56 protein-coding genes, 1 pseudogene and 1 riboswitch (2 of these 58 cut by a window edge) are annotated in these 57,671 nt (G+C 66.6%); of the genes and pseudogenes, 35 read left to right on the forward strand and 22 right to left on the reverse strand.

The features are described from left to right. The 7 genes from ACZY08_RS01480 to ACZY08_RS01510 form a co-directional block, all read right to left on the reverse strand. On the reverse strand, positions 1–615 hold the 5' portion of the coding sequence (locus ACZY08_RS01480; RefSeq protein ID WP_463742846.1) for an LLM class F420-dependent oxidoreductase. The gene continues 285 nt to the left of window position 1, outside the view; 615 of the gene's 900 nt are visible here — the first part of the coding sequence; its start codon is at positions 613–615; the stop codon falls past the left edge of the window. Further along, positions 612–1,778, reverse strand: a complete 1,167-nt coding sequence (locus ACZY08_RS01485) for an XdhC family protein (RefSeq protein WP_463742847.1) — start codon at positions 1,776–1,778, stop codon at positions 612–614. The genes ACZY08_RS01480 and ACZY08_RS01485 overlap by 4 nt, the downstream gene beginning before the upstream one ends. Positions 1,779–1,845: 67 nt before the next feature. After that, a complete protein-coding gene (locus tag ACZY08_RS01490) occupies positions 1,846–2,946 on the reverse strand; it encodes a glycoside hydrolase family 76 protein (RefSeq protein ID WP_463742848.1) in 1,101 nt (366 codons plus the stop codon). 82 nt (positions 2,947–3,028) lie between these two features. Then, positions 3,029–3,676 carry a TrmH family RNA methyltransferase gene (locus tag ACZY08_RS01495; protein WP_463742849.1) on the reverse strand — a complete coding sequence of 216 codons (648 nt, stop codon included), beginning with the start codon at positions 3,674–3,676 and terminating at the stop codon, positions 3,029–3,031. Further along, positions 3,669–4,559, reverse strand: a complete 891-nt coding sequence (locus tag ACZY08_RS01500) for a hypothetical protein (RefSeq protein ID WP_463744104.1) — start codon at positions 4,557–4,559, stop codon at positions 3,669–3,671. Before ACZY08_RS01500 ends, ACZY08_RS01495 begins: the two co-directional genes overlap by 8 nt. An 82-nt stretch (positions 4,560–4,641) precedes the next feature. Beyond that, positions 4,642–5,508, reverse strand: a complete 867-nt coding sequence (gene ttfA, locus ACZY08_RS01505) for a trehalose monomycolate transport factor TtfA (RefSeq protein ID WP_463742850.1) — start codon at positions 5,506–5,508, stop codon at positions 4,642–4,644. A 59-nt stretch (positions 5,509–5,567) separates the two neighbouring features. Then, a complete protein-coding gene (locus ACZY08_RS01510; RefSeq protein ID WP_463742851.1) occupies positions 5,568–6,212 on the reverse strand; it encodes a TetR/AcrR family transcriptional regulator in 645 nt (214 codons plus the stop codon). Positions 6,213–6,281: 69 nt separating this feature from the next. Between ACZY08_RS01510 and ACZY08_RS01515 the strand changes: the two genes are divergently transcribed. Beyond that, positions 6,282–7,313, forward strand: a complete 1,032-nt coding sequence (locus ACZY08_RS01515) for a Rieske 2Fe-2S domain-containing protein (RefSeq protein WP_463742852.1) — start codon at positions 6,282–6,284, stop codon at positions 7,311–7,313. Continuing rightward, positions 7,310–8,389, forward strand: a complete 1,080-nt coding sequence (locus ACZY08_RS01520; RefSeq protein WP_463742853.1) for an NAD(P)H-dependent amine dehydrogenase family protein — start codon at positions 7,310–7,312, stop codon at positions 8,387–8,389. Before ACZY08_RS01515 ends, ACZY08_RS01520 begins: the two co-directional genes overlap by 4 nt. 78 nt (positions 8,390–8,467) lie before the next feature. Here the strand turns inward: ACZY08_RS01520 and ACZY08_RS01525 are convergent, their stop codons facing one another. Continuing rightward, positions 8,468–9,790, reverse strand: a complete 1,323-nt coding sequence (locus ACZY08_RS01525; RefSeq protein ID WP_463744105.1) for an alpha/beta hydrolase domain-containing protein — start codon at positions 9,788–9,790, stop codon at positions 8,468–8,470. A gap of 86 nt (positions 9,791–9,876) precedes the next feature. After that, entirely contained in the window at positions 9,877–12,423 is a 2,547-nt protein-coding gene (gene clpB / locus ACZY08_RS01530; protein WP_463742854.1) for an ATP-dependent chaperone ClpB, read from the reverse strand. Positions 12,424–12,532: 109 nt separating this feature from the next. On the opposite strand from clpB, the gene ACZY08_RS01535 reads away from it, so the two are divergent. The 9 genes and pseudogenes from ACZY08_RS01535 (at position 12,533) to ACZY08_RS01575 (ending at position 18,799) form a co-directional block, all read left to right on the forward strand. Further along, positions 12,533–13,714: a macrolide family glycosyltransferase gene (locus tag ACZY08_RS01535; RefSeq protein ID WP_463742855.1), complete on the forward strand. Its 1,182-nt coding sequence runs from the start codon at positions 12,533–12,535 to the stop codon at positions 13,712–13,714. A 67-nt stretch (positions 13,715–13,781) separates the two neighbouring features. Then, positions 13,782–14,450: a GAP family protein gene (locus ACZY08_RS01540; protein WP_463742856.1), complete on the forward strand. Its 669-nt coding sequence runs from the start codon at positions 13,782–13,784 to the stop codon at positions 14,448–14,450. Positions 14,451–14,487: 37 nt separating this feature from the next. Next, on the forward strand, positions 14,488–15,111 hold the full coding sequence (locus ACZY08_RS01545) for a CYTH domain-containing protein (protein WP_463742857.1): 624 nt from the start codon (positions 14,488–14,490) through the stop codon (positions 15,109–15,111). A 55-nt stretch (positions 15,112–15,166) separates the two neighbouring features. Further along, a pseudogene (locus ACZY08_RS01550) lies at positions 15,167–15,283 on the forward strand (DUF2510 domain-containing protein); the annotation flags it as partial. Further along, entirely contained in the window at positions 15,284–16,012 is a 729-nt protein-coding gene (locus ACZY08_RS01555; protein WP_463742858.1) for a DUF2510 domain-containing protein, read from the forward strand. It begins immediately after the preceding pseudogene. Positions 16,013–16,101: 89 nt separating this feature from the next. Further along, the gene (locus ACZY08_RS01560) at positions 16,102–16,419 is read left to right on the forward strand and encodes an ESX-1 secretion-associated protein (protein ID WP_463742859.1); all 318 of its coding nucleotides are present in this window, start codon (positions 16,102–16,104) and stop codon (positions 16,417–16,419) included. 100 nt (positions 16,420–16,519) lie between these two features. Continuing rightward, a complete protein-coding gene (locus ACZY08_RS01565) occupies positions 16,520–17,107 on the forward strand; it encodes a hypothetical protein (RefSeq protein WP_463742860.1) in 588 nt (195 codons plus the stop codon). Between the two features lie 25 nt (positions 17,108–17,132). After that, positions 17,133–17,930, forward strand: a complete 798-nt coding sequence (locus tag ACZY08_RS01570; protein WP_463742861.1) for a DUF2510 domain-containing protein — start codon at positions 17,133–17,135, stop codon at positions 17,928–17,930. Between the two features lie 149 nt (positions 17,931–18,079). Then, the gene (locus ACZY08_RS01575) at positions 18,080–18,799 is read left to right on the forward strand and encodes an EspA/EspE family type VII secretion system effector (RefSeq protein ID WP_463742862.1); all 720 of its coding nucleotides are present in this window, start codon (positions 18,080–18,082) and stop codon (positions 18,797–18,799) included. Positions 18,800–18,810: 11 nt separating this feature from the next. On the opposite strand, the gene ACZY08_RS01580 is transcribed toward ACZY08_RS01575, so the two are convergent. Beyond that, on the reverse strand, positions 18,811–19,440 hold the full coding sequence (locus tag ACZY08_RS01580) for a TetR/AcrR family transcriptional regulator (RefSeq protein WP_463742863.1): 630 nt from the start codon (positions 19,438–19,440) through the stop codon (positions 18,811–18,813). 101 nt (positions 19,441–19,541) lie between these two features. On the opposite strand from ACZY08_RS01580, the gene ACZY08_RS01585 reads away from it, so the two are divergent. From ACZY08_RS01585 to ACZY08_RS01595, 3 genes are read left to right on the forward strand one after another with little or no spacing between them, the layout of a single operon-like run. Then, the gene (locus ACZY08_RS01585) at positions 19,542–20,576 is read left to right on the forward strand and encodes an ABC transporter permease (protein ID WP_463742864.1); all 1,035 of its coding nucleotides are present in this window, start codon (positions 19,542–19,544) and stop codon (positions 20,574–20,576) included. Next, positions 20,563–21,729, forward strand: a complete 1,167-nt coding sequence (locus tag ACZY08_RS01590) for an FAD-binding oxidoreductase (protein WP_463742865.1) — start codon at positions 20,563–20,565, stop codon at positions 21,727–21,729. Before ACZY08_RS01585 ends, ACZY08_RS01590 begins: the two co-directional genes overlap by 14 nt. 18 nt (positions 21,730–21,747) lie before the next feature. Beyond that, positions 21,748–22,650 (forward strand): aldose 1-epimerase, encoded by a 903-nt coding sequence (locus ACZY08_RS01595; RefSeq protein ID WP_463742866.1) that lies wholly within the window; start codon positions 21,748–21,750, stop codon positions 22,648–22,650. A 39-nt stretch (positions 22,651–22,689) separates the two neighbouring features. On the opposite strand, the gene ACZY08_RS01600 is transcribed toward ACZY08_RS01595, so the two are convergent. The 5 genes from ACZY08_RS01600 to ACZY08_RS01620 form a co-directional block, all read right to left on the reverse strand. After that, complete coding sequence (locus tag ACZY08_RS01600) at positions 22,690–23,079, reverse strand: heat shock protein transcriptional repressor HspR (protein WP_463742867.1); 390 nt, start codon at positions 23,077–23,079, stop codon at positions 22,690–22,692. Beyond that, positions 23,076–24,242 carry a molecular chaperone DnaJ gene (dnaJ, locus tag ACZY08_RS01605; RefSeq protein WP_463742868.1) on the reverse strand — a complete coding sequence of 389 codons (1,167 nt, stop codon included), beginning with the start codon at positions 24,240–24,242 and terminating at the stop codon, positions 23,076–23,078. Before dnaJ ends, ACZY08_RS01600 begins: the two co-directional genes overlap by 4 nt. A gap of 37 nt (positions 24,243–24,279) precedes the next feature. Next, the gene (grpE, locus tag ACZY08_RS01610; RefSeq protein ID WP_463742869.1) at positions 24,280–24,921 is read right to left on the reverse strand and encodes a nucleotide exchange factor GrpE; all 642 of its coding nucleotides are present in this window, start codon (positions 24,919–24,921) and stop codon (positions 24,280–24,282) included. Continuing rightward, positions 24,918–26,777 (reverse strand): molecular chaperone DnaK, encoded by a 1,860-nt coding sequence (dnaK, locus tag ACZY08_RS01615; protein ID WP_463742870.1) that lies wholly within the window; start codon positions 26,775–26,777, stop codon positions 24,918–24,920. The genes grpE and dnaK overlap by 4 nt, the downstream gene beginning before the upstream one ends. A 157-nt stretch (positions 26,778–26,934) precedes the next feature. Beyond that, a complete protein-coding gene (locus tag ACZY08_RS01620) occupies positions 26,935–28,332 on the reverse strand; it encodes an L-serine ammonia-lyase (RefSeq protein ID WP_463742871.1) in 1,398 nt (465 codons plus the stop codon). A 53-nt stretch (positions 28,333–28,385) separates the two neighbouring features. Beyond that, positions 28,386–28,486: riboswitch (glycine riboswitch) on the reverse strand. 277 nt (positions 28,487–28,763) lie between these two features. On the opposite strand from ACZY08_RS01620, the gene ACZY08_RS01625 reads away from it, so the two are divergent. The 6 genes from ACZY08_RS01625 (at position 28,764) to ACZY08_RS01650 (ending at position 33,104) form a co-directional block, all read left to right on the forward strand. After that, positions 28,764–29,609 carry an oxidoreductase gene (locus tag ACZY08_RS01625; protein WP_463742872.1) on the forward strand — a complete coding sequence of 282 codons (846 nt, stop codon included), beginning with the start codon at positions 28,764–28,766 and terminating at the stop codon, positions 29,607–29,609. Then, positions 29,593–30,219, forward strand: a complete 627-nt coding sequence (locus ACZY08_RS01630; protein ID WP_463742873.1) for a TetR/AcrR family transcriptional regulator — start codon at positions 29,593–29,595, stop codon at positions 30,217–30,219. Before ACZY08_RS01625 ends, ACZY08_RS01630 begins: the two co-directional genes overlap by 17 nt. A gap of 106 nt (positions 30,220–30,325) precedes the next feature. Further along, positions 30,326–31,156, forward strand: coding sequence for an Abi-alpha family protein (locus ACZY08_RS01635; RefSeq protein WP_463742874.1), 831 nt, complete (start codon positions 30,326–30,328; stop codon positions 31,154–31,156). Beyond that, a complete protein-coding gene (locus ACZY08_RS01640; RefSeq protein WP_463742875.1) occupies positions 31,153–32,451 on the forward strand; it encodes a DUF445 domain-containing protein in 1,299 nt (432 codons plus the stop codon). The genes ACZY08_RS01635 and ACZY08_RS01640 overlap by 4 nt, the downstream gene beginning before the upstream one ends. A 33-nt stretch (positions 32,452–32,484) precedes the next feature. Next, the gene (locus ACZY08_RS01645; RefSeq protein WP_463742876.1) at positions 32,485–32,712 is read left to right on the forward strand and encodes a type II toxin-antitoxin system VapB family antitoxin; all 228 of its coding nucleotides are present in this window, start codon (positions 32,485–32,487) and stop codon (positions 32,710–32,712) included. Next, on the forward strand, positions 32,709–33,104 hold the full coding sequence (locus tag ACZY08_RS01650; RefSeq protein WP_463742877.1) for a PIN domain-containing protein: 396 nt from the start codon (positions 32,709–32,711) through the stop codon (positions 33,102–33,104). The genes ACZY08_RS01645 and ACZY08_RS01650 overlap by 4 nt, the downstream gene beginning before the upstream one ends. On the opposite strand, the gene ACZY08_RS01655 is transcribed toward ACZY08_RS01650, so the two are convergent. Beyond that, a complete protein-coding gene (locus ACZY08_RS01655; protein WP_463742878.1) occupies positions 33,097–34,113 on the reverse strand; it encodes a LacI family DNA-binding transcriptional regulator in 1,017 nt (338 codons plus the stop codon). The two genes, ACZY08_RS01650 and ACZY08_RS01655, sit on opposite strands and share 8 nt — an antisense overlap. Positions 34,114–34,270: 157 nt before the next feature. Here ACZY08_RS01655 and ACZY08_RS01660 point away from each other — a divergent pair, with 157 nt between their 5' ends. Genes ACZY08_RS01660 through ACZY08_RS01680 form a run of 5 tightly spaced genes read left to right on the forward strand, consistent with a single transcriptional unit; the run spans position 34,271 to position 39,369 of the window. Next, positions 34,271–35,596, forward strand: coding sequence for an aryl-sulfate sulfotransferase (locus ACZY08_RS01660; protein ID WP_463742879.1), 1,326 nt, complete (start codon positions 34,271–34,273; stop codon positions 35,594–35,596). Continuing rightward, on the forward strand, positions 35,593–36,432 hold the full coding sequence (locus ACZY08_RS01665; protein ID WP_463742880.1) for an ABC transporter permease: 840 nt from the start codon (positions 35,593–35,595) through the stop codon (positions 36,430–36,432). The genes ACZY08_RS01660 and ACZY08_RS01665 overlap by 4 nt, the downstream gene beginning before the upstream one ends. Position 36,433: 1 nt before the next feature. Next, complete coding sequence (locus ACZY08_RS01670; RefSeq protein ID WP_463742881.1) at positions 36,434–37,192, forward strand: ABC transporter ATP-binding protein; 759 nt, start codon at positions 36,434–36,436, stop codon at positions 37,190–37,192. Between the two features lie 27 nt (positions 37,193–37,219). Further along, positions 37,220–38,188 carry an ABC transporter substrate-binding protein gene (locus tag ACZY08_RS01675; RefSeq protein ID WP_463742882.1) on the forward strand — a complete coding sequence of 323 codons (969 nt, stop codon included), beginning with the start codon at positions 37,220–37,222 and terminating at the stop codon, positions 38,186–38,188. A 26-nt stretch (positions 38,189–38,214) separates the two neighbouring features. Next, on the forward strand, positions 38,215–39,369 hold the full coding sequence (locus ACZY08_RS01680; RefSeq protein WP_463742883.1) for a lipase family protein: 1,155 nt from the start codon (positions 38,215–38,217) through the stop codon (positions 39,367–39,369). A 12-nt stretch (positions 39,370–39,381) separates the two neighbouring features. On the opposite strand, the gene ACZY08_RS01685 is transcribed toward ACZY08_RS01680, so the two are convergent. After that, entirely contained in the window at positions 39,382–40,161 is a 780-nt protein-coding gene (locus ACZY08_RS01685; RefSeq protein ID WP_463742884.1) for a DUF3159 domain-containing protein, read from the reverse strand. 96 nt (positions 40,162–40,257) lie between these two features. On the opposite strand from ACZY08_RS01685, the gene ACZY08_RS01690 reads away from it, so the two are divergent. The 7 genes from ACZY08_RS01690 to ACZY08_RS01720 all read left to right on the forward strand — a co-directional run bounded on the left by ACZY08_RS01690 (position 40,258) and on the right by ACZY08_RS01720 (position 45,204). Then, complete coding sequence (locus tag ACZY08_RS01690; protein ID WP_463744106.1) at positions 40,258–40,977, forward strand: oxygen-binding di-iron domain-containing protein; 720 nt, start codon at positions 40,258–40,260, stop codon at positions 40,975–40,977. Positions 40,978–41,014: 37 nt separating this feature from the next. Then, positions 41,015–41,563 carry a hypothetical protein gene (locus ACZY08_RS01695; RefSeq protein WP_463742885.1) on the forward strand — a complete coding sequence of 183 codons (549 nt, stop codon included), beginning with the start codon at positions 41,015–41,017 and terminating at the stop codon, positions 41,561–41,563. 18 nt (positions 41,564–41,581) lie between these two features. After that, complete coding sequence (locus tag ACZY08_RS01700; protein ID WP_463742886.1) at positions 41,582–42,202, forward strand: TIGR03085 family metal-binding protein; 621 nt, start codon at positions 41,582–41,584, stop codon at positions 42,200–42,202. A 49-nt stretch (positions 42,203–42,251) separates the two neighbouring features. After that, positions 42,252–43,184 carry an LLM class F420-dependent oxidoreductase gene (locus ACZY08_RS01705; RefSeq protein ID WP_463742887.1) on the forward strand — a complete coding sequence of 311 codons (933 nt, stop codon included), beginning with the start codon at positions 42,252–42,254 and terminating at the stop codon, positions 43,182–43,184. Positions 43,185–43,223: 39 nt separating this feature from the next. Further along, positions 43,224–43,700, forward strand: a complete 477-nt coding sequence (locus ACZY08_RS01710) for a hypothetical protein (RefSeq protein WP_463742888.1) — start codon at positions 43,224–43,226, stop codon at positions 43,698–43,700. Positions 43,701–43,719: 19 nt separating this feature from the next. Further along, complete coding sequence (locus ACZY08_RS01715) at positions 43,720–44,193, forward strand: hypothetical protein (protein WP_463742889.1); 474 nt, start codon at positions 43,720–43,722, stop codon at positions 44,191–44,193. Between the two features lie 75 nt (positions 44,194–44,268). Next, the gene (locus ACZY08_RS01720; protein ID WP_463742890.1) at positions 44,269–45,204 is read left to right on the forward strand and encodes a type IV toxin-antitoxin system AbiEi family antitoxin domain-containing protein; all 936 of its coding nucleotides are present in this window, start codon (positions 44,269–44,271) and stop codon (positions 45,202–45,204) included. 58 nt (positions 45,205–45,262) lie between these two features. Here the strand turns inward: ACZY08_RS01720 and ACZY08_RS01725 are convergent, their stop codons facing one another. From ACZY08_RS01725 to ACZY08_RS01745, 5 genes are all read right to left on the reverse strand, one after another. After that, positions 45,263–47,068, reverse strand: coding sequence for an Hsp70 family protein (locus ACZY08_RS01725; RefSeq protein ID WP_463742891.1), 1,806 nt, complete (start codon positions 47,066–47,068; stop codon positions 45,263–45,265). A 54-nt stretch (positions 47,069–47,122) separates the two neighbouring features. Then, entirely contained in the window at positions 47,123–48,613 is a 1,491-nt protein-coding gene (locus tag ACZY08_RS01730; RefSeq protein WP_463742892.1) for a dynamin family protein, read from the reverse strand. Positions 48,614–48,655: 42 nt separating this feature from the next. Further along, the gene (gene iniA / locus ACZY08_RS01735) at positions 48,656–50,530 is read right to left on the reverse strand and encodes an isoniazid-induced dynamin-like GTPase IniA (protein ID WP_463742893.1); all 1,875 of its coding nucleotides are present in this window, start codon (positions 50,528–50,530) and stop codon (positions 48,656–48,658) included. Positions 50,531–50,625: 95 nt separating this feature from the next. Next, on the reverse strand, positions 50,626–51,753 hold the full coding sequence (locus tag ACZY08_RS01740; RefSeq protein ID WP_463742894.1) for an IniB N-terminal domain-containing protein: 1,128 nt from the start codon (positions 51,751–51,753) through the stop codon (positions 50,626–50,628). 282 nt (positions 51,754–52,035) lie between these two features. Further along, on the reverse strand, positions 52,036–52,584 hold the full coding sequence (locus tag ACZY08_RS01745) for an Rv0340 family IniB-related protein (RefSeq protein WP_463742895.1): 549 nt from the start codon (positions 52,582–52,584) through the stop codon (positions 52,036–52,038). Positions 52,585–52,781: 197 nt separating this feature from the next. Here ACZY08_RS01745 and ACZY08_RS01750 point away from each other — a divergent pair, with 197 nt between their 5' ends. From ACZY08_RS01750 to ACZY08_RS01760, 3 genes are all read left to right on the forward strand, one after another. Continuing rightward, positions 52,782–54,572 carry an Hsp70 family protein gene (locus tag ACZY08_RS01750; RefSeq protein ID WP_463742896.1) on the forward strand — a complete coding sequence of 597 codons (1,791 nt, stop codon included), beginning with the start codon at positions 52,782–52,784 and terminating at the stop codon, positions 54,570–54,572. Positions 54,573–54,582: 10 nt separating this feature from the next. After that, positions 54,583–57,072, forward strand: a complete 2,490-nt coding sequence (gene iniR, locus ACZY08_RS01755) for an isoniazid response ATPase/transcriptional regulator IniR (RefSeq protein ID WP_463742897.1) — start codon at positions 54,583–54,585, stop codon at positions 57,070–57,072. A 148-nt stretch (positions 57,073–57,220) separates the two neighbouring features. Continuing rightward, positions 57,221–57,671 carry the start of a (Fe-S)-binding protein gene (locus tag ACZY08_RS01760; RefSeq protein WP_463742898.1) on the forward strand. Its footprint extends 2,366 nt past the window's final position, so only the first 451 of its 2,817 coding nucleotides appear in the window; its start codon is at positions 57,221–57,223; its stop codon lies beyond the right edge, outside the window.

Consider the following 57,671-nt stretch of genomic DNA (forward strand, 5'->3'; position numbering starts at 1 on the left):
TTGGTCGGCGTCGTCTCCGCCGATGGCGACGGCTTGTTCAGACACCACCCAGGGATCGGTGCCCACGATCTCGCGCGTCGTCGCGGTGTGCTCCGGTGTGACCAGGTAGGGGTGTGCGCCATCGGCGTGGGTGCCGGACAGCTCGATCATCTTCGGGCCGAGCGCGGCCACCAGCCGCGGCGGACGTCCGACCCCGGGTTCGATCTGTTCGGGCACCGCCGCCATGCGCTCCAGGTAGGTGCGCATCGTGGCCAGCGGCTTCGCATAGGTGCCGCCCAGGCCGTGCTCGACGAGCGGTCCGTGGCTGACACCCAGCCCGAGCACGAACCGGCCCGGGTAGAGCGCCGTGAGGGTGCGGGCTCCAGATTCAGCGGCCGACGGCACCCGCACGTGAATGTTGGCGATACCGGTCCCCACTACGAGCCGTTCGGTGGCAGCCAGGAACGCTGCCGACTGGGTGAGCGCCTCCTTTCCGACCACCTCGGGCAGGAACAACGAGCCGAAGCCCAGAGCTTCGATCTCCCGCGCAACCTGCTGCGCCTCGGGCATGGCCCAGGTGTCACTGGCCCACCACACGCCGATCCGGCTGGGGAAATCGATCCTGGCTCGGGTCACTGACCACTCCTCAATTCACTCGGTTCGCTGTGTTCATGATGACTGTGCTCGTGATGAATGCGGCCGCCGGTGCCGGTCAGCGGCGTGCCGGTGCCGCCCCAACGTTGCGCGATGATCTCGGCCGCGATCGAGACCGCGGTCTCTTCGGGCGTTCTGGCACCGAGGTCCAGCCCGATGGGGCTGGACAGCCTCGCGAGTTCTTCGCCGGTCAGGCCGGCCTCGCGTAGCCGGACCATGCGGTCATCGTGCGTGCGCCGCGAACCCATCGCACCGATGTAGCCGATCTCGGGCAACCGCAGCGCCACCTCGAGCAGTGGCACGTCGAACTTCGGATCGTGGGTGAGCAGGCAGATGACGGTGCGGCCGTCGATCGCGCCGGCAGCGGCCTGCGCGGCCAGGTATCGGTTGGGCCAGTCGACGACAACCTCGTCAGCGGTCGGGAAGCGGGCTGGGGTGGCGAAGACCGGGCGCGCATCGCACACCGTGACGCGATAGCCGAGCAGCGAGCCCTGACGGGCGACGGCGGCCGCGAAGTCGATCGCTCCGAACACCAGCATCCGCGGAGGTGGCGCGAAGCTCGCGACGAACACCTCCATGCCTTCACCCCGGCGTTCACCGTCGGGTCCGAATGTGAGGACCGCGCTGCGGCCGGTGTCGAGCAGACCGCGGGCGTCATCGGTGACCGCGCTGTCGGCACGGGCCGAACCGAGTGTGCCGGTCACCTCATCGGTGCGGATGACCAGTCGCCGGCCCACCCAGGCGGGGTCAGGGTGGGCAATGACGGTGGCGGTCGCGGCAGGCCGGTGCCCTTCGATGTCGTCGACCAGAGCTTCCAGTTCCGGAAACGTCCGCTTCGACACGGGCTCGACGAACACATCGAGGATGCCGCCGCAGGTCAGCCCCACGGCGAAGGCGTCGTCGTCGCTCACCCCGTACCGCTGCAGCGCCGGCGTGCCCCCGGCGACCACCTCGCCGGCCAGCTCGTACACCGCTCCTTCGACGCAGCCTCCGGATACCGAACCCGTCACGGTGCCGTCGGGCGCGACCACCATCGAGGCCCCGGCAGCCCGCGGTGCGGAACGGAACGTCCGTACCACTGTGGCCAGGCCCGCGGTTCCGCCGGCACGCCAAACTGCCAGCAGTCCGGCGAGCACATCTCTCACGATGCTTAACCTAGTCCCAGCTGAGCGCACGCTCAGTTTCGGGCCGCCCCTAGTGACGACGCGGGGACTACTCGGACAGGGTGTGCGCTGCTTCCATCAACATCCAGCCGGAAACCTGAACTGACAGATCACGTTCGGGGATCGCCGACGCGTTGACCGCGCCGTCGACGAACTCGGCTTGTTTACCTTCGGCAACCGGCACCTCGGCGGTCCGGTCCCAAAATGCCGCGAACAACGGCAACCCGTCCACCGTCTGGCGGCCGTTCCACGCCGCCTCGGCGGACTTGAGCACGATCGACCGGGCCGCCTCGCGAGCGGCCTCATCTTGCGCGCTGTCCCCCGGCAACGTCGTGGCCACCAGCGCCAGGTACCGCGCCAGGATGCCGTTGAACAACCCGCCGTCGCCGCCGCCGGCCCCCTTGATGACACCGTCGGTGGTCATCTCCTTGCCCACCGCGGTCACCAGACGGCGGACCCGTTCGGCGTGCCGGGCGTCACCGGTCCGCACCGCGAGTTCGACCTCAAGACCGAGCACCACGCCCTGGCAGTAGGTGTACTGCGCCCGCACCATCGAGCCGGCCTTGATGCCGTCGAACACCAGGTGGGTTTCCGGATCGATGAGGGTGTCGTCGATCCAGTCGGACATCTGCTGGGCGCGGCGCAACCGGTCGTCGTAGCGGGCCAGGAAGATCCCGGCGGGACCGTTGGCCGGGGCGTTGAAGAACTGGTCTTGTTTGCGCCACGGTATGCCGCCACCGTCCTCGGGCACCCAGGCGTCGACGAACTGCGAACACAGCTTTCTGAGCGCATGGGCTTTTTCCACCCCGACCAGGCGTCCGGCCCGCTCGAGGGACAGTGCCAGCCAGGCCATGTCGTCGTAGTAGTTGTTGGTCCAGGACAGGTTGTTGCGCAGCCAGTGTCCACGGATCTGGCGCTCGATCTGGGTTCTGCGTTCCGGCTGCGGATTACGCACCTGCGCGTCGACCAGACAGTCGAGCAGGTGTGCCTGCCACCAGTAGTGCCAGGTTCCGAACTTGCGGTACTTCTTGGTCGCCGGCCAAGCCACCACACCGAGCTGAGTACCCGGCAGACCCCAGAGTTTTGTCAGGTGCCGTTGGGTTATCGCAGCTTCGGCGCTGGCCGCACGGTTAGCCCATAGCTGATCCATACTCACGATCCTGCCCTACCGGGCCGCCGAATTGGCGGCATGTGGGGCAGTTTTCCGCATGTATCGCGCGTGAGGGTGGGCGCTACCAGGCCGCAGAAAAATCCGCGTGGCGAGTGATCCACGCGTGCATGGCAATTCCGGCGGCGACTCCGGCGTTGATGCTGCGGGTCGATCCGAACTGCGCGATGGACACGGTGACGGCTGCCCCGGCCTGCGCCTCCGGGGTGATGCCCGGGCCTTCCTGACCGAAGATCAGCAGGCAGTCGCGGGGTAGTTCGGTCTGCTCCAGCCGCACGGCGCCGGGCACGTTGTCCACCGCGACGACGGTCAGCCCCGCGTCGGCGGCGAACGACAGCAGTTCGGCGGTGGTGTCGTGGTGGCACAACCGCTGATACCGGTCGGTCACCATGGCGCCGCGCCGGTTCCAGCGGCGCTTGCCCACGATGTGCACGGTGTCTACTGCGAAGGCGTTGGCGGTGCGTACCACCGCACCGATATTGGCGTCGTTGCCGAAGTTCTCGATCGCGATGTGCAGCCGGTGCCGCCGCCGGTCGATGTCGGCGATGATCGCCTCCCGGGTCCAATACCGGTAGGCGTCAACGACATTGCGGGTATCCCCGTCGCGCAACAGCTCAGGATCGTAGCGCGCGTCCCCGACGGGTAGTGGCCCCTCCCACGGGCCCACCCCCGGGGCCTCGCCCCACTCCGTCGGGCCGGCGCTCTCAGCCACCGGTGGTCCACAGGGCGGCGTGGGTGCCGATCACCGACACCGACGCGTACAGCAGCGCGGCGTTGATCTCTCCCTGCGTGCACAGCGACGCCCGGACGTTGACCGCCTCACGCGAGGCCTCCGGCAGGAGCAGCACCGACGAGCCGTACACCGAGCAGAGGTGGCTGAGCCCCGGCGGCGGCAGCGTCGGGCCGGTCACCACCATCAACGGCCCGCCGCGGGCGGCCGCGTCTTCTCCGTAACGCTTTGCGGCACCGTCGATTTCGAGTCCGAGCAGCATGTACCCCTGGCCGGCGAAGGCGGTGGGATCGCCGATCGCCGTCGGCGCCAGTTGACCGCCGTCGGCACTGAACGCATCGACGCTGGAGGTCTTGACGGTGACGCCGGTGTCATTGACGCTGGTGGGCATCATCCCCACCGGAAACGCCGCCGGGTAGGCCACCGTGGTTCCCGGGATGCGCTCGCGTGGCGAGTACACATAGACTCCGCGCACCTGGTTCTGTTCACGTTGCGGCCCCAAACATACTGTGCCGCTGAGCTTGTCAGGCGACGGCGCCGACAGCGGCCGGATCCCCAGGTTGGTCATCGCATCGCAGCCATGGAGTGCATCGGCCTCGATCGGATGCGCCAGCGCGCCGTACAGACCGAACCGGATGTCCTCTGGTTTGGCACGGGCATCGCCCGAGGCCGAGCCCTCGACATCGACCAGTACGTGTTCGGCGTCGAACCGCAGATTCGACACCGTCAGATGCCAGCCGAGAATGTCGAGGGAGTCCCCGATCGCTGCGGTGGACGCTTCATACGTGCGTTGCGGCTGATCGGATGTGCAGCCCGCGGTGACGACGAGAAATACCGCCATCACCGCCGCGATCAGCGCCCGCACTGCCACGTCAGTTCTGTCCTAAGTTCAGCGCGAGGGGGCGAGACACGACCTAGAGGGTACTCAACTGCTCTGGCTGTGCCGCCTACCGCTGGTAGTGCGGTGCGTGACGTCCGTTGCGGGCCGGCGGCGGGGTGCGACGAATCACATCCGGGCGGCCCGGCTCCTGGCGCGGCTGGGTGTAACGACTGACATCACCACGTCCGGGTGCCGCATCGGCCCGGCCCGGCGGCAGCTCCCGACGCCCGGCGGGGGTCGGCGCCAACGGGCGACTGGGCGAGCTTGCGCGACGGGCCAGCGCAGCCTGGCTGCCCTGACCGGACTGCGGTGCCACGCCGTTCTGCGGAAGCGGGGGCAGTACCCGCAGCAGGTCGTTGAACTGGCGAACGGTGCGCAGTCCCTCGTCCCACTGGGCGCGAGTGCTCGTGACCGGCATGCTGACGAGCGTCCAGTTCTGCTCGTTCCACATGATCTCGGCGCAGTCGGGAGCGGTGTGGGCGAACGTGACCATCCGGCGGTCGCACGCGCGGCGAGCGGCGTCGAGGTTGGTGGAGTACACCATCCGCGGACCGATCGCGCCGAGCAGCCAGATGTCGCTCTCCCGGGGCTCCTTGATGCCTTTGAGCCGCAGATCGACGACGACGTTCGTGCCGACCTTGCGGTGCAGCGCGATCACTGTCGCGACCTCTTCGATGTCAAAGATGAACACCGCCTCGCCACGAATCTGGCCGAGGACGACGTTCTTGGCCGTGACGTCACCGACGGTCGACATCACCCCGCGCTTCCAGCGCTTGAGGATCTCGTGCGACTCATGCTCGTAATCGAAGCCATGCGACTTCGCCCACGACTTACGGCGCCGTCCCAACCCACGCCGACGGTCGATGTCGACGTACAGCAATACGGCCGCACCCACGAAACAGAGTGCGGACAGCGTGAACCAGAGCGGGACCATCGGGCCTAGCCTACTTGTTGACGGCGGAAATGCCCCCACCTTGTGAGGTCACAACCCGGTTACTGGTGATCAGAGCGCTGTAACCGAGACTCTTCGAGGTAGGTGACGATCGCGTTCGTGAGGCCCTGCCGGGCCACATCGAGGTCGGTATAGGTGCCGAGCTGACGCTCGGAGGTGATGCCGCGCATCGCGCCGGGGATGAACGAGGCGACCTCGCGGACCCGCTCGGGGTCCACGTCGAGATCGGCGAAGGCCTGCTGACAGGTTTGCAGCCAACCCTGCCCCCACGACGAGAGTTCGGCCGCGGTCTTCGGGTAGAGCCGTTCCAGTTCGGCGCGGTCCCGTGGCAGTGCGGCACGCAGATTCTCGATCGCGCGCGAATCGCTGGCCGTCAGCCCGTCATAGAGCAGGTCGATGATGCCGGCGACGCGCTGACGTAGCGGCGCACCGTCGTCACGGTGGCTCAGCATGCCCGCGCGGCGTTCGGCGGTGCGCTGCAGGACCGCCGCCCAGAATCCGTCGATGTCGCCGAACTGGTATTTCACCGCGCCCCAGGTGGCACCGATCTCTTTGGCGATCCGGTTGGCCGACACCGCTCCGGGATCACCGGTGGCCAGCGCCTTGCGCGCGGCTTCCAGCATGCTCTCCCGCGTGGCTTCACCGCGCCGGTTGGTGCGGCGCGCACCCGCCTCGGTCTCGGCCATCTCGAGAGATTACCCCGTTTTCACAGAACCCTCTTCCAAAGTTTCACAGAAGCTCCTACGATTCCCGTCATGGCCAAACCACCGTTGTCGATGAAACCGACAGGATGGTTCCAGGTCGCCTGGTCGGACCAGGTCGACGTCGGGGCCGTACACGCCATGAAGTACTTCGGCGAGGAGATGGTGGCCTGGCGCTCGGAGTCCGGGCAGGTGACCGTGATGAACGCCTTCTGCGAGCACCTGGGCGCCCACCTGGGATTCGGTGGCCATGTCGTCGGCGAGGCCATCCAGTGCCCATTTCACGGCTGGCAGTGGAACACCGAGGGCCGCAACGTCTGTATCCCCTACCAGGACCGGCCCAACCGCGGCCGCCGGATACGCACCTACCCCGTCGTCGAACGCAACGAGATCATCTACATCTGGCACGACATCGAAGGGCGTGAGCCGTTTTTCGACGCGCCGGACGTATTCGCGTCCTTCGCCGACGGCAGCAGCGCGGCCGACTACTACCCCCAGCAGCGGCTGTTCCGCGAGGGGCTCGAACTCCATCCGCAGTACGTCCTGGAGAACGGCGTCGACTTCGCGCATTTCAAGTACGTCCACCAGACCCCGATCGTGCCGGTGTTCACCCGCCACGACTTCGCCGCACCGGTCTCCTACGTCGACTTCACGATCACGTTCGAGGGTGACGATCAACAGTCGATCGACGACGTGCGCAGCGGTGTCGAGGCGATCAACGGCGGTCTGGGCATCGCGGTGACCAAGAGCTGGGGGATGATCGACAACCGCACCATCTCGGCGGTCACCCCCGTCGACGAGTCCACCTCCGACGTGCGGTTCATGGTCTACATCGGCCGCACACCCGGAAAAGATTCCGAGCGAGCGGCGACCAAGGCCGCCGAGTTCGGCGACGAGGTGATCCGCCAGTTCACCCAGGACATCCACATCTGGTCACACCAGCGCTACTCCGATCCCCCGGCGCTGGCCACCGCTGAGTACGAGGGCTTCACCGCAATCCGCAAGTGGGCCATGCAGTTCTATCCCGACGGTCGCGGTGGCAGTGCCGCAGACCTGGCGCGCATACGAAAGGTAGACACCCTATGACCGAGAAGATCCGCGTATTCCAGGTGGCGACCGGCAACGTCGGCACCGAGATGATCAAGCGCATCGGCAAGCGCCCCGACCTCGAGCTGGTCGGATTGCATTGCTACACACCGGAAAAGGTCGGCCGCGATGCGGGTGAGATCGCCGGGATCGATCCCATCGGAGTGACCGCGACAGGTTCGATCGATGAGATCATCGCCGCGCGTCCCGACGTACTCACCTTTCACGGCGTCTTCCCCGACGAGGACCTGTACGTGAAAGTCCTTGAGGCCGGCATCAATATCGTCACCACCGCCGACTGGATCACCGGCTGGCACCGCGACACCAACCACCCGCATCCCTCCGGGAGACCGGTCACCCAGGTCCTGGCGGAAGCGGCCGCACGTGGTAGTTCTACGTTCTACGGCACCGGCATGAACCCCGGCGTGAATCAGATCCTGGGCGTGGTGTGTTCGGCCGATGTCGCCGAGATCGAAAACGTCACCACCATCGAATCCGTCGACGTGTCATGCCATCACAGCAAGGACACCTGGATCGAGGTCGGCTACGGCCTGCCGGTCGACGACCCGTCGATCCCCGGCAAGCTGGAGAAATACACCCGGGTCTTCGCCGACAGTGTGCTGATGATGGCCGACTGCTTCGGGCTGGAGCTCGACGAGGTCAAGTTCACCTACGAACTCGGTGCGTGCACAAAGGACGTCGATCTGGGCTGGTACACGCTGCCCAAGGGATCGCTGGGCGGCAACTACATCAAATACCAGGGCATGGTCGACGGCGTGCCGCGGGTGGAGACCCATCTCGAATGGCAGATGACCCCGCACACCGATCCCAGCTGGGACATCAAGGGCTGCTACATCACGCAGATCAAGGGCGACCCATGTGTCTACAACAAGCACATGATCTTCCCGAAACCCGGTGTGGACCTGTCCGATCCGGACTCGTTCGCCTCGATCGGCATGACCGTGACGGGGCTGCCCGCACTCAATGCGATCGCGTCGGTGGTTGCCGCACCGCCAGGGTTGTTGACGAGTGCCGACGTGCCGCTGCGTGGGTTCGCGGGGAGGTTCAGTCTGTAGCGTTTCCCAGGCGAGCAGACATAAACTGCCCAATTCCACTTGCGAAAGGGCAGGTTTACGTCTGCTCGGCGGAAAAATTCAGCCGGGAAACATCACCGTGGCGAGCTCCAGGATTTCTGAACGATCTTGCGGCAGCAGGAATCCTGCTTCGACAGCCGCGTCCAATGACTCGGTGAACCGGGCCAGATACTCGGCCGGGCCACCGGGATACAGCGCCCGCAGCGTGCCGGAGTCGAACGGTTCCCCCGATCCGAAGAGAAACGACATGGGGCTCTCGTTGTCGGCGAGCCCCGACGTGCGGGCCGTCGGCACGTCGACCCATGGCGTGCGAACTCCGCCCTTGGCAAGGCCGTTCGCGTCGAGCACCAACTGGTCGCCGTCCGATAGTTCTATCGGCGCGGCCACTGGCGCCTGCTCACCTGTGCGCACCCAATTGTCAAGCGCATCAACCGCAGCCTGCAGGACGTAGTGGTGTTGCGGGGCGAAATTGATGAAGTACGACAGCTTCGTTCCCATCAGCTCGTCGATGGGCGCGTAGCCCGCCGCGAGTTGTTCGGCCGGGACGGCTCCGCTGTCGATGAACCCGACACGGATCGTGTAGTTGTCGGCGTGGGCACTGCCGGGCAGCTCCCACGCCCGGAACAGCGCGTCATCCGGCCGTCGAGCTCGGTGATACCCGGGCAGATGCCCATCGACCACATCAGTTTCGGTGAGCACTGTGAGGACCGGGACCCGGAGGTGGTCCCGGAACGGTACGGGGCCCGACGCACGTATCGCGCTGGTTCCGTCGAGGGGAGCGGCCGGGCCGAACCGTGAGTGGACGAGGAAGCCATCGAAGACTGAGACGACGGGATCGACATCGTTGACGTACGTGGTCAGGAACATCGCTGATTGCGACTCCCCGACCGCGAGAACGGTTTCTGGTTCGAGACCGTCGATGGTGCCATCGCGCACAAGGCGCCCGACCTGGGTGAAGATGTCGTAGGCAAATGCATCACCCGGGTGGTGCAGGATCGAATAACGTTCGGGGTCTTGCGCCTTCAGAGACATGTTGGCGCCGACAAGACTGTCCCCGCCTTCCACGCCGACCTGTTGTGCCGACACCGCCACATATGCGTAACCCGACCGCGCGATTTCACGGTGCGCCATGAACCACACGGCAGGAGCGTCGATACCGCCGCTGACGTTGAGCCACTCCACGAGGATGGTGCCGTTGAACTTGGCTTCGTCAGTCGGTCGAACAACCACGATGCGCGTCGTGTAATCCGCCGAACCCTCCGGCGCATACGACCGAGCCGTCCCCGAGACGAAGAACTCCTCGGCGCGGTAACCCAGGGTGTCCAGGTCGTAGGAGCCGAGGAGCAGTTTGGGCTTGCCGGGGAGCGGCGTGACGGAGGGGATCACCCGTTCATCTCAGCGCGAGCAGACGCAAATGTCCCCCAGAACCGCGATTCTGGGGGACATTCGCGTCTTTTCGGCGGGCTAAATCAGCCCAGGACCAGGCCTTCTCCGTCGGGGGTGACGTTGACCGGCACCACGTCGCCGTCGTGCACATCGCCGGCCAGCAGCATCTTGGCCAACTGGTCGCCGATGGCCTGCTGCACCAGGCGGCGCAGCGGGCGGGCACCGTAGAGCGGGTCGAAACCACGCTCGGCCAACCATGTCTTGGCGGGCAGCGACACCTCGAGGGTGAGCCTGCGCTGCGACAGCCGCTTCTGCAGCTGCTGCAACTGGATGTCGACGATCGACACGAGCTCCTCGGGATTCAGTGCGTCGAACAGGATCACGTCGTCGAGCCGGTTGATGAACTCCGGCTTGAACGCCGCCCGCACCGCCGCCATCACCTGCTCCTCGGTGCCACCGGCACCCAGGTTGGAAGTCAGGATCAGGATCGTGTTGCGGAAGTCGACCGTCCGGCCCTGACCGTCGGTCAACCGGCCCTCGTCGAGCACCTGCAGCAGCACGTCGAACACGTCCGGGTGTGCCTTTTCGATCTCGTCGAACAGCACCACCGTGTACGGACGCCGCCGTACCGCCTCGGTCAGCTGACCGCCCTGGTCGTAGCCGATGTATCCGGGAGGTGCACCGACCAGCCGAGCCACCGAGTGCTTCTCGCCGTACTCACTCATGTCGATGCGGACCATGGCACGCTCGTCGTCGAACAGGAACTCCGCCAACGCTTTTGCCAGCTCGGTCTTACCGACGCCGGTCGGGCCCAGGAACATGAATGAACCTGTCGGCCGGTTGGGATCGGCCACCCCGGCCCGGGTGCGTCGCACCGCATCCGACACCGCGGTCACCGCGGCTTTCTGACCGATGACGCGCTTGCCGAGCTCCTCCTCCATCCGCAGCAGCTTGGCGCTCTCGCCTTCGAGCATCCGGCCGGCCGGAATACCGGTCCACGCCTCGACCACCTCGGCGATGTCGTCGGGGCCGACCTCTTCTTTGAGCATCACATTCTCGCGAGCCTCGGCCACCGGCAGCGCGGCGTCGAGCTTCTTCTCGACCTCGGGAATGCGGCCGTAGCGCAGCTCGGAAGCCTTGGCCAGGTCACCGTCGCGCTCGGCCCGGTCGGCCTCGCCACGCAGCGTGTCCAACTGCTCCTTGAGCTCGCGGACGATGTCGATGGCGCCCTTCTCGTTCTGCCACCTGGTCGTCAGCTCGGCCAGCTTCTCCTTGTAATCAGCCAACTCGGCGCGCAGCTTCTCCAGCCGTTCCTTGGAGGCGTCGTCTTCCTCCTTCTGCAGCGCCATCTCCTCGATCTCGAGGCGACGGACGAGCCGCTCGACCTCGTCGATTTCGACGGGCCGGGAGTCGATCTCCATACGCAGCCGGGATCCGGCCTCGTCGACCAGGTCGATCGCCTTGTCCGGCAGGAACCGCGAGGTGATGTAGCGATCCGAGAGGGTTGCGGCGGCCACCAGCGCGGAGTCGGTGATGCGGACACCGTGGTGCACCTCGTAGCGGTCCTTGAGTCCGCGCAGGATGCCGACGGTGTCCTCGACGGACGGCTCGCCGACCAGCACCTGCTGGAACCGGCGCTCCAGCGCGGCGTCCTTCTCGATGTACTTGCGGTACTCGTCGAGCGTGGTGGCACCGACCAGACGCAGCTCGCCACGGGCGAGCATGGGCTTGATCATGTTGCCCGCGTCCATCGCGGACTCACCGGTGGCACCGGCGCCGACGATGGTGTGCAGCTCATCGATGAACGTGATGACCTGGCCCGCCGAATTCTTGATGTCGTCGAGGACGGCCTTGAGGCGTTCCTCGAATTCGCCGCGGTACTTCGCGCCGGCCACCATGGACCCGAGGTCCAAGGAGATGACGGTCTTGTCCCGCAGGCTTTCCGGAACGTCGCCGGCCACGATGCGCTGGGCCAGGCCCTCGACGATCGCGGTCTTTCCCACGCCGGGCTCACCGATGAGCACGGGGTTGTTCTTGGTACGACGACTCAGCACCTGTACGACGCGACGAATCTCGTTGTCGCGCCCGATAACCGGGTCGAGCTTGCCTTCGCGGGCGGCGGCGGTCAGGTCGGTGGAGTACTTCTCCAGCGCCTGGTAGCTGCCCTCCGGATCAGGGCTGGTGACGCGGGCACTACCGCGCACCTTGGTGAAGGCCTCGCGAAGCGCCTCGGGTGAGGCACCGTGTCCGGTCAGCAGTTTGGCAACTTCGGAGTCGCCGGTGGCCAGGCCGACCATCAGATGTTCGGTGGAGACGTACTCGTCGTCCATCTCGGTGGCCAGGCCCTGGGCCGTGGTGATCGCAGCGAGCGATTCCCGGCTCAGCTGGGGTTGGCTGCTGGCGCCGCTGGCGCTGGGCAGTTGGTCGAGCAGTCGTTGCGCCCCTGCGCGAATCGTCGCGGGGTCCACGCCGACGGCCTCGAGCAGTGGTGCGGCAATGCCCTCGTTCTGAGTGAGCAGTGCCATCAAAAGATGGGCGGGCCGGATCTCCGGATTGCCGGCGGAACTGGCCGCCTGCAACGCTGAGGTCAGCGCCGCCTGAGTCTTGGTCGTCGGGTTGAACGAGTCCACGACACCTCCCTTTTTCGATAAAGAAAATGCTTGTCGCGATGTACAACGTAGTCAAGGTTGAGTCTGTTCCGCTCAACTTTAGAAATTTTCGGCGGGCAGACTCAGCGACGTGCACATCGCCGTCATCGCCGCATCCGCTCCCAGCCATATGTACCCACATTTGGCGGTCGTCCACGAGTTGGCACGCCGCGGTCATCGGGTGAGTTACCTGGTCGGTGGCCACCTGAGCTGGCTGGTCCGCCCGACCGGCGCCGACGTCGTGGAGTGCACGTCCGTACTCCCGGGGGCACCCGGCGCACCGGAATCGTTCGACGACTCCGACCCGGCGGCCGGCATGCGGATGTTCCTCGACGAGGCCATCCACGTATTGCCCCAGGTTCACGCCGCCCTCGATGACGACCGGCCCGACCTCGTGCTCTACGACATCGGCGGCATGGCCGGTCCGGTGGCGGCGGAGCAATGGGGTGTGCCGTCAGCTCAGCTTTCCCCGAGCGAGGTGGCCTGGGAGGGCTACCACGACGACATGGCCGAGACACTCGGTCCCATCCTCGGCAGCCCCAGCGGGCTGGCCTACCGCCAGGCGTTCGATGACTGGCTGACCGATTCGCGATCAGGGTTGACGTTCGATGACGTGACCGGGGCGCCTCGCCGCTGCCTGGTGCTGATCCCCCGGGCCATGCAACGGAACGCCGACCGGGTCGGTGACCGCTACCGGTTCGTGGGGCCGTGCATCGATCCACGTCGCGAAGATCCGCGCGACTGGACCCCGCCCGACGGCGACGGCCCGCTGGCCCTCCTGGCCTTCGGCACCGCCTACACCGACCGAGCCGACGTGTACCGCAACGTGATCGAAGCACTCGACGGACAGGACTGGCGCCTGGTGCTGGCCACGGGACGCGCCGACGTCGACGGCTTGGGCGCGGTCCCGCCGTGGGTCCAGCTGCGCAAGACCGTCCCCCAGCCCGCGGTGCTGCGGCGGGCCGACTGCTTCATCACCCACGCCGGCATGGGCTCGTGCACCGAGGGTCTGTGGTTCGGGGTGCCGATGGTGGCGATCCCGCAAGCCGTCGATCAGCCCGCCAATGCCGCCCGCCTGGAGACCATCGGCGTCGGCCGACACCTCGTCGACCATCTCCCCGATGCCGCCCAGATCCGCGACGCGGTGCTCGACGTCGCCGCCGATCAGCGGATCCGAGCGAACCTCGACACCATCAGCGACGAGGTCCATACCCACGGCGGCCCGGCACACGCCGCCGATGCGGTCGAGGACGTTGCGACCGGGCGTTGGTGAGCACTTACCTCCAGGGCGACTCGATGCTTGCTAGGTTTTGCTCGGGCACTGCGTCGAGAGGGCGGCCATGACGGAAAGTTGGGGTTCGGTTCTTGCCGAACTCATCCCGTTGGCGTTGGTGGTGGCTCTGTCACCCTTGTCGATCATTCCGGCGGTGCTGGTGCTGCACACCCCGCGCCCCCGGCCGACCGGCCTGGCGTTCCTCGCCGGCTGGTTGCTCGGTCTCGCGGCGCTGACCGCAATATTCGTCGGCGTCTCGGGCCTGCTCGGCGGGCTCGACAAACCCCCGGCGTGGGCGTCGTGGCTGCGCATCGTGGTGGGCGCCGCGCTGATCGTCTTCGGTGCCTACCGTTTTCTCACCCGGGCCAAGTCAGAACACATGCCGGGTTGGATGGCCGGCCTGAGCAAGCTCACCCCCGCCCGGGCGGGCGCCGCCGGGGTAGGGCTCACGGTGGTGAACCCCAAGGTGCTGTTCATCTCCGCGGCAGCCGGATTGGCCATCGGCAGCTCCGGCCTCGGCCAGCCCGGCGTCTGGGCAGCCGGGCTCTACTACGTGCTGGCAGCGGGATCGACCGTGGCGCTGCCGATCCTCGCGTACGCGGTGTCCGGCGACCGTTTGGACCCGGCGCTCACCCGGCTCAAGGAATGGATGGAGCGCAACCATGCCATCTTGGTCGCCGCGATTCTTGTGGTGATCGGCCTGCTCGTGCTCTACAAGGGAATTCACGGGTTATAGGCGACGCATTCGGCGCAGATCGGGCTACGGTGTGCGCATGTCCGAATCCGGTTTCGGTGATTTCGAATTCGAGCGGAAGTTCTTTGTCCGGGAATTGCCCGCAGTGGCAGCATCGGATCCCGCACCAGCCCTGATCGTCCAGGCCTACCTTTTCGCGTCCGACGGATACGCGGTGCGCGTACGCGTGCAGGGGCCGGCACCCGCCGAATTGGATGCGACTCCCGCCGAACTCGTAGCGACACTGGGGGATGAATCGCTCGGGACCATGACCGCCAAAGGTCCCGCCATCGGGGGAACCCGCTACGAAGCCGAACGCGAGCTCGATCCATTGATCGCGGCACAGATCGTCGGTCGGTCCGAACACGTCGTCGCGAAGGTTCGCTATTCGATGTGGCTCGGCGAGGATGGCTGGATCATCGACCAGTTCCTCGGCCGGAACGCACCGCTACTGCTTTCCGAAGTCGAGCGCGGCGGGCCAGTGGTCGATCTCGCCATTCCCTCTTTCTGCGTTTCCGAGGTGTCCGAGGACGACCGGTTCCGCAATGAATACCTGGCACACAAGCCATTTGGTACCTGGGCTGACGAGTACCGGGGCGAACTCGAGCGCCGGGGGCCGTCTTTCGTCGAGACCTTGGGCCAGAATCAGTTCGAAGGCAGCTGAGCGACGGGCCTGCTCCGTCTGCGGCAGATCCTGGCAGACATGAAGGGCACGAATCATCGACAACGAAGTTCCACAAGCCGGGCCGGCCGGCTGGTTTACCGATCCTTGGAGTCCCCAGCAACTGCGCTACTTTGACGGCCAAAAATGGACCAGCCACACCGCTCCTGCCCCGGTGGCCGCCGCCGACTATGCCTGGGACACCGGTTACCCGTTCGGGGAGCGGGTTCTGATCCTTCGCGCCATCGCGACCCCAAATGACGCCAGCATCACGTGCGGGGTAGAGAACGTGCGCGGCGAGCAGATCGGGTTTATTCAACCGCGAGCGAGCATTCCGTGGACTACCCGCGCGACCGCTGACCTGCATTTCGTCATGGTTCGTCCTGACGGAGCACCGTTGCTGTACTTGACGCGTTACGGAGGCTACAGCGGACATGTCATCCAAGTGCATGATGCCGCTGGACACGACTTCGGCTGTTTGCGTCAAGCGGGCTCACGCTGGCGGGTTCTCCGCCTGACAATGGCGTTGGAGTTCAACGGACAGCGTCTTGGGCAGTCCGACATCGCCACCAGCGTTCTGCAGATGAACAAGAAGGTCCACGAACCCATCTACGATGCGGCTGACGCGGTGCTCGGCCACGTCGATCGTCGATGGCTGCCGAACTTCGGATCACGCAACCCGCACTACGACTACACCCTCGACTGCTCGGCGCCAACACCACATCCACTCCCTGCGCTGATGCTGGCTACCGCCTTCGCGCACTACATGTATGACCGAATCCAGATGGGCGGCCCACTCGGCGCTGGGGGCCGCACTGGCCGCAATCAAACAACCAAGCGGCGGACGACTACAGGTGGCCGCGTACCGAAATTGGTGCGACGAGGTGCCTCAGCGCGCTGTTAGGGTCTCCTCCAAGACGGGAGTGAATGCCTGCAGATGTGGCACTGGGACCGCGGTCGCCACCAACTGCGAACACGCACAAGGAGAAAAGCATGTCCGGCGAACTGCGCGTGATTACCTCACACGTGCTCGAACTTGCGCAAATGCAGGCCACCGCCGCGGAACAGATTCTCGCGGCGGCCACAGCGTCGCATGGTGTCAGCACGTCCATGGTGGTAAATCACGGCGTCATCTGCTCAACATCCAACGCGGCCGTCGCAGCGGCAGAAGCAGCACGCGCTGCCGCCTGCGCCGGTTTGAACTCCGTCTCGACCAGCCTGTCGAGCAGGCTGGGGGTGGCAGCGTCACGTTACGACCAGTCCGATGCACAAGGGGCTGGCAAACTCGGTAAAGAGATGCATCCACGCTGAGACCACTACCAGCCGGCAACTTCGTCAGCGGTAACGTACGGATCAAAGCCATTTGTCTCGGCTCGCGCCGGCCGCCGATCAGAATCGGGACTTCAGATACGTGACCACACACGATCCGGACGATGAGTTCTTCCACTCCGACGACACGGGTTTGGACGCGCTCGACTTCGACACACCACCCCAACCCGACGATGGCGGGTCGGGAATTGACGCACTGCCGGACTACTCCGTAGGTGAAATCGACGAGGGAACCAGCCTCGATGGTGTCGATGACTTCACCAGCACTGACGTCGAAGACGATGAGGACGACGTTTTCGGCGCGGTCGAGGCCGACGCGGCTACCGCGGACGAGGCACAGGGCCCCGTGGTCCAGGCGATCAACCCGCCGGGCACCGTCTCGGTGACGGCCTACCTCGGCGGGTCGGTCGCCCAGGTCGATCTGGATCCAAAGGTAACCACCTTGACCGAATCCCAACTGGCTGAAGAGATCCGGTTCGTGGCAGGCGTGGCGGCCAAGAAAGCTACGGCTGCCGTGCACGTCGGCGTGGTGAACATGCTCGTCGAGCAGGGCATGGATCTGCGCGACGCGCGGGATTTCGTGGAGACCAACATGCCGTTCGCCACACCGGAACAGGCCCACGAGGCCGACGTCGCGCTCATCGCACGCCACACCGAGCGCGAAGACTGACCGAGGGGCGACCATCAGCGAAAGCGTGCCACCACCGCCGCAGGCGGGATGGTTTACCGACCCTTGGAACACTCAGCAGATCCGGTACTTCGACGGCAGGCAGTGGTCAGCCCACGTAGCATCTGGTCCGCCGATGCAACCGCCGACCGCGGCCAAGGTCCCTGCCCCGCCGCTGACTTCAGGCGGGTACCCGTTCGGGGAGCCCACTCTGTTCCTCCAACCAATCCGCGGTGGGGCGGGCTCCGATATCCGTTGCTCGATTACGAACCCGCGTGGGCAAATACTCGCGTTGATCCAACTACTGAAAGCACCCCCCTGGGGGGCTGAGGCAATCAGCGAACTCGTATTCGAGGTCGTTCGGCCCGACGGAACACAACTGCTGCAGTTCGTCCGATCCGTTGGATTCCGGGGTCATGGCAAACATGGTCTGCACGTTCACGACCCCGACGGCCGTGAACTCGGTTGCCTTCGGCAGACCAGCTCGTATTGGCAATTCTTCCGAACCCCAAAAATTTCGTTCGAGCTCGAGTATCAGGGCCAATCGCTAGGCGCCACCAAAATACGTTCCTACATCCCCAAGTTCACCAAGTTGGAACTCGACGAACCGATTTACGACACCACTACAGAGATCGGACGGGTACATAGTCAACGGAACCAATCCAAGCTCGAAGCCATGTTCATGTACGCGACTTTCGATTACCGGCTCGACTGTGCGCATCCCACGTCCCCACCAATGCCTACGCTGCTGCTGGCCACCACTTTTGCACACTTTCTGTATGACCATCTCGATTCGCTAGCGCCGTTCTCGCGGTGGGCCCGATGAGAGTGCCGTCAGTCTAGACACCAGCCGTCAGTGCATTCAGGGTTGCCCCAGAGAACGCCAAAGCCGCGTTTTGAACACCCAAAATTGGTGCATAGCAACATGTTGGCGTGCTGTTAGGCTCACCCCAGCGAAGGAAGGGCCAGACAAGAATGAGCTTTTGGGATGCCGCGGAGAAGGTCAGCAAGACTCTCGGCAAGAGCGACGAGTTGAGCGATCTCGGGGATGCCAACACTCTGTGGTCCACGAAGTCTCATAACGATGCCGGGGACAAGCTCGGGCTGGGTTCCGACGCAATTGGGCTCGTGCAGATGCTCATCGGGAAGTCTGTCGCAACTCCCATCATCAACGTCGGCCTGTTGGGCATCCAGGGTATGACTCTCACTTGCGGAATCGGCAATCCGGATACTGGCGACAGGTTCGGGCAGGGCGCAGAGCAGTTGGGCCAAGTCCATGACACCCTGGAATCGGCGAAGCCGACATCCGGGTGGCAAGGCGACGCCTCGCAGGCCTACACGGGTCAAGACGCTAAACAGCAGGACCGCGCACGCTCGATTGCGGAAGCCGACAAGGCCATGGCAGCAATCGTGAGCAAACAGGCGAGTCAAGTCGATCAGACGCGCTCGTTCCTCGGCACATGCGCGACCGTCCTCGGCTATGCGATCCTGCCCGCCATGATTGCGAAGGTCTCCGGTCCGCAAGGTCCTGCCGTCGCATTGGCAATTGAGGTCGGGGCTGTCGCCGGCTCAGTACCTCTTGCTGCCGGACAGATGTCGGTGATGTCCGCCAAGTCAGCAGCCAATGCTGTCGAGGTAGGGAAGGTCGTCGGACAATACACCAAGGTGGCATCAAGCGCGACGTTCGGCCAGTAGGAACCGACCACCTACAACTCCGGCAATCCCAACTCTGCCGCATCCGCGGTGAGGTAGCGGGTCACCGTCGGCGCGAGCAACCGCACGATGTCTTCGCCGGCGAGCGTCGCCAACGGCGGTACCTCCATCACGTAGCGCAGCATCGCGGTACCGACCAGGCTCGATGCGGCGAGCATCGCCCGGAGCCGGGCCTGCTCGCCGCCACCCAGTACACCTGATACCGCGGCGAGCACGTAATCCTGCATGAACGTTCGAAATGCCACGTGCGCATCGGAATTCGATGTCGCGGACTGCAGCATGACCCGCATGCTCGCTGCGGTGTCAGGGGCCTCCCACATCTTCAGGTAGACGCGGACCATGCGCTCGCCGATGGCGCCGTCTGGCCCTTCCAGGGCGGCCACCAGCACGTCGGGATCGAGGATCAGCCGAAGGGACTCCCGGAACAGGTCGGCCTTCGACCCGAACAGGTACAGCACCATCGACGCGTCGACGTGCGCATCCGACGCGATCCCGCGCAGCGTCGTCTTTTCGTAGCCCTCGGCCGCGAAGCGCTGCTTGGCTGCAGCCAGCACTGCGTCCCGAGACACCGGGTCACCCTGGCGGCGGCCTCGGCGCGGAGCGGTTTTCCCAGGTGAAGCCATACGTCGACATTATCATTTCAACGTCTATTGAAATATCGCCCCCGCAAGGCTTACCCTCATCTCAACCGATTATTTCAACGGCTGATGAAAAGAGGGAGACGATGCTCTCGCTACCGACACCCACGCCGGTCCATCACGCAGCACCCGAGCACGAGCCGCCCGCAGCATTGCGTGCTGCGGGCATCGTGGCCGTATTGACCATCGCGATCGCGATCGTGGCCATCGCCTTCGCCCTGCCGGCGTCGCGTTCCAAGCCTCACGACATCCCGATCGGCGCCGCCGGCCCCCAGGTCGCCACGAGCCAGATCGCCGAGCGCCTCGAACAGCAGGCCCCCGGCGCGTTCAAGGTCACCTACTACCCCGGCGAGAACACCCTGCGTGAGGCGATACTCGACCGAAACGTGTACGGCGGCATCGCATTCGGCCCGCAGGACCCCACCCTGCTGACCGCCACCGGCGGCAGCCCGGCCGTCGCGCAGCTGCTCACCCAGATCGGTGACGGCATCGCCACACACTCCGGCGTGACCCTGCACACCGAGGACCTCGCCCCACTCAGCAGTCAAGATCCACGCGGCACGGGAGTGGCTGCCGCTGCCCTGCCGATCACGCTGGCCGGGATGCTGCCCGCCGCCGCGCTGGTGCTGTTGCTGCGGCGTGAGGTGTGGACCCGCCTGACCGCCACCATCGTGTTCTCCGCGGTCGCCGGCGTCACGGTGGCGGCCCTGCTTCAATACGTGCTCGGCTCGATCGACTCGAATCTCTGGGGAGTGGCTGCCGGCCTGACGCTCGGAATCGCGGCGGCCGGCCTGGTCGTACTCGGGCTGGGCTCGTTGTTCGGCAAAGTCGGCCTGGCGGTGGGTGCCGCGCTGGCGCTGCTGTTGGGCAACCCGCTGTCCGGACTGACAGCCGCACCGGAGATGCTGCCGTCAGGCTGGGGCCAGCTCGGCCAACTGCTACCCCAGGGAGCGACCGCCACCCTGCTGCGGTCCACTGCCTACTTCGGCGGTGCCGGCGCCGACACCGCCATCATCGTGCTCAGTTGCTGGGCGATCGTCGGGCTGATGTTGGTGATCAGCGCCGCTTTGCGGCGGCCCGGGCGTACCGCGCCTAAGATGCAGCTCCGTGGGACTCGATGACCGCGACGCGTTGCAGACACTGCAGAACGCCGTCGACCCGGAGCAGGGCGCGGCGCCACTGATCCGCGATTTCTACACCCGATGGTTCGCCACCGACCTCTCCGCCCGCGATCTGTTCCCCCCCGACATGGACCACCAGCGCGATGTCTTCGCGCGCGCCCTGACCTGGCTGTTCGGGGAGCTGATCGCCCAGCGCGCCGAGGAGCCGGTGGCGTTCCTGGCCCAGCTCGGCAGAGACCACCGCAAATACGGTGTGACGCAGGGGCATTACGACTCGATGCATGATGCGCTGTACAACGCGCTGCATGACCACCTCGAGTCCGACTGGGATGACAGCCTGGCCGAAGCCACCCGCGATGCCGTGGCCCTGATCATCGGCGTGATGCGCGGCGCAGCCGACGCCGAGGAAGCCCCGGCCTACTGCGACGGCACCGTCATCGAACACCACCGGGTCACCCGCGACGTCTCGGTGATCCGGCTGCAGCTCGACGAGGCGCTGTTCTACCACCCCGGTCAGTACGTCACCGTCCAGGTGCCCCAATGGCCGCGACGGTGGCGCTACCTGAGCCCGGCCATTCCCTCCGACCGCTCCGGGGCCATCGAGTTCCACGTCCGGTCCGTCCCCGGCGGCATGGTGAGCACCGCGGTCGTCGCCGAGACCAAGATCGGGGACCGTTGGCGGCAGTCCAGCCCACACGGCGGCCTGCACGTCGACCGCGACGGCGAAGATGTGCTGATGGTGGCCGGCAGCACGGGCCTGGCCCCGCTGCGCAACATCATCATGGACATGACGTTGCACGGTGAGAATCCTCGCGTGCACCTGTTCTTCGGTGGCCGCTATCCGTGCGACCTGTACGACCTGAAAACGCTGTGGCACATCGCCTCGACCAACCCGTGGCTTTCGGTGACCCCGGTGTCGGAGTACAGCACCGATCCCCCGTGGGCCGGCCAGTATCCCGACGTCCGGCCCCCGCGAGGGCTACACGTGCGCCAGACCGGCACGCTCGCAGAAGTGGTGACGAAATTCGGCAATTGGGGCGATCGACAGATCCTCGTCTGCGGCGGACCCGACATGGTCACCGCCACCAAGGCCGCCCTGGTCGAGCGTGGCGCCCCCGCCGACCGCATTCAGCACGACCCGCTGACGCGCTGAGAGTGCCAGACTGGCGCCATGTCCGAGGTTCAACCAGTCACCCTGTCTGACCCGTCGTCGTCGCTGACGGCCACGTATGTTCCCGGCGCGGGGATGATCTGTACGTCATTGGCCGACGGCGGCGTCGAATACCTCGGCCAGCGGCGCGGGTTGCAGGCCTATTTGACCGACGGCAAGACGATGGGCATTCCGATCCTCTACCCGTGGGCAAACCGGTTGGGCGCCAACGAATACCGGGTCGAGGACACGGTGGTGGACGTGACCCCCGGGGCGAACGGGGTGCGTGGCGACGCGCGGGGGGCTCCGATCCACGGCGTGCTCGCCGCCAACCCGGACTGGCAGGTGAGCGCCCGGTCCGAGAACACCCTCGTGGCATCGCTGGACTGGGATACCGCCCGACGGCTGCTGGCGACGTTCCCGTTCCCCCACCGCCTCACGATGGCCGTGACGCTCGCCGACCGGACCCTCACCGTGGCCACCACCGTGACACCAACCGCCCAGCAACACGTCCCGCTGTGCTACGGCTACCACCCCTACGTGACGATTCCCGGTGTGCCGCGCGAGGATTGGCATTTGCAGACCCCATCGATGCGACATCTGCTCGTGGATGACCGGGGCCTTCCCACCGAAGCATCCGAGCGGTGGCCGGCCGGGATGAGACGCCTGGACAGCACCGAGCTGGATGACGGATTCGACGACGTCGACGAAGGTGCGGTGTTCACCCTGACCGGCGGGGCGCAGCGGGTGGAGGTCAATTTCGACCGGGGCTATCGCGCTGCGCAACTCTTCGCGCCGCTCAGCGACAGCGTGGTGGGCATCGAGCCGATGGCCGCACCGACCGACGCGCTACGCCGCGGAAATTACAAAATGGCCGCCCCCGGAAGTCCGGAGACGGCCACCTTTTCGATCAGGATCGGCTGAAGCCAACCTCGCTACTGCGAATGTCGCCGCCGAGCGGCTCTACGGCCTATGTCGCCGCCGAGCGGCTCCGGGCTGCCACAGGACCACAGCTTTGGACGCCACCGACACCTCATGGCGCTGGTTGGCACTGAGCTGTTCGACCTGTTGGGTCAACTCGGACAGCCGGGTCCGCAGTGCATCAACCTGATTGGTCAGTTCGATGATGCGCTTGATACCGGCCAGGTTGACGCCCTCGTCCTGCGACAGCCGCTGCACCTCGCGGAGCAGGTCGACGTCGCGCTCGGAGTATCGGCGCCCGCCACCGGAACTGCGCTGCGGGCTGACCAGCCCGAGCCGGTCGTATGTACGCAGAGTCTGCGCGTGCATACCGGCCAGCTCGGCGGCCACCGAGATCAAGAACGTGTGAGCTTCCTCTTTCCGCTGGCTCATATGTTGCCTGCCCATCCGGCCCGCGGATCGAAACCACTGGCCCGTTCGGCTTTCGCATACGTCTCCAGCGCCTCTGCCGCTTCACCTTCCAGGTTCGGCGGCACTGCGACCTTCACCGTGACCAGCAGGTCACCGTGGCCGCCGGAGCGCTTGGGTACCCCGCGCCCGCGCACCCGCAGGATCCGGCCGTCGGAGGTGCCCTTGGGCACCCGAACACCGACCTTGCCGTCCAGGGTGGGTACGGAAAGCGTTGTCCCCAGAGCCAATTCATGGAAGCTGACCGGAACACTGACGGTCAGGTCGTCGCCGTCACGTCCGAACACCTTGTCGGGCCGCACGTGCACGGTGACATAGAGGTCACCCGAGGGTGCACCTCGTAGCCCGGCCTCACCCTGGCCGGCCAGCCGGATGCGCTGACCGTCCTCGACACCCGGAGGGATCCGCACGTTGATCGTGCGGGTCCGGGTGGTGACGCCGGTGCCCTGACATTCGGCACACGGGTGCTCGATGATCGAACCGCTGCCCCGGCATTCGGTGCAGGGCTCAGAGAACCCGAACGCCCCCTGGTTGCGGTTGACCACCCCGGAGCCGTTGCAGTTCGGGCACACCTTGGGGCTGGTTCCCGGTCGCGCACCACTGCCGTGGCAGTTGGTACACGGTGCCGGGCTGGTCAGCCGCAGCGGCATGGCCACGCCCTTGGTGGCTTCCAAGAAGGACAGCTCGGTTTCGGTTTCCAGGTCGTTACCCCGGCGGGGCCGGCTCGGGCGTGGTTGCCCACCGCGCCCGAACAGCCCGCCGAAGAGGTCACCGATGTTGGCACCGCCACTCTGCCCGGCAGCGTCGAACAGGTCTCCCAGGTTGAATTCGGCCCCATCGGAACCGAATCCACCACTGAAGTTCCCGCCGGTGTTGAACCTACGGCCACCGCCGGCGAACAACCGACGGGTCTCGTCATACTCCTTGCGCTTCGCGGGGTCCGACAGAACACTGTTCGCCTCGGAAACCGCCTTGAACCGCTCGGCCGCTCCCGCATCGGGATTACGGTCGGGATGCAGCTCGGAGGCCAGTTTCCGGTAGGCCTTCTTGATCTCGTCGGCGCTGGCGTCAGAGGAGACGCCGAGTTCCTTATAGAAGTCCTTCTCGACCCACTCGCGTTGGGCCATGCGCCACCTCCTTACCTCTTCTCTCTAGTCGGAATGTTTAATTGTCTGATTCTGCGGCCTGATCGCCGGCGGCGTCAGCGTTATCCGCTGTCCCCGACGGGGAATCAGCCCCGGCTTCGTCTTCGGGCACCGTGTCGACCACACCGACGAGGGCGTGTCTGACCACCTGGTCACCGATCCGGTAGCCACGACGCATCACGGTCCCCACGACGGGGTGGGTACCCTCGCCCTCGTGCTGCACGGCTTCGTGCAGTGACGGGTCGAACTCGTCGCCCTCGGCGCCGAACCCGGAAAGACCCTGCCCCTCAAGGGCACCGACGAGCTTGTCGGCAACCGATTTGAGCGGCCCGGACTCCAGGTCACCGTGGCTACGGGCCCGGTCCAAATCGTCGAGCACACCCAGCAACTGGGTGATGACGGTGGTCTTGGCCCGGTCAGCGGTGACCTGCTGATCGCGCAGTGACCGCTTACGGTAGTTGTCGTATTCGGCCTTCACGCGTTGGAGCGTGGCCTTGAGCTCGGCAACCTCGTCGCTGTCGTTCGCCGGCGCACCGGCATCGGAGGCGGCGGGCGCCGACCCACTAGGGGCCGGCGCCTGCTCACGAACCTCACCGGTGTCGGGATCGATGCGCCGTTTGTCGGTGATGGTCACCGGCTCGTGCGAATCGTTCTCGGTCACTTGGTCTCCTGATCATCGTCGACAACCTCGGCGTCCACCACGTTGTCGTCCGCGGCACTCGAAGAGCCTCCAGCGTCAGCACCCGAGGCCTGCTCGGCCTGGGTGGCCTCGTAGATCGCCTGACCCAGCCCCTGCGACTCGACGCCGAGCTTCTCCATGGCGTCCTTGATCGCGGAGATGTCGGAGCCTTCCAGCGCCGACTTCGCCTCGGCGATCGCGCCGTCGACCTTGGTCAGCGTCTCCTCGGGAACCTTGGAGCCGCCTTCGGCCTCACGCTGTTCCTTGACGAACTTCTCCGTCTGGTAGACCAGCGACTCGGCCTGGTTGCGGACGTCGGCCTCTTCGCGACGCTTCTTGTCCTCGTCGGCGTGCGCCTCGGCATCCTTGATCATCCGGTCGATCTCTTCCTTGGACAGGCCGGAGCCTTCCTGGATCTTGATCGTGTTTTCCTTGCCGGTGCCCTTGTCCTTGGCCGTGACGTGCACGATGCCGTTGGCGTCGATGTCGAAGGTGACCTCGATCTGCGGCACGCCGCGGGGGGCCGGCGGGATACCGGTCAGCTCGAACGAGCCGAGCAGCTTGTTGTGCGCAGCGATTTCACGCTCACCCTGGAAGACCTGGATCTGCACCGACGGCTGGTTGTCGTCAGCGGTGGTGAAGGTCTCCGACCGCTTGGTCGGGATGGTGGTGTTGCGCTCGATCAGCTTGGTCATCACGCCACCCTTGGTTTCGATACCGAGGGACAGCGGGGTGACGTCAAGCAGCAGAACGTCTTTCACCTCGCCCTTGAGCACGCCGGCCTGCAGCGCAGCGCCCACTGCGACAACCTCGTCGGGGTTGACGCCCTTGTTGGGCTCTTTGCCGCCGGTCATTTCCTTGACCAGCTCGGTCACGGCAGGCATACGGGTCGAGCCACCCACCAGCACCACGTGGTCGATCTCGCCGACCGAGATGCCGGCGTCCTTGATCACGGACTGGAACGGCTGACGGGTGCGGTCCAGCAGATCCTGCGTGATCTTCTGGAACTCGGCGCGGGTCAGCTGCTCGTCGAGGAACAGCGGGTTCTTGTCGGAGTCGACGGTGATGTAGGGCAGGTTGATCGAGGTGCTCTGCGAGGAGCTGAGTTCGATCTTGGCCTTCTCGGCGGCTTCACGCAGCCGCTGCATGGCCATCTTGTCCTTGGTCAGGTCGATGCCACTGGTGGCCTTGAACTTGTCGACCAGCCATTCGACGATCCGGTCGTCCCAGTCGTCGCCACCGAGGTGGTTGTCGCCGGAGGTGGCACGGACCTCGACGACACCGTCGCCGATCTCCAGCAGCGAGACGTCGAACGTGCCGCCGCCCAGGTCGAAGACCAGGATGGTCTGTTCCTTGCTGCCCTTGTCCAGGCCGTAGGCCAGGGCGGCCGCAGTCGGCTCGTTGACGATGCGCAGCACGTTCATGCCGGCGATCTGTCCGGCTTCCTTCGTGGCCTGACGCTGAGCGTCGTTGAAGTACGCCGGCACGGTGATGACCGCGTCGGTGATGTCCTCACCGAGGTAGGCCTCGGCATCGCGCTTGAGCTTCATCAGCACACGCGCGCTGATCTCCTGCGCTGTGTAGTTCTTGCCGTCGATCTCGACGGTCCAATCGGTGCCCATATGGCGCTTGACCGAACGGATGGTCCGGTCGACGTTGGTGACTGCCTGGTTCTTGGCGGGCTGGCCGACCAGCACCTCACCGTTACGCGCGAACGCGACGACGGACGGGGTGGTCCGGGAGCCTTCAGAGTTTGCGACGACGACGGGGTCGCCGCCTTCCAGGACCGCCACGCATGAGTTGGTGGTCCCGAGGTCGATACCGACCGCACGAGCCATGGTGTTGCCTCCTGATAGAGATATAGGGTCTGAGCGGACTGCGCTCAAGCTTGCTCCGGGCGAGCATAGATTGTCAACCCAGACTTGAGTCACCCACACTCAACTTGCTGTCGAACACGTCAACGGTGGTTTCGGCGGATTTGTTCCCGGGTGGTGCTCAGCATTCGACGACGTTGACGGCGACGTTGACCGCCAGCCCACCCATGGACGTCTCCTTGTACTTGGCACTCATGTCCATTCCGGTGGCGCGCATCGTCTCGATCACCTGATCCAGGCTCACCCGGTGGGTGCCGTCGCCCCGCAGTGCCATGCGGGCCGCGTTGATCGCCTTACCCGCCGAGATGGCATTGCGTTCGATGCACGGGATCTGCACCAGACCGCCGATCGGATCACAGGTCAGGCCGAGGCTGTGTTCCATGGCGATCTCGGCGGCGTTCTCGACCTGTTGCGGTGTGCCGCCCAGGATTTCGGCCAGACCTCCGGCAGCCATGGACGCCGCGGAGCCGACCTCACCTTGACACCCGACCTCAGCCCCCGAAATCGAGGCTCGCTCCTTGTACAGCGAACCGATGGCACCGGCGGTGAGAAGGAAGCGCACGGTCGCGTCGTCCGGATCCGCGATTCCTGCCGGGGTGTAGCGCAACGCATAGTGCAGGACCGCCGGAATGATCCCGGCCGCACCGTTGGTGGGCGCGGTCACGATCCGGCCGCCCGATGCGTTCTCCTCATTGACCGCGAGTGCGACCAGGTTCACCCAGTCCTCGGCGAAGGCCGGATCACGCTGTGGGTCTTCGGCATTGAGCCGGACGTACCAGTCCTTGGCGCGACGGCGGACCATCAGGTTGCCCGGCAGGTAGCCGTCCCGGGACATCCCGTTGGCCTGACACGAGTCCATGACCTCACGGATGCGCAGGAGACGGTCCCGCACCTCGGCTTCGCTTCGGGCCATGCATTCGTGGCGCATCATCGCCTGGCTCACCGACAGTCCGTCGCGCTCGGTCAGGGCGAGCAACTCGGCGGCGGTGTGGAAGGACCCGTCGGCGTCTCGTTCCGTCTCGCAGCGGACCGCCTCGGATTCGGCGACCTCGGATTCGGAGACGACGAAACCGCCGCCGACCGAGAAGTAGGTCTCACGGTGGACCGTGTCACCACCGGACGAGAGTGCCCTCAATGTCATGGCGTTCGGGTGCTGGGCGAGCCGGCGCCCCGGGTGCAGGTGCATGTCGGATTCAGTCAGCGCGATGGCGGTCCGGCCCGCCAACAGGATCGTGCCCTGGCCGCGAATGGTCGCAAGGCGCCGTTCCATCTCGTCGGTCTCGATCGTCTCGGGCCGGTAACCCTCCAGACCCAGTAGAATCGCCGGCATCGTGCCGTGCCCGGCACCCGTCGCCGCCAGCGAGCCGAACAGGTCCACCGTGACCTCGGCGACCTGCCCGACCACATCGCGACCGACGAGTTCGTCGACGAACAAACCGGCTGCCCGCATCGGGCCGACCGTGTGTGAGCTCGATGGACCGATCCCGATCGAGAACAGATCGAACACGCTGACCGCCATGAGATGACTCCAATTTCGGGCATCGCGGTTACGCGATGCATCGTGTGGTGACACCTCCCCGCTCTGTCCTGAAACCTGAGAGCTTCGGCGCATGGCGCCGTTTCCCCTTCGGTAAGCGCGGCGGATACGCACGCTGTTCTCCAGAGTTGCCTCGGCACTGCGGTATTGGGCCTGAGAGATTCCCGGAGAGGACTTGCACCTACGGCACCTCCGGACTCGGAGGTTCTCCCACAATGCGTCATCGACATTTTGAATTGTGTAACGGATGCTACTCCCGGCCATGAGCGGCGCCTGTCGATCTGACTGGGTGCATTTTCCTGCGATCTGGATCCTTTGGAATACCTGCGCCCGGCGCGCGGTTACACCGTCCGTCCAACAAAACTAAACTGATCGTACAGTTCAGTTAGACACCGGAACAGGTGGTCAAAAACATGAGCGTTTGGTTCATCACCGGAGCATCCCGCGGATTCGGACTGCAGATCGCCCGCGACGCATTGGAGCGCGGTCATCAAGTAGTAGCGACCGCACGCGACGCGGCTGCCGTCACCGCAGCCCTCGGAGAGAACGACAGCGTGCTCGCAGTGGCCCTGGATGTCACCAACGAGGAGCAGGCGCAACAGGCGGCAAAGGCCGCCGTGGATCGTTTCGGCCGCATCGACGTCCTGATCAACAACGCGGGGCGCGGGCTGCTGGGCGCTGTCGAGGAGGCCACCGACGCCGAGGTACGGGCCGTCTACGAAACCAACGTGTTCGGGCTACTGACCGTCACCCGCGCGGTCATGCCGGTGCTGCGGGCACAACGGTCGGGCACCATCGTCAACATCTCCTCGGTCGGCGGATTCGTCGGCTCGCCGGGCTGGGGTGTGTATGCGTCCACCAAGTTCGCAGTCGAGGCCATCTCTGAGGCCCTCAACGCCGAACTGAAGCCGCTCGGCGTGCACGCCATGGTGGTCGAGCCCGGCTACTTCCGGACCGACTTCCTCGACTCTTCGAGCCTGCAGACCCAGCGCCACGTCATCGACGACTACGCCGACGGTCCCGCCGGACAGATGCGCGCCGCCGCCTCCGACCGCAACCACGATCAGCCGGGCGATCCGGTGAAGGCGGCCAGGGCCATCATCGATGTCGTCGAATCCGCACAGCCGCCGCTGCGTCTACTGCTGGGCAACGACACCATCGCGGCAGTCGAGGCCAAGATCGCCTATGTTCAAGCTGAGCTGGCCCAGTGGCGAAGTGTCTCGGAATCAACAGATTTCGACGATGTCGCCCAGGTCTGACGCGCCGACCGTCGGGACGGGCGATTTCGTCCGCCCCACCGGCGCGCGCAGCGACCGGATCCACGAGGCCATCCTGGTCGCGACTGCCGAACTGCTCGACGCGGGCGGATTTCCGGCAGCCACGATGGACGCGATCGCAGCGCGGTCCGGCGCCAGCAAGGCCACCCTCTACAAACACTGGCCATCGCGGACCGCCGTCGCGGCCGAGGCATTCGGAACCATGATGGCCGAAGCGCTGCCGTTACCCGACACCGGTAGCACTGCAGGGGATCTCACCGAGCAGATGGTTCGGGTCTCGGCGTTCTACGCGAGTTCGCGCGGTGACGTGTTCGCCCAATTGCTCGCCGCCTGCGTCGAGGATGCAACGGGCGCAACGTATTTCCGCGAGTACTTCCTGAGCGGCCGGCGTGCGGCCATCACCGAGTTGTGGCGGCGCGGGGTGGACCGCGGCAATGCAGACGCAGGTACCGCGATCGACGATGTGATCGACATTCTGTTCGGTCCGCTCATCTTCCGTCGGATGACCGGCCACTACTCGCTGACCGAGGAGCATGCCCGGCAACTGGCCGCGACCGCGTTGCGCGGATTGCTCCCCAACACCACCTCCTAGCTCACAAACCCCACCAACCACCTGCGACTTCGGCACCTCACCAGGTGACCAGGTACGGTGCCCACAGCTCGGGGACAGCGGTAGGTGGGGAGGCGATCGATCAGTGATGTCAGAGGAACTGTCGAAGAGGGGTCCGGACGACACGGTGTCCGATGACGTCCCCGTACGCCGCAAGAACATGCAGCGGCGGGCGTTCAGGTTCGCCACACCCGTCGGCGAGATCGCCATCGCGATCCGCACCCCGCGCAACGAGCGCCCGCTGCTGCCGAAGCGGTACGACCCCTTCGGCATCGCCGATCGCGCGCTCGACGCCGCCAAGACAAGCATGAAGCTGGCCGCCTGGGGCGAGGAACAACTGGCCACACTGGTGAAGAACCGGCTGGAGGCCATCGATTCGGCCGCCTCCCGACCGGTGACCGTCGCCACGCCGGAGGAGCCGACGCCCGAATCGCTCAACACCAAGATGGACCGCCTGCTCGACCGGGCCCTGGATCAGAGCACAGCGGGCAGTCAGGTGGAGTTGTACCACCGGCTGCTCGACCAGCTGGTGGCCGACGAAGCGCGGATCCTCGGCGCGCTCTCCGAAGGTGATGCCTCGCCGCTGGTCAACATCCACACCTGGACCCGATCGCGCACCCCCGGTCAAGCGGTGTTGGAGAACGCCTGCCTGATCGGCCGCACCGCCAATGTGGCGTTGCCCGCCATGGTCCCGCAGTACGTCGGTCATCTGCTGTCGCTGGGTCTGGTCGAGACGGGTCCGGAGGATCCCTCCCAGAAATCCGAGTACGAGGTGCTCCTGGCCGAGCCGATGGTGTTGCAGGCGGTCAAGAGCGGATCCCGCGGGCCGCTGGCCGCACGGGTGGAGAAGCTGACCCTGTCCCTGTCGGGGCTCGGGCGCGGTTTGTGGGAGTCCGCGGTGCTCCGGGACGGTTCGTGACCACGGTCCTTGCGATCCAGACGTGGCAGGAGATCAAGGCCGATTTCAACGTCAACTGGCTGATCTACCTGTCCATGCCGTTCGTCGCCGCGTTCGTCGGCTGGAGCACCAAGATCGTCGCGCTGGAGATGATCTACCGGCCGATGGAGTTCAAGGGCATCGGGCCGTTCGGCTGGCAGGGCATCGTGCCACGCCGGGCGGGAAAGGTGGGCTCGAAGACCATCGAGCTGCTCACCCAGAACCTCCTCAAGCCGGAAGAACTGCTCGAACGGGTCGACGCGAAGGAAGCCGTCAATGCGCTGCGTGAGCCGCTGACCCAGGTGGTCGACGAGATCTCCCGCGACCTCGCCGAGCAGATCCGACCCGGCCTGTGGGACTCGTTGCCCGATGCTGCGCGCAATGCCATTCAGGCCCGCATCCACGACCAGACCCCCAAGGTCGTGGAGAAGATGCTCAACGAGATGCGGGCGGACCTCAACCGGTTCGTCGACATCCAGTACCTGGCCGTCACGACACTGGTCCGCAACAAGGACAAGCTGAACAAGCTGATGCGCGGGCTCGGCGACAACGCCATGGCGTTCGTCCGGCGCAGCGGCATCTACTTTGGGCTCGTCATCGGTGTGGTCCAGATGATCGCGTGGGCGTTGTTCCAGAACCCTTGGATCATGCCGGCATTCGGCTTCGGCGTCGGTTTCATCAGCGACTACATCGCGCTGAACATGTTGTTCCGGCCCGTCCACCCGACGAAGTACCTCGGTTTCATCCCGTTCCAGGGGTTGCTGCACGCCCAGCGCGACATCATCACCAAGGACTACGCGCGGATCCTTGCCGAGGACCTGTTCTCCCCCGAGATCCTGTTCGACGGTGTACTCCGCGGACCGGGTGCCGACAAATTGTTCTCGCTCGTCGGCAAGGAGGTCGAAGCCGCCATCGACGCACAGACCGGCATCGCGACCCCGCTCGTCAAGTTCGCGGTCGGCACGCAGCGCTACAACGCGTTCAAGGACAACCTGGTGCAGATGGTGCTCGAACGGCTCCCCACCACATTGGTCGACGCACAGGACTACGCCATGGGCGCCCTCGATCTCGAACAGACCATCATCGACAAGATGGGTCTGCTCACCCATGAGGAGTACGAGTCGATTCTGCGGCCGGTGTTCAAGGACGACGAGCCGACGATGATCGCCGTCGGTGCCGTTCTCGGTGGTGTGGTCGGCGAGATCCAGGTGCAGGTCATCGAACATTTCGGGCACGATCCCGAGGCCATCGCGCTGCGCACCTTCCTGCATCACTAGCTGTATGTACAGCACTCCGAATAATATGTACTCATGCCGGTGAAGAGAACAACGATCGAGCTTGACGAGGATCTCGTGAAGGCCGCGCAACGTGTGACGGGACAGACGGTCCGATCGACTGTCGAGGAAGGTCTGCGGAGATTGGTCGCGACTGCCGAGGAGGAACGCGAAGCGAGGCGCGCCCGGGTTACGACGCACCTGGACATCGCCCACAACGCGGTGGACGTAGACGTGCTGCAGACAGATGAGGCTTGGCGATGACGCTGTGGGTGCTGGACAAGAGTGCCCACGTTCGGCTCATGAACGGCACTTCACCGCCCCCGGAGATTGACCTGGCCGACCTCGCCATGTGCGAGATCGGCGAGTTGGAGTGGCTGCACTCGGCGAGGTCTGCGGCCGACTACGACCGGGAGCGGTCGTCGATACGAGAGATCTTTCCGGTGTTGTCGGCGCCGGCAGACATCTTCGACCGAGTGCGGCGGTTACAACGCGACCTTGCACACCATCACGGCATGTGGCATCGCACGGCACTTCCGGACCTGTTCATCGCCGAAACTGCGCTGTCACACAACGCAGGCGTTCTCCACCAGGACCGCGACTATGCGCGGATCTCCGAGGTTCGCCCCGAACTGTTGGAGCGCCAGCTCACCTGATACCTGAGCCGCACCCGCAGGTCTCGCCCACCCTCAGAGTCGGCACGAAACCATCGTCGACGCGCGGTGTGTCGCCCAGTAGCCGGCCGAGAGCCTGACGGGCCAGCGCATCGACCGGCTGTTGCACTGTGGTGAGTCGCAGCCGTCCATAGTCGGCCGCGGCGCCGTCGAAGCCGACGACCCGGATGTCGTCGGGGATCCGCAGGCCCGCATCGGCGACCGCCCGGATCGTGGCCGCTGTCTGCCCGTAGGTCCCGACCACGAACGCCCCCGGCAGGGCGCCACCGCGCAGAAACCTTGTGACCGCACGGTAGGCGCCGGACGGCGTGAGATCGGTGCGGACGTGCGGGAGGCTCTGGCCGACGACGGAGGCGACGCCCTCGAACCGCTGCTGCACGGTTTCCCGGTCGCCGTGACGAACATCGTCCGCAGTGACACCGCCGACGAACGCGACGTCGCGACAGTCGTGGATGTCGAGCAGGTGCCGGGCGAGGAGTTCGCCGGCCTGGACGTGATCCACCCCGATGATGTCGGTGTCGATCGCGCCGCGGATGTTGTGCATCCACACCACGGGAATGCGTTCTCGGCGACAGAGATTCGCTGTGTGCGGGGCGTTCGCCGCGCCGACCACCAGCAGCCCGTCGACACCGACCTCGGCGAACGCGGTGGCGAACTCGAGCTCACGCTCGGGGTCGTATCCGGTGTTGCCGATGAGGGTCAGGTGATCGCGCGCCCGCGCTTCCACTTCGATCCGCCCCACGAACTCACCGAACAGGGGCAGCGTGAGATCGGGAACCAGCAGTCCGATCTGCCGCCAGCGCCGCGGCCGACGCAACGCCCTGGCGCGGCCGTCCGGGCGGTAGTTCAGATCGTCGATCGCACGGATAACCTTGGCCCGCAATAACTCTGATACCGGCCGCGGCCCGTTGTTCAGAACGTAGCTCACCACCGCCGTCGAGGTGCCGGCGCGATTGGCCACATCGGCCAGGGTCGGACGTTTACCACTCACAACGGCTGGACCTTCCGCTCGTCGGTGACCACTCGAAAGAGTTTGAATCACCTCGATTGTGACGGTTCCGTCCAGGATTCGCCCGCCTACGCTAATCGATTAGAACCGTAACGAGGAGGACCCATGGTTGTAACCGGGCGTTGGTGGAGTAGCTGACATGGCATTCGTACGACTCAACGGAGTCAGCTACCTCGACCCCGAACTCGCCTACGACAGCTACGTCCTGTTCACCGGCGCCGACGGGGTCACCCGACTGATCGATCTCAATGGCACCGTGGTGCACGAGTGGCCGTATGCCGGTGTGCCACCGCGCATCCTGGACCCGGCGCTCAACGGCGGGCGTATCGGCGATGTCGGGGTGCAACTGTCCGACAGCGACGATGCCCGCGGCGGCATCTACGCCAACGGGACAGTCGGCCAACTCGACTGGGCCGGCGAGATCGTCTGGGAATGGGGTGCTCAGGCACCTGGCGGCGCTGCGCGACAGAACCACGACTGGGAGCTGCTGCCGAACGGCAATCGACTGATCCTGACGACGGTTCCCCGTGTCGTGCAAGGCCTCGGTGACCACACAGTGGGTGACCAGGGGCTCTACGAGGTGACACCTGAAGGCGAGCTCGTCTGGCAGTGGCTGGCCGGCGACCATCTCGACGAGTTCGGATTCTCCGATGCCGGCTGGGATGCCCTTCGGCAGACCGTCGCTCGCGACCCCGACGACCCCTGGGGCTATCTGGAAATGAACAGCGCCAAAACCCTTGGGCCAAACCGGTGGTACGTCGAGGATCCGGACTCCGTCTTCCACCCCGACAACATCCTGATCAGCTTCCGCAAGGCCAACATCATCGCGTTGATCGACAAGTCGTCGGGATCGATCGCCTGGAAGTTGGGTCCCTACCACGACGCCGAGTTCGGCGCCCAGCATCAGCGCATCAATGTGCACAAGGTGCCGCGACCGGTGGATCAGACCTCCGGTCAGCACAACCCGCACATGATCGCCGCGGGCCTTCCCGGCGCAGGCAACATCCTGGTGTTCGACAACCAGGGCGGGGCCGGATATCCCCCGGCGCCGCTGGGCATCTACGCGGGATCGCGGGTGCTCGAAATCGACCCCGCCACCAAGGAAATCGTGTGGCAGTACACCGCGGAGGACTCCGGCCTGCCGTCGTGGACCTTCTTCAGTTCGTTTGTCAGCAATGCGCAGCGCCTACCCAACGGCAACACCCTGATCACCGAGGGAATGCAGGGCCGGTTGTTCCAGGTCACCCCGGACGGAGATGTGGTGTGGGAGTACCACAGCCCCTACCAGGGTTACGGCGTGGCCGGCGAGCCCGAAGTCAAGCAGACCAGGGTGCCCGGGGTCGACCGGCTCACGCGGACGGCACTGGTATACCGGTCGCAGTCCGTCCCGTTCGACTGGATTCCCGAGGGCACGTTGCGCGCTCCGCTGGACGCCGTGGGACTTGAGCCGGGACGCGTTCCGTGACAGCCGGTTTGGCGGTGCGCGGAACCGCGGCGCGTGCGCCGCGGCACCCGTCCCCTGCCCGGCTGCGGTCGGCGTTCGCCCGGCTGGGCGTCCTCGGTTGGACACTCGCGGGGCTGGGGATCGCCGCGGCCCTGTGGTCGTTGATCGTGGCAATCGGAGGGTTCCCACGACAGCTGTTCCCGAGCGTGCCCGAGATCCTCACCGCCGGGCACACCCTGTGGGCCGAGGGCCTGCTGCTCGATGACATCGTCGCCAGTTTGCAAAGAGCAGCAGTCGGTTTCGCAATCGGCGCCGGCATCGGGATCATCGTGGCGGTGTTCACCGCCACCACCGCCGCGGGCCGCAACCTGCTGCAGCCGGTGCTGCGGGTGTTCTCACCGATCCCGACGATCGGTCTCGTGCCGCTGGCCATCCTGTGGTTCGGGCTGGGTGAGAACAGCAAGCTCCTGGTCATCGCCCTCGGAGTGTTCGTGCCGGTGTGGATCAACAGCCACTCCGGGTTGGCAAGCACCCCGGTCGACTATCTGAAGGCCGCCCGCTGCCTGGGTGCCGGCCGTTGGCAGACCCTTGCGCGAGTGGTGCTGCCCGAGGCCGCACCCGACATCGCGTCAGGTCTGCGGGTGGGTGCAGCGATGGCGTTTGTGCTCATCGTCGTGGCCGAGATGACCGGCACCACATCGGGTATCGGATACCGGATCTCGCAGGCGCAGCTGTTCTCACAGGCCGATCGGCTGATCTTCTGTCTGATCGTCCTCGGCATCGTCGGCGCCCTGTGTGACCTGCTGGTCGCCTCGGTGACGTCCCCGTTCACCCGCTGGGCCCACGAGGAGCGCTGAGATGGCCATCCAGACCCACGACCTCGTGGTGAGGTTCCCCGGCAAGCAGGAGCCGACCCTCAAAGGCATCTCCCTGACCATTCCCGAGGGATCCTTCTCCGTACTCGTCGGCGCCTCCGGCAGCGGCAAATCAACTCTGCTGCACTGCCTTGCCGGTCTCATCACGGCCACCACAGGCTCGGTGACCGACAACGGCGAGTCAGTCACCGCACCGCATCCCCGCCGCGGCGTCGCCTTCCAGCGCGACGTGCTGTTCCCGTGGATGACGGTCGCCGACAACATCGACTTCGCCCTGGCGGCCCGGCGGCTGTCAAAACGCGAGCGCCGGGGCAAGATTCACGAGCTTCTCGACTTGGTGGGCCTGCGTGACGAGGTGGCCGCACAACATCCCGGTGAGTTGTCCGGCGGCATGCGGCAGCGCGTCAGTATCGCCCGCGTGCTGGCCGGAGAGCCGACGGTGATGTTGATGGACGAACCGTTCGCGGCGCTCGACGCGCTGACCCGCCTACGCATGCAGGATCTGCTGATCGATCTGTGGACGCGGCTGAACCGCACGATCGTGTTCGTCACGCACGACATCGACGAGGCGATCCGGCTCGGCGACACCGTCAGCGTGTTACGCGACGGGCAGATCGTCGACCAGATCACCAACCCGCTGAGCCGTCCCCGCCCAGCCGATGCGCTCGCAGATCAGCCGGGCTACAGCGAGATCCGCAAAACCCTGCACCACCGGCTCGGCATCGACCACGTCGTGCACTGACCCTCTACCCCACAAAGGAACCCATCCGTGAAGACCCCTCTTCGGCGCATCGTCGCCGCAGCAGTTGCCGCTGCCGCGCTCTCCGTGGCAGGCACCGCCTGCAGCGACTCCGGTACCGCGAACGCCGATCAGCTCACCGTCGGGTTCGTCGTCGATCCGTCCTGGGCGCAGGTCCCGGTTGCCGCCGACACCGGCCTGTTCGGCAAGCACAACGTCAACGTCAAGGTGGTGAACTTTCAATCCGGTGTCGAGGCGCTGCAGGCCGCGGCGGCCGGGCAGGTCGACATCACCACTGCCGCCGACGTACCGACCTCGGCCGCACTGACCCGCACCCCTTCCCTGCGCGTGATCGCCGACGGATCTCGCTGGGAGGGCTCGCGTATCGTCGCCCGGCGCAGCGCCGGTATCAACACCGTTGCCGACCTGGCCGGCAAGTCCATCGGCACTCCGCTGGGCACCAGCGCTGCCTACTATGTGTCGAATGCCCTGGCGCAGAACAACATCAAGGCCGAGCTGGTCCAGGTCGCGCCGTCGGCGATCGTCACCGCCGCCACCCAACGCAACGTCGACGCGGTATCGATCTTCCAGCCCTACCAGGCGCAGACGATCAAGGCACTCGGGGACGACGCGGTGGCGCTGAGTGGTGGCACCTACAACCAGCACAGCCTGTTCGTCGCCACCGAATCCGCCGTCGCCACCAAGGGCAAGGCGATCACCGCCTTCCTGGCCGCACTCGGGGACGCCGGCACTGCCCTGTCCCAGCACGACAAGGCCGCCACCGACGCCGTGGCCAAAGCCACCCAACTGGACCCCGAGCTACTGGGCACCGTGCTCGACGAGTTCGACTTCACGCTCCAGCTGAATCCGGACCTGGCCGAGAAGCTGGCCGAACTCGGGACGTGGGCCAAAACTCAGAAGTCCATCGCTCCCGACACGCAACTGCCCAACTACGCAGAGTTACTCGACAACCAGTTCCTGCCGAAGCCTGCCTCGTAAGCGGCGGTACCCACACAATGGGAGCCATGTCGAGGAACCGCAGCCTACTTGGCGCAGTTGCCGTTGCCGCGATGGTGACCGGCTGTTCGCCGGCCACCGACCCCGGGCTGAAGTCCGGAGAGCTGCTCACCGCACGGCCGCTGACCACCGTCGCCGCGCTGCCAAGTGCTGAGACTCGGCTGATCACCTATGCCTCCGACGATTCGCACGGCCAGCCGATCGTGGTGTCGGGCACCGTGGCGGTCCCGAAGTCACCGCCGCCCGAGGGCGGCTGGCCGGTGATCAGCTGGGCCCACGGAACCACCGGCTACGCCGACACCTGTGCCCCGTCGGTGGACACCGCCGACGGCCTCGCCCACGATTACCTCGGACCGGTGACCACGATGCTGGACACCTGGGTGGCCCGCGGCTACGCCGTCGTCCAAACCGACTACCAGGGGCTGGGCACCCCCGGCGGGCATCCCTACATCGACGGCACCAGCGAGGCGAACGCGGTGACCGACATCGTCCGGGCCGCCCGCAAGCTCGACTCCCGCATCGGCACCGACTGGGTCACCATCGGCCACAGCCAGGGTGGACAGGCCGCGCTGTTCACCGCGCAGGACGGTGGACAGCGCGCACCCGAGCTCAAGCTGAGGGGGGCGGTGGCGATCGCCCCCGGCGGGGTGGGAATTGCCCAGGCGATCGACTTCGTGCGTTCCGGCCGACCCGAAGCCGATGCGGCACAAGCGTTTCTGCCGCTCCTGGTGCTCGGCGCCGCCGTGGTCGATCCGGCCGTCAAGCCGGATGAGGTCATCACCCCACAAGCACAGCAGTTGCTGACCGCGGGCCGCACCGCGTGCATAGCCCAGATCCGCGCCATTCCGCCGGTGCCGTCGGCACAGGTCTTCACGCCGGGTGCGGATGTCGGCCCGCTGCGGGATTACCTCGACCACCAGGACCCAACCCACCTCACCCCGCAGGTACCGATCATGATCGCGCAGGGCACCGCCGACACAGCGGTGACCCAACCCGGCGTCGACGCGCTCGCGAAGGCCATGTGCGGCAAGAACGTCGAAGTCGATTACCGGGTGTACGCCGGCCAGGACCACCGCGGGACCATCCCCGCTTCACTACGCGATGCGCAGGATTTCGTGGACGCGGTGATGTCCGGGAAACCGGCCAACGCCTGCCCGCACTGACCCGGACGCCGCCTACGCCACCTGTGCCCGACGGTCGCGCCGTCGCAGCAGTGCCGTGCCGAACGCGCCGACCACCACCAGATCAGCAGCCACCCCGCTGCTGACCGTGGCCAGCAGCCAGCCGGCGACACCGGTCGCCAGTACGAACGGTGGCAGCCACTCGAATATCCGCGACCATGACGGCACCGGGTGCAACGCGTGGGCCGCGTCCTTGGCCCGGGCGTACTCGGGATAGAACTCGGTGACGGCCACCGCGAAGAACAGCGCGGCCAACTGCAGAATCCAGCCGGTCCAGAAATTGTCGGTACTGCCGTACAGCACGTCCCCGAGGCAGCCGACCGACGCCGAGAAGCCGAATGCCGCCGCCCACACCGCGGTCACCACCATGTGGGTGCGCTTGAACAGCGGCGTATCCCAAAGATCCGGCGGGGTGACGTCGCGCGCGTACGCCGTCGTGTACGGCCGGCCGATCATCAGGCTGACCAGGGCGAAAATCGCCAACGAGGCATTCGTGACCTCCCCCGACCACAGTTCCAGCCACGTCTTCTGCCCTCGGGAAGCCACCAGGCCGACAGCGGCCAGCACCACGAAGAAGGCCACTCCGAGCATCTCCAACACGTGGACCGGAATGTTGCGGCGACGGTCCAGTGCCAGCACCAGCAGCGAGAAACCGAGCGCGCCCCATACCGCGATCTCGTATCGCCCGGGACCGGCCAGAATCGCCATCAGCGCCCACGGCACGATCCCGGACAACGGAGAGTCCAGAAACGCGTCGAGGGCTTTGCCGAGCACGCGACGACGGTAGGTGACGCAGCTGGGAGATTCCCAAGACAGCAAAAGCCGGCCATCGGGAATCGTTGGGCGGACCATGGTCGCATGGCCTCCGACCTGGAAACCCGCGTCGACGAGATCGCTCCGGACATCTACCGGCTGTCCACCTGGATACCGGGGATCACCGAGCATGGCTTCACCTTCAATCAGTTCCTGCTGACCGGTTACGAACCGTTCCTGTTCCACACCGGTCAAAGGTTCCTGTTCCCCCAGGTGTCGGCGGCCATCGAGCGGGTCCTGCCGTTGACCCACTTGCGCTGGATCTCGTTCGGTCACCTGGAAGCCGACGAGTGCGGCGCGATGAATCTCTTCCTGGACGCCGCACCCCACGCCGAGGTGATTCACGGCCCGCTGGCCATCATGCTGTCGCTGACCGACATGTGTGATCGGCCGCCGGTAGCAGCGCCTTTGGACGGTCTGCACGACATCGGTGGGCACCGCCTGCGGTTCATCGCCACACCGCATGTGCCGCACAACTGGGAAGCCGGGCTGTGGTTCGACGAGACCACGTCGACACTGCTCGCCGGCGACTTGTTCACCCACACCGGACAATGTCCGGCGACCACCGAATCAGATTGCGTGGCACCCGCATTGGAGGCCGAAGGGCTCTTTCACGCCACCGGCCTGACCACGAATCTGACGCCCACGTTGATGCAGCTCGCCGAGCTGAACCCCACCACCTTGGCCCTGATGCACGGCTCGTCGTTCCGCGGTGACGGCGCCGGACAATTGCGGGCGCTCTCCGACGGTTACGCGGGGTTGTTCGGCGCGTCATAGCCCGTCGTCATCACGAGCGATGCGTAGCCTTGGCGGCGTGAAGGCGTGGCAGTCACTGAGCGCCCTGCTGGCCGCGGGTGTGCTGTTGTCGGGTTGCCAATCGAGCATCGAAGGCACTCCGGCCACCAGCCCGCAATCACCGACCGAACCGAGTTTCCCGACCGCACGCCCCACCCGGTCCAGCCCGGCGCCTCCGTCGAGCACCCCGGCCCCGTCGAGCACCTCGGCGTCCGCCCCACCGTCCGGCACCGAAACACTGCAGCCGCAGAACGGGTACGTGTTCATCGAGACCAAGTCCGGTAAGACCCGTTGCCAACTGTCCAAGCAGGAGGTCGGGTGCGAATCGGATTTCGCCGATGCACCGGTGGTCGATGGGGACCACGCAAACGGGGTCAGGCTGACCGCCGACGGCAAGATCAAATGGGTGCTGGGCAATCTTGGCGACATTCCGGTGGTCACCCTCGACTACCGCAAATACAGCGCGGTGGGCTGGACCATCGATGCGGGTGAGGATGGCACGCGCATCAGCAACGACAGCACCGGGCACGGGATGACCATCGCTGTCCAGGGAGTGAAAACGTTCTAGAGCTTCTAGAGTCGTTTCATGAGTATCGCTCAGCGGGAACGTGCCGCACTGGTCGAATCCATGCGTGCCGCAGGCCCCGATGCGCCCACCCTGTGTGAGGGCTGGACCACCCGTGACCTGGCCGCGCATCTCGTGGTGCGGGAGCGTCGCCTCGACGCCGCGCCCGGCATCCTGGTGCCCCAGCTCGCCGGCTATACCGAGCGGGTTCAGCGCAAGGTGGCCGCAAACGACTGGGCAGACCTGGTCGACCAGATCGCCGCGGGCCCTCCCCTGTACTCCCCCTTCAAACTGCTCGATCCACTGGTCAACGTGGCCGAGATGTTCATCCACAACGAGGACGTCCGCCGCGCCCAACCAGGCTGGGAGCCAAGACCTCTCGATGACGCGACGGTATCCGCGCTGTCCCGCGGCATCGGCGCGATGGCCCGGATGACGATGGGTAAATCCCCCGCCCGGGTGAGCCTGACGACACCGCGAGGCAAGACGCTGGCCACCGTCGGCTCTGGCCCGGAAGTAACGGTGACCGGTGAGCCGGGCGAGTTGTTGATGTTCGCTGCCGGCCGCGAGCCGGCCCGGGTGGAGTTCTCCGGCGACGACGCTGCCGTGGCCGCGCTGCGTGCCGCCCGTCGCGGGCTGTAAAGCAGGCGCTCAGCAGCCGCACACTTGAGATCGCCGATAGGCTGGCGTCGTGGATTTCCGAGTGTTCGTCGAACCCCAGCAAGGCGCTACCTACTCCGATCAGCTCGCGGTGGCCCGCGCCGCCGAAGCGCTCGGTTACTCCGCATTTTTCCGATCCGACCACTACCTGGCGATGAGCGGTGACGGCCTGCCCGGGCCGACCGACTCGTGGGTGACGTTGGCCGGCATAGCGCGCGAGACCTCGACGATCCGGCTGGGCACCATGGTCACCTCGGCCACCTTCCGCCACCCAGGACCGCTGGCCATCTCGGTGGCACAGGTCGACGAGATGAGTGGTGGCCGTGTCGAATTGGGCCTGGGCGCGGGCTGGTTCGAAGCCGAGCACCAGGCGTACGCCATCCCGTTCCCGCCACTGGGCGAGCGTTTCGACCGGCTCGAAGAGCAGCTGCGCATCCTCACCGGAATGTGGAACACGCCCGTCGGCGAGACCTTCGATTTCGCGGGCAAGCACTACACCGTCGTCGACTCCCCTGCGCTGCCCAAGCCCGCGCAAGGCGCGAACCTGCCGATCGTCATCGGCGGGATGGGCGCCAAGCGCACGCCTTCGTTGGCCGCCGAGTTCGCCTCGGAGTTCAACATCCCGTTCGTGCCGCTGGACACCCTCAAAACCCAGTTCGCGCGGGTGGCCACTGCCGTCGCAGCGGCGGGGCGTCCGGCCGACGCATTGACCTACTCGGCGGCCTTCGTGCTGTGCGCCGGCAGCGACGAGTCGCAGCTCGCCACACGCGCCGCGGCGATCAACCGCGAGGTGGACGAGCTGCGCAGCAATTCGCCGCTGGTCGGCACGCCCGCCGAGATCGTCGACAAGCTGGGCCCGTTCCTGGAGGCCGGTGTACAGCGGGTCTACCTGCAAATGCTCGACCAGTCCGATCTGGATCACCTCGAGCTGTTCGCCGGCGATGTCATCCGTCAGCTGAGCTGACCGAAGCCCGGTCCGAGGCCGGGCATAGTATCGGTGCCCGTGACCGGTGACGACGATCAGGGGCAGCCTGCCGAGGCGCCCTGGCATCACTCGACGCCGGCTGTCGCAGGGGCCAGCGCGGCGGCCCTCGCCGTGATCGGCCTGGTGCTGTGGGCCGCGATCTCGCTGACGAGCTCCGGAGGGCCGGAGGACGCGCCGATCGATTTCGTGCCACCTACCTACACGTCGACGACGATGAAGACCTCCAAGTCCACCACGACCCGGACCACCACCAGCCGCCTACCGGTGACCACCGAATTCGGTGTGCCGGGCGAGTCGGACACGACGACGACGTCGCCCTCGGAGACCTCCGAGACCTCGCCCACCACGTCGTCCGAGACCACCACCACGACGACAACAACGACCACGACGACGACGACCACCTCGTCAGGCGCCGGCTACGGCGAGTACCCCACGACGCACTATCGACCGCGCACCAACGTGACACGCACGCTGTATCCGCCGCCGGGCGGCTGAGCGCGCCTACCATCGGCGCGTGTCGAACTATTACGACGACGAGGAGCCGACGCAGTACGCGCCCAGCTACGGCGAGTACTCCGAGCCGCCCGCGCCGCCCACTCCCGAGGCCGTCCCCTGGTACCGCAAGCCCGCCGCACTGATCGGCATGGGCGCCGCGGGCACAGTCATCGCAGCGCTGGTCATCTATGCCCTGGTGCAGCTGTTCTCGTCCGACTCCCCATCGACGACCACGACCACCACCACATCGACCACACCGACCACCACCACATCGGTCGCAACCACGGCGCCGGTGGTTCCGGCGCCGACGCACACCGTCACCGAGACGGTCGCGCCGACGACTACGGCCGAGGAAACCACCGCCACGACCACGACCACGACCACCGAGCCCACTACGACGACCGAGACCACGACCACCACCACTGCGCCGCCGACGACTACGACAACGGCCCCGCCGACGACGACAAGTCCGGCGCCCGCTGCCGGCGGGTAACACTCACTCCGCAGTTATCCACAGATCCTCGAAGTGCTCCTGGTCGCAGACGCGCCAGTCCACGAGTATCGAAACGTGGACGTCGACGATGTGCTCCGTCAACAGGACGGGGTGATTTCACGCCGGCAGGCTTTGGACGCGGGCCTGCGGGAGCACGAGATCCGGCGACTGCTCAGACGCAATGAGTGGGCGCGGGTCCACGTGGGCGTGTACGTCAACCACACCGGACCGCTGACGTGGTCGCAACGCGCTTGGGCCGCAGTTCTTTACGCTGCTCCGGCCGCGCTGTGCTTCGATTCTGCCCTTGGAGCCGACGCGTTGCCCATCCATGTCGCGGTCGCGCAACAGCGGGCGATATTGGCCGAACCGGCGGGGGTCCGCATTCACCACCTCGTGGACCTTCAGGAGCGGGTCCTTTGGAACGTCAGCCCACCGCGGATGCGTTACGACGAAGCCGCGCTCGACGTCGCGTGCCGCGCCGCGTCCGAACTCGATGCCATCGCGGTCCTCGCCAACGCCTGCCAATCGCGTCGAACCACCGCGCATCGGCTCCTGCAAGTGCTTGATTCTCGGACACGGGTCCGCCGTCGCCGATGGTTACGCGCGGTGTTGGTCGATATCGCCGACGGCACCAGTTCAGTTCTCGAGCATGGCTATCTCGTTCGCGTCGAGCGCCCGCATGGTCTGCCGAGGGCAACCCGACAGAAGCGGGCCGCATCATCCGTCGGGGTCTGCTATCGCGATGCCGAGTACGGAGAACAGCTCATCGTCGAGCTCGACGGCCGGATGTACCACGACTCGGCGACCAGGCGGGATGCGGACTTCGAGCGGGATCTCGACGCCGCCGTCGACGGCCGTTCGACGGTCAGGCTCTCCTACGGGCAGATCTTTGACCGGCCATGCCGGACCGCCGGCAAGATCGCTCAGGTGCTGCAGCGGCACGGGATCGCGGTGGCCGGCCACCCGTGTGGCCCGGGGTGTGCGTTCATTCGACTCGACCGGGCCGCATAGTCATCAAGATCGAGGATTCCAGTCACTATCAAGCAGTAATCCTCGGTTCAAGCGCGATTCAGGGTGTCGGCGCCTCGGAAGTGGGCGTGGGCTCAGGAGCCTGCGTCGGCTCCGGCGTGGCAGTCGGCGACGGGCTTGGCTCCACAGTGGGCGTCGGCGTCGGCGACGGACTCGGCGACGGGCTGGGCGACGGGCTCGGGCTGGGCGAGGGCTCAGATACCGGCGGCTTGAACGTCGGGATCGGCAACTGTGGCACCGGCAATTGCGGGATGGTCACAGGTGGAAACACCAACGGCGGCACCGGAATCGGTGGGAGCGCTGCAGGAGGCGCAGGCAGAGGAGCAGGAGCGGCCGGCCGCGGGAGGGGCGCCTGCGGCGCAGGAGCCACCCGTTGCGGGGCCGGACCCATCGGTGCGCTCTGCCGGCTCTGCACGAGCCGCGGCGCAGCCGCCGGCCGTGGCGAAGCGGCCTGCGCGGGACCCGCCGACGCCGCGGGCCCTGGCCAGGATGGATCGCGCACCACGACGGTCCGCGTGGGCGGTGCCGGTGCGGTTTGGGCCAACGGGGACTCGGCGGGGACAGTTTGGGGCGCCAACAACCCGGAGACGGCGGCGTCGAGCCGATCGGCCCGCGCCGACAGCACCATGCCGACCGTGCCGACGACGGCCAGGAACACCCCCGCGTAGGCCACCACTCCCCCGCGCCGGTACCAGGCAACGCGCGCCGGAGCGGGCGGTAACGGCGGCTCGGAGAACGCGAATTCCGGCCGGGCCGAATCCTCGGTCACCGATGCAGGAATGAACTCGGCGACTTCGGCGGCATCGTCAGACACCGACCAGGCCAGAGCGGACGCGGCGAGGGTGCCGGTACCCGTGAGAGGAACCAATGCAGGAGCAACCGCCACCTGCGTCGCGGTCTCGTCGGCACCCCGACGCCCCAGCAGCGCGGCCCCGACGGCGGCGATCACCTGAGCTTGCGGCACGGTGGTGACGGGAAGGCGGAATGCCGATGAAAGCCGTTGGGTGACAAGTGGTATCCGTGCACCGCCGCCGACGGTGACCAACGCCGCCAGCTGCGCTGGATGAATACCGTTGCGGCGCAGCAGGTCCAGCAGGGCCTCGATCACTCCACCGAGCGGCTGGTCGACCACCGCGTCCAATTCGGCGCGGGTGAGCCTGATCGCACCGCGGGGCCCGACGAGACTCGTTGCCCCCTCGTCGCTCAGCCGCTCCTTGGCGGCCCGGCATTCATCGCGGAGCCGGCTCAGTGCGGCCACCGCCGCGGTACCAGCGGGCTCGGTCTCCAGATTGCTCAGGACGCCGCGCAGCAATTCCTGGTCGATCAGGTCACCGGAGAACTCGTCGTAGCGGATGCTCTGGCCGATGGTCGCAAACCCGGCGGCAGCGTCGGCCAAGGTCAGGCTGGTGCCGGAGCCGCCGAAGTCGCAGAGGGCGACGACGCCTCGGGCCGGCAGGCCGGGATACGACTGGATGGCCGTCAACGCCGCGACCGAATCGGGAACCACCCGGACGCCGGGCAACGCGCCACGCACAGCCTCCAGAGCTCCGGCATTCCAGTGCGCGGGCACCGCGACCACCGTCGTGTCCGGACGATGCGCCGGGCTGACCTCACGGGTCAATGCCTCGACTGCGCCCGCCAAGAGTTGATCTGCGCGATGCGTCGACCCGTCGGCGGCGACCAGCGGCACCGGGTCACCCACCCGTCCCACGAAATCGGTGAACACCAACCCGCCGCCGGCCGAAGGGGCGCCGACCACCGGCCCGCGATGCCCGGAGACGGTGAGCATCGCCCGCCGCACCAACGGCGTCTGGTCGGCGATCGCCACCAGATTGGTCGCCCCCACAGACAACCCCAGGCAATCACGCATACCTGTATGTCGACGGTGAGCCCGAATTCGTTAGTGGCGTGACGAGTACTCGGCCACCAATGCCTCGGCACTGCGCACTGCGGCCCGGCAGGCTCGCGTAGTAAATGGATCGTTGAGCGGGTGATCGGCCCGCCGCCGCCAGCGTTGCGCGGCTGCGAATGCGGCGCGAGGCCCGTCGAACGGCGCGTCGGGTTGTAGTCCGAGCCGGCTGGCCGCGTCGGTGCCCGAGCCGCCGATGATGCGGCGCAGCGAGGCCATCTCGTCCTCGTTCAGCGTGGTGGGCCGGGAACGGAGCAGGCTGAGCAGCCGCAGCTCCTCGAAGGCATGCGTGTCCGCCAGCAGTGGATCGATGTCGGCGAGGATGTAGGGCGTCGCGTAGATCGGGTTTTGCTGCACGAACTGGCGTAGCGACAGCAGCGCCGTGTGCGCCTTGAGCAGCTCCGAGCGTTGGGCGAACTGCTGGTCGATGACATCGCGCAGGGCGACCAGACCACTGCGTTCCAGCAGCTCGTCGGCCAGGGCGACGGAGTCGGACACCCCCGCATGCATCACCGCGATCGAGATCCGGATACCGAACATGCCGAACCGGTCCAGCAGGGCCGCGCGGGTGGCCGCGTCCACCGGCAGTGAGCTGTCCTCGCGGACGAAGCGGTCCACGGAGAGCATGGCCTTCGTCAGTTGCGCGGGCTCGATGCCGGCGAGCTTCTGCAGCGCCACGAACTCGCTCTGCCGCAGGGTGCGGGCGGTCAGGGCGAGGAGTCCGGACACCGGGACGACGGCCTGGCAGATCCCGGTCTTGTCCATCTCCTCGGTGAACCGCTTGGCGACATCCTTGGCCGACATCATGGCGTCGATGCGCCCGGCACCGATCTCGTCGGCCCGCGAGGCCACCCCGATGACGCCGAGTGCGCCTGAGGACCCGCCGACGAGCTCACCGATCTGCTTGAGCAGGGAGATGTCGGCGGCGTTGAGGGTGCGCAGCAGGAACACCACCGCGTCGACGCGGGGAACCCCATCCTCGGGGACCAACAGCCGGTGGGTTCGCTGGGAGACGTCGCGCGACAACGATGAGGTGCCCGGGGTGTCGATGATCGTGGTGTCGATGAGCTCGGCAGCCGGCCACTCGACGTCGAGGTCGACGACGTCCTCGGGATTCAGCCCGGCGAAGCTGAAGGTGAGGCCCCGGTCATGCGGATCGCGCGCGATCGGCACATTGGCCCGCCGCCCGCCACGGTGGTTGGCGGTCACCTTCGGTGTGGGGCCGTGCCGGAACCACGTGACGATGCGGGTCGCCTCGGTGGCGTCGGTGGGCGCAATGTCCTCCCCGACCAGTGCGTTGACGAGCGTCGACTTGCCCGCCTTGAGCGTGCCGGCGAGCGCGATGCGGATCGGCTGGTTGAGCCGGCGCCCGATGCGGTCCAGCTCGTTGTGCACGTCGGGCCGATTTCGGTACGCCGGATCGCCCCGGTACGCCTTGATGGTGCCGCCCAGAATCGAGCGCACCTGATCGGCCGTGCTCACGCTGCGGAATCCAACCCTTCCAACCCGAAAACCACATCGAAACTAACTGTTGGAGCCTAGTGGGGCCTCTCTGGCCAAATTCTGTGCGTGCTGGACCACCTGGGTCAGGATGTTCTTCTGGCGCTCCAACTCCGTGACCCGGGCGTTGCGCTCGTTCTCCTCAACCTTGGCCGCCATCAGGGTGGCCTGCAGCGACTCGTTGAGCGAGCGGGTGGTCTGGTTGGCGATGCCGCGGTAGTGGTCGCGCAGTTGCCGTTGAATGCCCTTGAGCCGGTCCCGCGATTCCTTGCCGACGACGAAGGCGACGTCGTCGATGAACTTGCGCATGTTGGCCTTGGCCTCACCTCGGACCCGGAGCATGCGGTTCTCCATGTCCTCCTTGTACGCCTTGCGGCCCAGCACCAGACCGGCGCCCAGCGACAGCGGGTTGAACATGCCCAGCCCGGCGAACGAGGTGAGCATGCCGAACATCAGCACGCCGCCGTAGGAGCCGCGCATGCCGGTGATGACCTTGTGCCCGGCCTTGATCGGTTTGGCCTCCAGCCGGGCCAGCGATTTCATCTCGCCGAATCCGGCGCCCATGTCACGGGCGTCGATCTGTGGCAGCTGCACGGCCTCCAGACCGGCTTCGGTGAAGGTGCGGGCCACCTCCGCGGCCAGCGCCTCGGCACGCTGATAGGCCCAGACGAAGTTGTCGCCGACGGCGGTGGCGACCGCCTCCTCCAGCTCCGAGCCGATCTCGGCCCAGTGCAGGGTGGGGTCGCCGGTGTCGATCTCCTTCTCGGCGTGCTGGGTGATGTTGCGGAACCGGTGGCGCAGATCGTGGTCGACATCGGCGGTCAGGTCCGAGATGCCGTCGTTGAGCACCTGCTGCCACAACGCGGTCTGCTGCAGAGCATCCTGGGCTTCCTGCTTGCGCCGTTCCAGCTCGGCCGTCAGGCGCTCACGTTCGCCCGGATCGGTGAACGCGGCCAGCTCGGAATTCACCGCCAGCAGCAGATGCTCTGCTGCTGAATGGATTTCATCCACCACCTGATCGCGGATGCGGTCGCTCTCGCGCGTCAGCACCCGGTCGGACAGGAATTTCACGATGGCCGGGAAGTTCGATTCCTCGTTGAGTTCCTTGTCGTTGAGCTGGATCGCATGGCTGCGCAGCACACTGGAGACGGGAGTCACGGGGGTCGAAATACCAGCCCGTTGCAGGTGGGCGGTATTGGCGCCGACGATCTCGCGCCAGTGCGGGTACAGGTCGGTCTTGGTCGCGACAATCGTTGCCACCGGGCAGATTTCGATCGCTTGCCGGATGAAGGTCATTTCCGGTTCGGTGAATTCCTGGCTGGTGTCGCTGACCATCAGCAGCGCATCGGCGTCGGGTAGCAGGCCCAGGGTCGCCGAAAGGTGCGGCTGCCCAAGGCCTCCGACGCCCGGGGTGTCGACGAATGCCAACCCGCCTTTGAGCAGGGGACTCGGGGCGGTCACCTCGACCCGTAAGACCTCACGGCCGCCGGCCTGTGGGGCGCGACGGAGGTCGTTGGTCACCTCGGAGGGCGAGATGTCGATCAGTTCGGGTTCGGCCCCGTCGGGCCGGGCCACCACCAGGCGCGCCGACGGCTGCTCACCGTAGGCGACGACGGTGGCCAGCACGGTGGACTCGTCGTCGCCGACGCGGGCCACCGGAATGTTGAGCAGCGAGTTCAGCAATTGGCTCTTGCCCTGCTTGAGCTGGCCCGCGATGACCACGCGGATCTGCGGGTCGCTGATGCGCATCTTCGCCAACCGCAGCCGCTCCACCAGGTCGCCGCGGTCATAGGTGGCAGCGATCGTGCTGGTGTGGTCGATGAGTTCGACGATCACCTTGACCGGTCGGGCCGGCGTGCCGGCCGCCGCCCCTGGCCTGGGGTCGTTGGGTTGCGTCATGGAAGTCCCTCCTGCATGCCGGGCTCAACGGTAGGCGTGCGAACGGGACGGGGGCCACCCGCGTAACGGATGGCCCCCGCCCCTGTGGGATCGGATCAGAAAGCGTCGAACCCGGTCTCGATCGGGTTGTGCGACGCGACATCGGTGTGGGACTGCGAGTCGTAGCTGTTGCCCGAGCCCAGCGCCGAGCTGGTGTCGTTGTGCGACCCGAAGGACGTGTCGTTGTGTGCCGCCGTGTCGTTGTTCGACGCGAACGCGGTGTCGTTACCCGACCCGATGTTCGAGGTGTAGCTCGACGAGTTGTCCTCGACGCTGTGCGTCGACTCGGTCTGCACCGAGGTGTGCGTCGAGTTGTCCTGGGTGTTGCGGCTGCCGTAATCACCGTCGACCGTGGTCTGGTTGCCACCGACCGCGTGGGTCGAGGCATCGGTCAGGATGATCGAGCCGGCGTTGCCGCCGTCGCCACCGGACGCACCGCCGCTGCCGATACCGATCAGGCTGTCGCCGCCGGACGCGCCGCCGCCGTGGCCGCCGCTCATGTCGACGTCCTTGATCACCGGACCGTCGTTACCGGACACCACGTCGCCGCCGGCGTGCTGCGAGCTGTCCTCGATGGCGTTGTCCTTGCCGACCGCGACGTGTGAGCCGGAGCCGGCCAAGATATCGCCGTTGTTCATGGTGTTGCCGTCGCCGAGTACGGCACCGTCACCGCTGACGATGTCGCCCTTGTTCTCGCCGTCGACCACCACGCCGCCGTTGGTGGCGGTGTTGGTGCTCTTGTCGCCGAGAGTGATGTCACCGAAGCCCAGGTTGAATGCACCCTGCTGGGCGTTGGCGCCGGCGTCCTGATTCGGGCTCATGATCGGCGTGTGGTTGTTGCTGGCGAAATCGGTGTCGTTGTGGCTCGCGAAGTCGGTGTTGTTGCGGCTGGCCACCTCCGGCGCAAACTGCGTCTGCGGGGAGAACGGCGAGGCGACCTGGTTCGCGAACTGGGCCGGCAGGCTGTGGTGGTCGGCGACCGCGCGCTGCAGGCCGAGCACCGGGTTTCCGCCACCGAGCAGGACGCCGGCCGGGGCGGCAGTGGCCGCCACGGCATGCAGCTGGGCTGCGGTCACGTTGGGGAGGCCGGCGTCACGCAGGCTGCCGTCCGGATCGGCGATGAACGAAGCTGCCGAGGCGGGGCTACGGAACAGGTCCAGGATGAAGTCGATCAGAGAGGTCATTTCTCCAACCTTTCGAATGTTTCTGGGAGTCTCTGGTGAGTTCCCCCGCCGGGCTCTCCGGCGATCTGGAGACAACGTTATGGGTGCGCCGCGGCACCGGAAACGGGGTCGATTCCCCTCCCCGCAACACCCCCACCCGGGGTACAGGGGGCTACCCCACTAGGGGCATAGGGGATACGTAGGGGCATGGGTGAGCATCCCCGACTCTATTGACGTTTGCGCAGCTAAACGCAATAAGCGCGCGACCACATGGGTCGCGCGCTTATCGGAGAGCTGGGTGCTTCAGTCGAAGATATCGAATCCGCCGGCCCCGTCGATGTGGTGCTGGTCATCGACGATCGGCTGGCCCCAATCGGGCGCCAGGGCCGGGTCGACGACAGGCGCATCGTCGATCACGGGCTCGTTGAGCTGCAGTGATATGTCGTCGAGCGGCTGGTCGAGAAGTCCGGAGTCGTCGGTGACCGGTCCGGAGGCCACCACATGGTCCAGGGAGTCCGACTGGTCGATCACCTGGCCCGCCGTCGCATCCCAGGCATGGTTGGGCGCATCGACCGGCACGTGATCGCCGAAGGCATCGAATGCCGCAGTGGCCGCGCCACTGGCCCAGACGTTGCCGCCCGGATCGGTGGCACCGAGGTCGCCGAACGAGCCGCCGGTGCCGGCCGTCGAGAGCGACTCCGACACGACCGGAATCAGATTGTTCACGTCCGCGCTGGTCACATCGGTCAAATGCGCATCGGCGATGGCCTGCGCCGGGTCGGCGGCATAGTGGGCAGCAGCGTCGGGGTCGCGTACGAGCGACATCACAAAGTCCAGCAATGTGTTCGCCATGCTCCACCTCCTCAACAGTTCGCTTCGAATGCTAGCCAGCTGTGAGGGTGCTGGGATCGGTGCCGAACCCACCCCTACCCGCCCGCCATTAGGGGGGCGGACATTAGGGGATTGACGCCACTAGGGGAACAATGCCGGGCCCTTGACGCACCAGCAGTTAGGGTGAGGGTCGGCCGAGACAACAGGAGTGACGCCTGATGACTGACTCACTGGGGTTGTCGATCGGGATGACCAACCTGGTGGCAGCCCGCGAAGGCCGCCAACCGGTGATCCGCCGATCGATCTTCACGTTGCACAACGACCGCGCACCGGACGTGGGCGAGTACATCGGCAGCGGACTGCCGCTGGCCGGCTTCGTGGAACGTGTCGGCGACCCTGTACCTCTCGTCGCTGCCGATGGGTCCCAGCACCGCGGGGAACTGGTGCTGGCCGAGGCGCTGGACGTGATGGCCCGCACTGCCGGCGGCGGTGCGCCCGTGGTGATCGCGGTACCGGCGCACTGGGGCCCGAGCACCGTCGGCGCGTTGCGCGGCGCACTACGCAACAAGGCCGCGCTGTCGCCCGACGGCGTTCCGCCGGGCCTGGTGCCCGACTCGTTGACCGCGCTGGCGGCGCTGCAGGCCGATCCCGGGTTACCCGCTGACGGCGTCGTGGTGTTGTGCGATTTCGGTGGCAGCGGGACGAGCGTGACACTGGCCGACGCCGGTGCCGATTTCGCCACCATCGGACCGACTGTTCGCTATCCCGATTTCTCCGGCGACCAGATCGACCAGGCGTTGCTCAACCATGTGCTCAGCGGAGTGGCGACGGCCAACGACGCCGATCCGGCGGGTACCGCGGCGGTCGGTTCGCTGGCGAGACTGCGCGCCGAATGCCGGCAGGCCAAGGAGCGGTTGTCCGCCGACACCGCGACGGCGATTCCCACCGAACTGCCCGGGTTCAACTCCGATGTCAGGGTGACCCGCCCCGAACTAGAGCAACTCATGTCCGCGGCCCTGGCCGGTCTGTTGGATGCCGTCGAAGACACGTTGCAGCGCAACAACATTGCGCTGTCGAGTGTGAACGCGGTCGCCACCGTCGGCGGCGGAGCGGCGATCCCCCTGGTCACCCAGCGACTGTCCGAGCGGTTGCGAGCCCCGGTGGTGACCACCCAGCGACCCCAGCTCGATGCGGCGCTGGGCGCCGCTCTCGTCGCCGAACGAGTCATCGACGCCGCTGCGGCGACCGGCATGGCCCCAGAGGTGGCGGCCGCCGACGCTCCGACCGGGATGGCCCCGACCAGCCTCGGTCCGGCGGCCTGGGCGGCGGGAGCCACTGCGGCGCAGCCGTCGGCCAACGGCGCCGACGGGGCGAACGTCGGTGCCCTCGCCTGGTCGCAGGATGATGCGCCCGGAAACGAACCGGTGCCCTATGCGGGCGGCGAATACGAAACAGCGCCGGGCACGACCGCGGCGCGGCCACCCGTCGAGTTCAGCCACGAAGAGGAGATGTTCGACGCCGGACCGGCGCCGCTGCCCTGGTACAAGCGCCCGGGGATCCTGTTCGGGGCGGCAGCCGCGGCCGTGCTGCTGGCCGCAGGCGGCCTCGCGGTGACGTTGACCAGCTCCGAAGGGGATTCCACCCCGGTCACCGAGACCAGCACCACCTATTCGATGGGGCCGTCCCCCGAGGGGCCGCCGCCCGAGCCGGTCACCACCGTGACCGAAGGGCCCGACGGAGTCAGAACCACCACGGTCATCGCGCCGCCACCCCCGCCGCCGGAGACGACGACGTCCGCGCCGGAGACCACCACGACGACGAGCCCGACCACGACCACCACAACAACGACGACCACCACGACAACGACGCCGCCGACTACGACCACGACCACAACGACGCAACCGCCGACGACCACAACGCAGCCCCCGACGACAACGAAGCCTCCGACCACCACCCAGCCGCCGGTGACCACCACTGCGGCGGCGGAGGCCCCAGGCGGCGGAGCCTAGGGCGACGCTGATGACCGCCCCGGCACCGGAACCCGTTCCGGAGCTCCCGTCGGCTGCCCGATCGGCGGTCGGTGCGGTACTGGCCAATCCCGCCGCGCCGGTCAAGCTGCTGCTGTCCGGCGGCATCGGAACCGGGAAGAGCACGGTGCTCACCGAGATCCGCAGCGCACTGCGCGAGGCCGGCCGCACTGTGCTGACCCGTGCACCTCGTCCGGGCGATGCAGCCGAGGCGGCGTTCGTCATCGACGACGCAGACCAGCTGGGCAACACCGAGATCGACTGTCTTGCAGAGAAAGTCGCGGATCCTTCGGCGACTGTGGTGGTGGCCTGTGAACCGCTGACCCACCGCCCGCCGCTGCAGGCGTTGGCCACCGCGCTCGAGCGGGAAAACCCGGTGCTGCGGCTCGGGCCCATGGCCGCAGACGAGGTGGGCCGGGTGCTGACCACGGCGCTGGGGTCGCCGGCCACGGCGGAAACCGTGCGATCGGTGCTCACTGCATCCGCGGGCCTGCCGTTTCTGTTGCGCGCAGCGGCGGACGCGGTCGAGGCGCCGGCCGAAGCGGCTCGGTTCGCTCTGCTGCAACGGTTGCGCCGGGTCGACGACGCCACTCGCGATGCGCTGCTGATCCTTTCGCTGAGCCACGATCTCGGCCCCGACGACGTGGCGGCGGCGCTGCGCCTGAGCGGCGCTGACGCGTCGGCACTGGTGGATCGGGCCCGCGCCGGCGGATTGGTGGAACCGTCCCACGACCGGCGGTTCGTGCGGCTGGTGCATGAATCGCTCGCCCAGATCGCCGGTGCCGCCCGCCATCATGAGATCGAAACCTCCCTGCTCACTTCGCAAATCGAGCTGTCGACCTTGTCTGCCGACCTCGCGGTGCGCCTGGCCGAACACGGACTGCGTGATGACCGGCTGGCCGAGGCACTGGCCGAGCACGCCGCCCACAATCGCACCCGGCCGGCGCGGGCGGCCCGGCTCTACCGCGCCGCGGTCACGGCCGGGGCCGCCGCGGTGAGCACCCGGCTGGCCGACGCACTGGCGCTGGCCGGGGACTGCACCACCGCGGCGCGCATGGCCGATGAGCTGCTCGGCTCCGAGGAGCCGTCCGAACGGGCCACCGCGGTCCGGGTGGCGGCCAGCGTCGCCATGCACGACGGCGGCGCAGCACAGGCCGCGGACCTCTTCCGCTGGCTCGGCCCGTACCCGGACACCTTGATCAGCTCAGCCGCCGCGACGTCCTTTCTCGCCGCCGGCGACGTCGATGCGGCGCGGGCGTCCTCGAGCACCGAGGTGGCCGGACCACCCACCTCGACGGCGCGGGCGGCACGCAGCCTGGCCGAAGGTCTGGTGCTGTCGCTGGATCAGCCGTTCGCGGTGACGGTGGCCCGGCTGGGGCAGGCTGTCACATCCGAATATCAGGCCGGCGGCGTCGCCCCCGACACCCCGGCGGCGCTGGTGACCCTGGCGGCGCTGCACGGCGGCGACTCAGTGCGGGCACGCAGTGTGATCAGCCGTGCGGTGCGGGCAGGCAGCGCCGGCGAGGAGGCGTTCAGCGCGGCGCGCCACCGCCTGCTGTTGGGGTGGGTGAAGATGCAGGACGGCCAGCTCGGCGCGGCCGGCGCGGACGCCGCCGAAGCTGGTGACGATCTGCACCGGAGAGACGCGTTGTGGGCCGCGGCGCTGCGTACCGCGATCGCCCGGCGCAGTGGGGACAGCGGCGCCGTCCAGAAGCACTGGTATGCCGCGGTCGAGGTGCTCGCCGAGTATTCGATCGACCTGTTCTCGCTGCTGCCGCTGGGTGAGTTGTGGGTGGCCGGTGCCAGGATGCGTCAGGTCGACCGACTGGAACACACGCTGTCGGAGGCGTGGGGCCTGCTTGAGGCGCTGGGCAATCCGGTGTTGTGGTCGGTGCCGCTGCACTGGGCCGGTGTGCACGCCGGAATCCTCGCCAACTCGCCCGGAGCCGTCGCCCCGCACGGGCAGGCGCTGACCGCAGCGGCCGCTCAGAGCGCCTTCGCCCGGGCGTTGGCCAATGCCGGGCGCACCTGGCTGCGGGTGCTGGCCAATCACGTCGACACCGACGAGGTCACCACTGCGGCCCGGGCCCTGTCTCAGTTCGGTCTGACCTGGGACGGCACCAGGCTGGCCAGCCAGGCCGCGTTGCAGACGCCGGATGCCCGGGTGTCCCAGGCGATGTTGCAACTGGCCCGCGACCTCAAGCAGGCCAGCGCGGTCGAGGACGTCGAGGTTGCTCCGGTAACCCCCCTGGGCGCCGCGCCTCAGGCGCCGGCTCCGTCGTCCACCAAATTGTCCGACCGCGAGCGCGAGGTGGCCGAACTGCTGCTGCTCGGAATGCCCTACCGCGATATCGGGAGTCAGTTGTTCATCTCGGCGAAGACAGTCGAGCATCACGTCGCCCGGATCCGGCGCCGTCTCGGTGCCGAGTCACGCACCGAAATGCTGTCGATGTTGCGGGCGATGCTGGCGCCCCAGGGCTGAGAGCTATACCACAGTGATCTCAAAGTTAGGCAAGCCTCGGTAGCGGTGAGAAACACCGAAATGTCACTATGAGCAGAAGGAAGCTAAGTTACCGACGGGTAACTATGCCCAAGTTACCCGTGGGTAACATCCGAATGGAGGCGTTTCTGTGGAGAGTCTCGAACACACCCTGGTTGTGTCGCGGCTGATTCTCGGTGTGCTCGCCACGCTCGTCGTGCTGGCGTTCGCCGGCAAGCGCGTGCTGTGGCTGACCAAGCTGATCAGCTCGGGGCAGAAGGTCGGTGACGAGCGTGGCCGCAAGGACCATCTCGTCCAGCGTTTCCTGAACCAGAACAAGGAAGTCTTCGCCCAGTCGAAGCTCCTGAAATGGTCGATCCCCGGCCTCGCGCACTTCTTCACCATGTGGGGCTTCTTCGTCCTCGCCACGGTGTACCTCGAGGCCTACGGGGTGCTGTTCAACCCTGAATTCCACATCCCGCTGGTCGGCCGCTGGGCGGTGCTGGGCTTCCTGCAGGACTTCTTCGCCGTCGCCGTGCTGGCCGGCATCATCGTCTTCGCGATCATCCGCATCCGGAAGAACCCTGAGCAGCTGGGCCGCG

This window comes from Mycobacterium sp. IDUB_9 (assembly GCF_055419505.1).

What these genes read in the sequence shown, in the direction of transcription:
- ACZY08_RS01595 (WP_463742866.1), top strand. Translation starts at nt 21,748, where the DNA reads ATGTCCGAGGTTCAACCAGTCACCCTGTCTGACCCGTCGTCGTCGCTG.
- ACZY08_RS01745 (WP_463742895.1), bottom strand. Translation starts at nt 52,584, where the DNA reads ATGGCGAACACATTGCTGGACTTTGTGATGTCGCTCGTACGCGACCCC.
- dnaK (WP_463742870.1), bottom strand. Translation starts at nt 26,777, where the DNA reads ATGGCTCGTGCGGTCGGTATCGACCTCGGGACCACCAACTCATGCGTG.
- iniR (WP_463742897.1), top strand. Translation starts at nt 54,583, where the DNA reads ATGACCGCCCCGGCACCGGAACCCGTTCCGGAGCTCCCGTCGGCTGCC.
- ACZY08_RS01600 (WP_463742867.1), bottom strand. Translation starts at nt 23,079, where the DNA reads ATGAGCCAGCGGAAAGAGGAAGCTCACACGTTCTTGATCTCGGTGGCC.
- ACZY08_RS01585 (WP_463742864.1), top strand. Translation starts at nt 19,542, where the DNA reads ATGCTCTCGCTACCGACACCCACGCCGGTCCATCACGCAGCACCCGAG.
- ACZY08_RS01670 (WP_463742881.1), top strand. Translation starts at nt 36,434, where the DNA reads ATGGCCATCCAGACCCACGACCTCGTGGTGAGGTTCCCCGGCAAGCAG.
- ACZY08_RS01630 (WP_463742873.1), top strand. Translation starts at nt 29,593, where the DNA reads ATGTCGCCCAGGTCTGACGCGCCGACCGTCGGGACGGGCGATTTCGTC.
- ACZY08_RS01540 (WP_463742856.1), top strand. Translation starts at nt 13,782, where the DNA reads ATGACGGAAAGTTGGGGTTCGGTTCTTGCCGAACTCATCCCGTTGGCG.
- ACZY08_RS01515 (WP_463742852.1), top strand. Translation starts at nt 6,282, where the DNA reads ATGGCCAAACCACCGTTGTCGATGAAACCGACAGGATGGTTCCAGGTC.
- ACZY08_RS01545 (WP_463742857.1), top strand. Translation starts at nt 14,488, where the DNA reads ATGTCCGAATCCGGTTTCGGTGATTTCGAATTCGAGCGGAAGTTCTTT.
- ACZY08_RS01510 (WP_463742851.1), bottom strand. Translation starts at nt 6,212, where the DNA reads ATGGCCGAGACCGAGGCGGGTGCGCGCCGCACCAACCGGCGCGGTGAA.
- ACZY08_RS01575 (WP_463742862.1), top strand. Translation starts at nt 18,080, where the DNA reads ATGAGCTTTTGGGATGCCGCGGAGAAGGTCAGCAAGACTCTCGGCAAG.
- ACZY08_RS01740 (WP_463742894.1), bottom strand. Translation starts at nt 51,753, where the DNA reads ATGACCTCTCTGATCGACTTCATCCTGGACCTGTTCCGTAGCCCCGCC.
- ACZY08_RS01625 (WP_463742872.1), top strand. Translation starts at nt 28,764, where the DNA reads ATGAGCGTTTGGTTCATCACCGGAGCATCCCGCGGATTCGGACTGCAG.
- iniA (WP_463742893.1), bottom strand. Translation starts at nt 50,530, where the DNA reads ATGACGCAACCCAACGACCCCAGGCCAGGGGCGGCGGCCGGCACGCCG.
- ACZY08_RS01680 (WP_463742883.1), top strand. Translation starts at nt 38,215, where the DNA reads ATGTCGAGGAACCGCAGCCTACTTGGCGCAGTTGCCGTTGCCGCGATG.
- ACZY08_RS01620 (WP_463742871.1), bottom strand. Translation starts at nt 28,332, where the DNA reads ATGGCGGTCAGCGTGTTCGATCTGTTCTCGATCGGGATCGGTCCATCG.
- ACZY08_RS01660 (WP_463742879.1), top strand. Translation starts at nt 34,271, where the DNA reads ATGGCATTCGTACGACTCAACGGAGTCAGCTACCTCGACCCCGAACTC.
- ttfA (WP_463742850.1), bottom strand. Translation starts at nt 5,508, where the DNA reads ATGGTCCCGCTCTGGTTCACGCTGTCCGCACTCTGTTTCGTGGGTGCG.
- ACZY08_RS01490 (WP_463742848.1), bottom strand. Translation starts at nt 2,946, where the DNA reads ATGGATCAGCTATGGGCTAACCGTGCGGCCAGCGCCGAAGCTGCGATA.
- ACZY08_RS01650 (WP_463742877.1), top strand. Translation starts at nt 32,709, where the DNA reads ATGACGCTGTGGGTGCTGGACAAGAGTGCCCACGTTCGGCTCATGAAC.
- ACZY08_RS01750 (WP_463742896.1), top strand. Translation starts at nt 52,782, where the DNA reads ATGACTGACTCACTGGGGTTGTCGATCGGGATGACCAACCTGGTGGCA.
- ACZY08_RS01560 (WP_463742859.1), top strand. Translation starts at nt 16,102, where the DNA reads ATGTCCGGCGAACTGCGCGTGATTACCTCACACGTGCTCGAACTTGCG.
- ACZY08_RS01635 (WP_463742874.1), top strand. Translation starts at nt 30,326, where the DNA reads ATGTCAGAGGAACTGTCGAAGAGGGGTCCGGACGACACGGTGTCCGAT.
- dnaJ (WP_463742868.1), bottom strand. Translation starts at nt 24,242, where the DNA reads ATGGCCCAACGCGAGTGGGTCGAGAAGGACTTCTATAAGGAACTCGGC.
- ACZY08_RS01520 (WP_463742853.1), top strand. Translation starts at nt 7,310, where the DNA reads ATGACCGAGAAGATCCGCGTATTCCAGGTGGCGACCGGCAACGTCGGC.
- ACZY08_RS01645 (WP_463742876.1), top strand. Translation starts at nt 32,485, where the DNA reads ATGCCGGTGAAGAGAACAACGATCGAGCTTGACGAGGATCTCGTGAAG.
- ACZY08_RS01580 (WP_463742863.1), bottom strand. Translation starts at nt 19,440, where the DNA reads ATGGCTTCACCTGGGAAAACCGCTCCGCGCCGAGGCCGCCGCCAGGGT.
- ACZY08_RS01700 (WP_463742886.1), top strand. Translation starts at nt 41,582, where the DNA reads ATGAGTATCGCTCAGCGGGAACGTGCCGCACTGGTCGAATCCATGCGT.